At 71.9% G+C, this 57,671-nt stretch carries 56 protein-coding genes and 1 riboswitch (1 of these 57 running past the window's edge); of the genes, 48 read left to right on the plus strand and 8 right to left on the minus strand.

Annotated elements, in window-relative coordinates:
• The coding region (locus tag ABZ321_RS51370) for a hypothetical protein (protein ID WP_354903742.1) at positions 1-959 on the minus strand (959 nt) is incomplete at its 3' end.
• A gap of 60 nt (positions 960-1,019) precedes the next feature.
• Between ABZ321_RS51370 and ABZ321_RS51375 the strand changes: the two genes are divergently transcribed.
• The 10 genes from ABZ321_RS51375 to aroB all read left to right on the plus strand — a co-directional run bounded on the left by ABZ321_RS51375 (position 1,020) and on the right by aroB (position 10,808).
• Entirely contained in the window at positions 1,020-1,820 is an 801-nt protein-coding gene (locus tag ABZ321_RS51375) for a hypothetical protein (RefSeq protein WP_354903743.1), read from the plus strand.
• A gap of 103 nt (positions 1,821-1,923) precedes the next feature.
• A complete protein-coding gene (locus ABZ321_RS51380) occupies positions 1,924-2,373 on the plus strand; it encodes a DUF948 domain-containing protein (RefSeq protein ID WP_344503657.1) in 450 nt (149 codons plus the stop codon).
• 52 nt (positions 2,374-2,425) lie between these two features.
• Positions 2,426-2,692 (plus strand): hypothetical protein, encoded by a 267-nt coding sequence (locus tag ABZ321_RS51385; RefSeq protein ID WP_344503550.1) that lies wholly within the window; start codon positions 2,426-2,428, stop codon positions 2,690-2,692.
• The gene (gene alaS / locus ABZ321_RS51390; protein WP_344503551.1) at positions 2,689-5,349 is read left to right on the plus strand and encodes an alanine--tRNA ligase; all 2,661 of its coding nucleotides are present in this window, start codon (positions 2,689-2,691) and stop codon (positions 5,347-5,349) included. Before ABZ321_RS51385 ends, alaS begins: the two co-directional genes overlap by 4 nt.
• Before the next feature lie 86 nt (positions 5,350-5,435).
• Positions 5,436-5,903, plus strand: a complete 468-nt coding sequence (gene ruvX / locus ABZ321_RS51395; protein WP_344503552.1) for a Holliday junction resolvase RuvX — start codon at positions 5,436-5,438, stop codon at positions 5,901-5,903.
• Between the two features lie 21 nt (positions 5,904-5,924).
• Entirely contained in the window at positions 5,925-7,118 is a 1,194-nt protein-coding gene (mltG, locus tag ABZ321_RS51400; RefSeq protein WP_344503553.1) for an endolytic transglycosylase MltG, read from the plus strand.
• Positions 7,119-7,913 (plus strand): shikimate dehydrogenase, encoded by a 795-nt coding sequence (locus ABZ321_RS51405; protein ID WP_344503555.1) that lies wholly within the window; start codon positions 7,119-7,121, stop codon positions 7,911-7,913.
• 114 nt (positions 7,914-8,027) lie between these two features.
• Positions 8,028-9,206, plus strand: a complete 1,179-nt coding sequence (gene aroC / locus ABZ321_RS51410; protein ID WP_344503556.1) for a chorismate synthase — start codon at positions 8,028-8,030, stop codon at positions 9,204-9,206.
• On the plus strand, positions 9,203-9,700 hold the full coding sequence (locus tag ABZ321_RS51415) for a shikimate kinase (protein WP_354903744.1): 498 nt from the start codon (positions 9,203-9,205) through the stop codon (positions 9,698-9,700). Before aroC ends, ABZ321_RS51415 begins: the two co-directional genes overlap by 4 nt.
• Positions 9,701-9,740: 40 nt before the next feature.
• Complete coding sequence (aroB, locus tag ABZ321_RS51420) at positions 9,741-10,808, plus strand: 3-dehydroquinate synthase (protein WP_354903745.1); 1,068 nt, start codon at positions 9,741-9,743, stop codon at positions 10,806-10,808.
• Positions 10,809-11,144: 336 nt separating this feature from the next.
• Here aroB and mptB read toward each other — a convergent pair whose 3' ends face one another.
• Entirely contained in the window at positions 11,145-12,524 is a 1,380-nt protein-coding gene (mptB, locus tag ABZ321_RS51425) for a polyprenol phosphomannose-dependent alpha 1,6 mannosyltransferase MptB (RefSeq protein WP_354903747.1), read from the minus strand.
• Between the two features lie 138 nt (positions 12,525-12,662).
• Between mptB and efp the strand changes: the two genes are divergently transcribed.
• Positions 12,663-13,220, plus strand: coding sequence for an elongation factor P (efp, locus tag ABZ321_RS51430; protein ID WP_344503560.1), 558 nt, complete (start codon positions 12,663-12,665; stop codon positions 13,218-13,220).
• 50 nt (positions 13,221-13,270) lie between these two features.
• Positions 13,271-13,678 carry a transcription antitermination factor NusB gene (gene nusB / locus ABZ321_RS51435; protein ID WP_344503658.1) on the plus strand — a complete coding sequence of 136 codons (408 nt, stop codon included), beginning with the start codon at positions 13,271-13,273 and terminating at the stop codon, positions 13,676-13,678.
• Positions 13,679-13,882: 204 nt separating this feature from the next.
• Here nusB and ABZ321_RS51440 read toward each other — a convergent pair whose 3' ends face one another.
• Positions 13,883-14,371: a transcriptional regulator gene (locus tag ABZ321_RS51440; RefSeq protein ID WP_033356835.1), complete on the minus strand. Its 489-nt coding sequence runs from the start codon at positions 14,369-14,371 to the stop codon at positions 13,883-13,885.
• A 190-nt stretch (positions 14,372-14,561) separates the two neighbouring features.
• Between ABZ321_RS51440 and pyrR the strand changes: the two genes are divergently transcribed.
• The 13 genes from pyrR (at position 14,562) to ABZ321_RS51505 (ending at position 30,318) form a co-directional block, all read left to right on the plus strand.
• On the plus strand, positions 14,562-15,131 hold the full coding sequence (gene pyrR / locus ABZ321_RS51445) for a bifunctional pyr operon transcriptional regulator/uracil phosphoribosyltransferase PyrR (RefSeq protein WP_344503561.1): 570 nt from the start codon (positions 14,562-14,564) through the stop codon (positions 15,129-15,131).
• Positions 15,128-16,039: an aspartate carbamoyltransferase catalytic subunit gene (locus ABZ321_RS51450; RefSeq protein WP_344503562.1), complete on the plus strand. Its 912-nt coding sequence runs from the start codon at positions 15,128-15,130 to the stop codon at positions 16,037-16,039. The genes pyrR and ABZ321_RS51450 overlap by 4 nt, the downstream gene beginning before the upstream one ends.
• A gap of 26 nt (positions 16,040-16,065) precedes the next feature.
• Positions 16,066-17,262: a dihydroorotase gene (locus ABZ321_RS51455; protein WP_354903786.1), complete on the plus strand. Its 1,197-nt coding sequence runs from the start codon at positions 16,066-16,068 to the stop codon at positions 17,260-17,262.
• Positions 17,259-18,371, plus strand: coding sequence for a glutamine-hydrolyzing carbamoyl-phosphate synthase small subunit (carA, locus tag ABZ321_RS51460; RefSeq protein ID WP_354903748.1), 1,113 nt, complete (start codon positions 17,259-17,261; stop codon positions 18,369-18,371). The genes ABZ321_RS51455 and carA overlap by 4 nt, the downstream gene beginning before the upstream one ends.
• Complete coding sequence (carB, locus tag ABZ321_RS51465; protein ID WP_344503565.1) at positions 18,364-21,666, plus strand: carbamoyl-phosphate synthase large subunit; 3,303 nt, start codon at positions 18,364-18,366, stop codon at positions 21,664-21,666. Before carA ends, carB begins: the two co-directional genes overlap by 8 nt.
• Entirely contained in the window at positions 21,663-22,664 is a 1,002-nt protein-coding gene (locus ABZ321_RS51470) for a quinone-dependent dihydroorotate dehydrogenase (protein WP_354903750.1), read from the plus strand. Before carB ends, ABZ321_RS51470 begins: the two co-directional genes overlap by 4 nt.
• Positions 22,661-23,503 carry an orotidine-5'-phosphate decarboxylase gene (pyrF, locus tag ABZ321_RS51475; RefSeq protein ID WP_354903751.1) on the plus strand — a complete coding sequence of 281 codons (843 nt, stop codon included), beginning with the start codon at positions 22,661-22,663 and terminating at the stop codon, positions 23,501-23,503. Before ABZ321_RS51470 ends, pyrF begins: the two co-directional genes overlap by 4 nt.
• Before the next feature lie 120 nt (positions 23,504-23,623).
• Positions 23,624-23,944, plus strand: a complete 321-nt coding sequence (mihF, locus tag ABZ321_RS51480) for an integration host factor, actinobacterial type (RefSeq protein WP_033356842.1) — start codon at positions 23,624-23,626, stop codon at positions 23,942-23,944.
• A gap of 167 nt (positions 23,945-24,111) precedes the next feature.
• Positions 24,112-24,378 (plus strand): DNA-directed RNA polymerase subunit omega, encoded by a 267-nt coding sequence (gene rpoZ, locus ABZ321_RS51485; protein ID WP_033356843.1) that lies wholly within the window; start codon positions 24,112-24,114, stop codon positions 24,376-24,378.
• 6 nt (positions 24,379-24,384) lie between these two features.
• Positions 24,385-25,614 carry a bifunctional phosphopantothenoylcysteine decarboxylase/phosphopantothenate--cysteine ligase CoaBC gene (gene coaBC / locus ABZ321_RS51490; RefSeq protein ID WP_354903753.1) on the plus strand — a complete coding sequence of 410 codons (1,230 nt, stop codon included), beginning with the start codon at positions 24,385-24,387 and terminating at the stop codon, positions 25,612-25,614.
• Between the two features lie 124 nt (positions 25,615-25,738).
• Positions 25,739-26,932, plus strand: coding sequence for a methionine adenosyltransferase (gene metK, locus ABZ321_RS51495; protein ID WP_344503570.1), 1,194 nt, complete (start codon positions 25,739-25,741; stop codon positions 26,930-26,932).
• 194 nt (positions 26,933-27,126) lie between these two features.
• On the plus strand, positions 27,127-29,199 hold the full coding sequence (locus ABZ321_RS51500) for a primosomal protein N' (RefSeq protein WP_354903755.1): 2,073 nt from the start codon (positions 27,127-27,129) through the stop codon (positions 29,197-29,199).
• An 81-nt stretch (positions 29,200-29,280) separates the two neighbouring features.
• The gene (locus ABZ321_RS51505; protein WP_354903757.1) at positions 29,281-30,318 is read left to right on the plus strand and encodes a class I SAM-dependent methyltransferase; all 1,038 of its coding nucleotides are present in this window, start codon (positions 29,281-29,283) and stop codon (positions 30,316-30,318) included.
• On the opposite strand, the gene ABZ321_RS51510 is transcribed toward ABZ321_RS51505, so the two are convergent.
• From ABZ321_RS51510 to ABZ321_RS51520, 3 genes are all read right to left on the minus strand, one after another.
• Entirely contained in the window at positions 30,307-30,882 is a 576-nt protein-coding gene (locus ABZ321_RS51510; RefSeq protein ID WP_354903759.1) for an AAA family ATPase, read from the minus strand. The two genes, ABZ321_RS51505 and ABZ321_RS51510, sit on opposite strands and share 12 nt — an antisense overlap.
• A complete protein-coding gene (locus ABZ321_RS51515; protein ID WP_354903761.1) occupies positions 30,879-32,609 on the minus strand; it encodes an ABC transporter ATP-binding protein in 1,731 nt (576 codons plus the stop codon). Before ABZ321_RS51515 ends, ABZ321_RS51510 begins: the two co-directional genes overlap by 4 nt.
• A 122-nt stretch (positions 32,610-32,731) precedes the next feature.
• Positions 32,732-33,781, minus strand: coding sequence for an amidohydrolase family protein (locus tag ABZ321_RS51520; protein ID WP_354903763.1), 1,050 nt, complete (start codon positions 33,779-33,781; stop codon positions 32,732-32,734).
• Positions 33,782-33,830: 49 nt separating this feature from the next.
• Here ABZ321_RS51520 and def point away from each other — a divergent pair, with 49 nt between their 5' ends.
• From def to ABZ321_RS51535, 3 genes are read left to right on the plus strand one after another with little or no spacing between them, the layout of a single operon-like run.
• The gene (def, locus tag ABZ321_RS51525; protein WP_344503576.1) at positions 33,831-34,376 is read left to right on the plus strand and encodes a peptide deformylase; all 546 of its coding nucleotides are present in this window, start codon (positions 33,831-33,833) and stop codon (positions 34,374-34,376) included.
• Positions 34,373-35,341 carry a methionyl-tRNA formyltransferase gene (gene fmt, locus ABZ321_RS51530; RefSeq protein WP_344503577.1) on the plus strand — a complete coding sequence of 323 codons (969 nt, stop codon included), beginning with the start codon at positions 34,373-34,375 and terminating at the stop codon, positions 35,339-35,341. Before def ends, fmt begins: the two co-directional genes overlap by 4 nt.
• Positions 35,338-36,780 (plus strand): RsmB/NOP family class I SAM-dependent RNA methyltransferase, encoded by a 1,443-nt coding sequence (locus tag ABZ321_RS51535; RefSeq protein ID WP_354903764.1) that lies wholly within the window; start codon positions 35,338-35,340, stop codon positions 36,778-36,780. Before fmt ends, ABZ321_RS51535 begins: the two co-directional genes overlap by 4 nt.
• Positions 36,781-37,938: 1,158 nt before the next feature.
• On the opposite strand, the gene ABZ321_RS51540 is transcribed toward ABZ321_RS51535, so the two are convergent.
• A complete protein-coding gene (locus ABZ321_RS51540; protein WP_354903766.1) occupies positions 37,939-38,430 on the minus strand; it encodes a hemerythrin domain-containing protein in 492 nt (163 codons plus the stop codon).
• Positions 38,431-38,485: 55 nt separating this feature from the next.
• On the opposite strand from ABZ321_RS51540, the gene rpe reads away from it, so the two are divergent.
• The 6 genes from rpe (at position 38,486) to ribH (ending at position 43,907) form a co-directional block, all read left to right on the plus strand.
• Positions 38,486-39,145, plus strand: a complete 660-nt coding sequence (rpe, locus tag ABZ321_RS51545; RefSeq protein ID WP_344503579.1) for a ribulose-phosphate 3-epimerase — start codon at positions 38,486-38,488, stop codon at positions 39,143-39,145.
• A gap of 113 nt (positions 39,146-39,258) precedes the next feature.
• Positions 39,259-40,212 carry a response regulator gene (locus ABZ321_RS51550; RefSeq protein ID WP_354903768.1) on the plus strand — a complete coding sequence of 318 codons (954 nt, stop codon included), beginning with the start codon at positions 39,259-39,261 and terminating at the stop codon, positions 40,210-40,212.
• Positions 40,213-40,281: 69 nt separating this feature from the next.
• A riboswitch (FMN riboswitch) is annotated at positions 40,282-40,426 on the plus strand.
• A 125-nt stretch (positions 40,427-40,551) separates the two neighbouring features.
• Complete coding sequence (gene ribD / locus ABZ321_RS51555) at positions 40,552-41,586, plus strand: bifunctional diaminohydroxyphosphoribosylaminopyrimidine deaminase/5-amino-6-(5-phosphoribosylamino)uracil reductase RibD (RefSeq protein WP_344503581.1); 1,035 nt, start codon at positions 40,552-40,554, stop codon at positions 41,584-41,586.
• A gap of 4 nt (positions 41,587-41,590) precedes the next feature.
• Positions 41,591-42,187 carry a riboflavin synthase gene (locus ABZ321_RS51560; protein ID WP_344503661.1) on the plus strand — a complete coding sequence of 199 codons (597 nt, stop codon included), beginning with the start codon at positions 41,591-41,593 and terminating at the stop codon, positions 42,185-42,187.
• On the plus strand, positions 42,187-43,431 hold the full coding sequence (locus ABZ321_RS51565; RefSeq protein WP_344503582.1) for a bifunctional 3,4-dihydroxy-2-butanone-4-phosphate synthase/GTP cyclohydrolase II: 1,245 nt from the start codon (positions 42,187-42,189) through the stop codon (positions 43,429-43,431). The genes ABZ321_RS51560 and ABZ321_RS51565 overlap by 1 nt, the downstream gene beginning before the upstream one ends.
• Positions 43,431-43,907, plus strand: a complete 477-nt coding sequence (gene ribH, locus ABZ321_RS51570) for a 6,7-dimethyl-8-ribityllumazine synthase (protein ID WP_344503583.1) — start codon at positions 43,431-43,433, stop codon at positions 43,905-43,907. Before ABZ321_RS51565 ends, ribH begins: the two co-directional genes overlap by 1 nt.
• 480 nt (positions 43,908-44,387) lie before the next feature.
• On the opposite strand, the gene ABZ321_RS51575 is transcribed toward ribH, so the two are convergent.
• Positions 44,388-44,900 carry a hypothetical protein gene (locus ABZ321_RS51575; protein WP_344503584.1) on the minus strand — a complete coding sequence of 171 codons (513 nt, stop codon included), beginning with the start codon at positions 44,898-44,900 and terminating at the stop codon, positions 44,388-44,390.
• 127 nt (positions 44,901-45,027) lie between these two features.
• Here ABZ321_RS51575 and ABZ321_RS51580 point away from each other — a divergent pair, with 127 nt between their 5' ends.
• From ABZ321_RS51580 to ABZ321_RS51645, 14 genes are all read left to right on the plus strand, one after another.
• Complete coding sequence (locus ABZ321_RS51580; RefSeq protein ID WP_354903770.1) at positions 45,028-45,567, plus strand: SigE family RNA polymerase sigma factor; 540 nt, start codon at positions 45,028-45,030, stop codon at positions 45,565-45,567.
• Entirely contained in the window at positions 45,564-46,583 is a 1,020-nt protein-coding gene (locus ABZ321_RS51585; RefSeq protein ID WP_354903772.1) for a GerMN domain-containing protein, read from the plus strand. Before ABZ321_RS51580 ends, ABZ321_RS51585 begins: the two co-directional genes overlap by 4 nt.
• A gap of 81 nt (positions 46,584-46,664) precedes the next feature.
• The gene (locus ABZ321_RS51590) at positions 46,665-46,934 is read left to right on the plus strand and encodes a phosphoribosyl-ATP diphosphatase (protein ID WP_239136318.1); all 270 of its coding nucleotides are present in this window, start codon (positions 46,665-46,667) and stop codon (positions 46,932-46,934) included.
• Between the two features lie 46 nt (positions 46,935-46,980).
• Positions 46,981-47,835, plus strand: coding sequence for an ATP phosphoribosyltransferase (gene hisG, locus ABZ321_RS51595; protein WP_344503588.1), 855 nt, complete (start codon positions 46,981-46,983; stop codon positions 47,833-47,835).
• 10 nt (positions 47,836-47,845) lie between these two features.
• Entirely contained in the window at positions 47,846-48,301 is a 456-nt protein-coding gene (locus tag ABZ321_RS51600) for a PH domain-containing protein (protein WP_344503589.1), read from the plus strand.
• Positions 48,302-48,520: 219 nt separating this feature from the next.
• Positions 48,521-49,159, plus strand: coding sequence for a translation initiation factor IF-3 (gene infC, locus ABZ321_RS51605; RefSeq protein WP_354903788.1), 639 nt, complete (start codon positions 48,521-48,523; stop codon positions 49,157-49,159).
• A 179-nt stretch (positions 49,160-49,338) separates the two neighbouring features.
• Positions 49,339-49,533 (plus strand): 50S ribosomal protein L35, encoded by a 195-nt coding sequence (gene rpmI / locus ABZ321_RS51610; protein ID WP_344503590.1) that lies wholly within the window; start codon positions 49,339-49,341, stop codon positions 49,531-49,533.
• An 87-nt stretch (positions 49,534-49,620) separates the two neighbouring features.
• The gene (gene rplT, locus ABZ321_RS51615; protein WP_344503591.1) at positions 49,621-49,983 is read left to right on the plus strand and encodes a 50S ribosomal protein L20; all 363 of its coding nucleotides are present in this window, start codon (positions 49,621-49,623) and stop codon (positions 49,981-49,983) included.
• Positions 49,984-49,987: 4 nt separating this feature from the next.
• Positions 49,988-50,797, plus strand: a complete 810-nt coding sequence (locus ABZ321_RS51620; RefSeq protein WP_354903773.1) for an RNA methyltransferase — start codon at positions 49,988-49,990, stop codon at positions 50,795-50,797.
• Positions 50,798-50,940: 143 nt separating this feature from the next.
• Positions 50,941-52,062, plus strand: coding sequence for a phenylalanine--tRNA ligase subunit alpha (pheS, locus tag ABZ321_RS51625; RefSeq protein WP_354903774.1), 1,122 nt, complete (start codon positions 50,941-50,943; stop codon positions 52,060-52,062).
• Position 52,063: 1 nt separating this feature from the next.
• Positions 52,064-54,562 (plus strand): phenylalanine--tRNA ligase subunit beta, encoded by a 2,499-nt coding sequence (gene pheT / locus ABZ321_RS51630; protein WP_354903775.1) that lies wholly within the window; start codon positions 52,064-52,066, stop codon positions 54,560-54,562.
• A 412-nt stretch (positions 54,563-54,974) separates the two neighbouring features.
• The gene (locus ABZ321_RS51635) at positions 54,975-56,144 is read left to right on the plus strand and encodes a nucleotide sugar dehydrogenase (RefSeq protein ID WP_344503595.1); all 1,170 of its coding nucleotides are present in this window, start codon (positions 54,975-54,977) and stop codon (positions 56,142-56,144) included.
• Positions 56,141-56,983 carry a glycosyltransferase family 2 protein gene (locus ABZ321_RS51640; protein ID WP_354903777.1) on the plus strand — a complete coding sequence of 281 codons (843 nt, stop codon included), beginning with the start codon at positions 56,141-56,143 and terminating at the stop codon, positions 56,981-56,983. Before ABZ321_RS51635 ends, ABZ321_RS51640 begins: the two co-directional genes overlap by 4 nt.
• 9 nt (positions 56,984-56,992) lie before the next feature.
• Positions 56,993-57,671 carry the 5' portion of an NAD-dependent epimerase/dehydratase family protein gene (locus ABZ321_RS51645; RefSeq protein ID WP_344503597.1) on the plus strand. 347 nt of this gene lie beyond the right edge of the window, so only the first 679 of its 1,026 coding nucleotides appear in the window; it begins with the start codon at positions 56,993-56,995; its stop codon lies beyond the right edge, outside the window.

A 57,671-nucleotide genomic window follows, 5' to 3' on the forward strand; every position in this document is an offset into this window, starting at 1 on the left:
GCGGCGGCGCGCCGTCCGCGTGGGACGCCCCAGCCCGTGAGGCGGCACCGGGCGGGCACCGGGCCGCCGACGAGGAGTCGCCGTCGCGCGGGCGGCGGGCCGCGCCCGAACCCCGCCGTGGTGAGCCGGACCTGGAGTCCAGTGGCGGTCGCAGGTCGTTCGAGGCGGCTGCCGGCGCCGTTCCACCGCCGCAGCGTCGTGGCGAACCGGACCTGGAGTCCAGCGGCGGTCGTAGGTCGTTCGAGGCGGCTGCCGGCGCCGTTCCACCGCCGCAGCGTCGTGGCGAACCCGACCTGGAGTCCAGCGGCGGTCGTAGGTCGTTCGAGGCGGCCGCCGGTGCCATCCCGCCGCAGCGTCGTGGTGAGCCGGACCTGGAGTCGAGCGGCGGTCGTAGGTCGTTCGAGGCGGCCGCCGGTCCGATCCCGCCGCAGCGCCGTGGTGAGCCGGACCTGGAGTCCAGCGGTGGCCGGAGGTCGTTCGAGGCGGCTGCCGGCCCCGTCCCGCAGGCGCAGCGCCGCGGCGGCGGCGCCGAGCCGGCCGGCCGCTTCGCCGCCGAGGCGGGTCCCGCCGCCACCCAGGGCCGCGCCGGCCGCGCCGACCACGGCTCCGCCGGCTCCAGAGGCGCCGGCTCGCAGCAACCCGGACCGGACAAGACCGGCCCGCAACACACCGGACCGCACGGCGCGGGCACGGGACCGCAGGAGCCCGGACCGTTCGGCGCGCGCGGCCAGAGCGGCCCGCGGACCGGCACCGGCCCCCAGAGCGACCCGCACGGCCGTGCCCAGGGCGAGTCGTTCGGGCGCGGTGGCCCTCAAACGGGCGCCCCGGCCGGCAACCAGCACGGCCCCCATGGCGGCCCGCCCGGCGGTGGTCCCGGCGGTGGTCCCGGCGGCGCGCAGGGTCCGGCGCACCCCGGCGGCGGTCCGCAGCAGCGGGGACCGCAGCAGCGCGGCCCGCACGGCGCGCCCGGCGGGCGGCCACCGGTCAACGCACCGGGCGGGCGGCCCTCGCCCTACGGTGTGCCGCGACAGCCGGGGGAGGCGCCGCCGAAGCCGTTCGTGGACCTGGCGCGGTTCGACCCCAACCCCGCGACCACGTACCGCGGCATCGCCACCACACCGGGTGCGTTCGACTGGGAGTCCACGACGCAGATCGCGCCGTTCGGGCTGCTGCAGCTCGCGCAGGCCAAGCGGGTGCGGCAGCTGCGGCTCGCGACGATCATCTTCGTGGTGCTCGCGGTGGTGAGCGCGCCCGCGGCGTTCTTCGTGATCCGGGAGTTCACCAGGGACCCGGTGTTCGTGGAGCTCGACAACCTCAACCTGCCGGAGTGGGCGGCCCGCAACCCGACCGACGGGGCGCTCGGCAGCCGCTGGTGCATCCGGGAGTGCCGGTCCCGGCAGCGGACCTGGGAGTCGGCGCGCGGGCCGGAGGAGACCAACCGGGCGTTCGTCGGCAAGCTCAAGGACGCCGGCTGGGTCGAGTGGGACATCCCCGACTGCCAGGCCGAGGGCGTCGACGGGATCGAGACGTGCTGGCAGCGCGACGAATACGTCCTGGACCTGTGGGTGCGCGCGGCCGTCTGCGAGGTGAAGGGCGCCCGCCCGACGGTGAACCCGTCGCAGGCGAACCCGTCCCAGTCGGGCAAGCCGACGCCGAAGGCACCGGCCAGCCAGCCCGCGTCGCAGGACCCGGCGCCGCAGCCGTCGGGGGAGGGCGAGCCGGGCCCCGCGCCCACCGCGATCTGCCCCCTCGCGGTGGCGACCATCAAAGTCTTCAACCGGATCAGCTACGGCCCAGGTGGCGAGCAGGGCGGCGGTTGACGGCGACACCGGCCGGTCGAGAAGCGCCGCCTCATCACGGAGGGTAGGGTTCCTCCGTTGGATGAGCGCATCCACGCGGGTGAAGGAGGAAACGGGCGTGACCGTGTCCCTGGGCGGTATCGCGGCGCTGGTGGCGTCGGGTGGTTTTTTCGTGCTCGTGCTGGTGCTCGCGGTGCCGATCCTCCGGGTCCGGCACACGATCGACGCGGCGACCGGCGCGCTGCGCGACGCCGCGGACCAGACGACCCCCATGCTGGAGCGGATCAACAGCACGATCGACAATGTCAACGTGGCCCTCAGCCAGGTGCACACCACGCTTGACGGGGTAAACATGCAGCTGGCGCGCATCGACACGATCACCGAGAACGTGTCGCACGTGAGCGCCAACGTGGCGAACCTGTCCACAGTGGTCAGTGCGGCCGCGGCGAACCCGCTCGTGAAGGTCGCCGCGTTCGGCTATGGCGTGCGCAAGGCCGCCGCCAACCGCCGCGCCGCCGCCGACGAGGCCGAGGTGCGCGAACAGATCAAGCAGTCGCGGCGCAAGCGCGCCTAGTCGCGCGGACGCTGCCCGTACACCTGACAAACGAGACAAGAAAGGTTGAGCCATGCGGCGCATGCTGTGGCTCGGGATCGGACTCGCCATAGGCGCTTTGGTCGTCCGCGCGGTCACCAAGAAAGCGCAGGCCTTCACCCCGCAGGGCATCGCCGCCTCGGCGCGCGACTCGGCCGTCGGTCTCGCCGGCACCGTCCGCGGGTTTGTCGACGACGTGCGTGACGGCATGGCGGAGCGTGAGGCCGAGATCCACGCCGCGTTCGCGGAAGGCGCGACCCTCGACGAAGACCTTTACCCGGAAGGCCGGCAGCACCGATGAAGACCGCGGAGATCAAGCGTCGTTTCCTCGCCCACTTCGAGGGGGCGGGACACACGGTCGTGCCGAGCGCGCCGTTGCCGGCGATCGCCGACCCGAACCTGCTGTTCATCAACGCGGGCATGGTGCAGTTCGTGCCGTTCTTCCTCGGCCAGCGCACGCCGCCCTACCCGCGGGCCGCGAGCGTGCAGAAGTGCATCCGGACGCCGGACATCGACGAGGTCGGCAAGACCAGCCGGCACGGCACGTTCTTCCAGATGAACGGCAACTTCAGCTTCGGCGACTACTTCAAGGACGGCGCGATCAAGCTCGCCTGGGACCTGTCGACCAACCCGGTCGACAAGGGCGGCTTCGGCCTGGACCCGGAGCGGATCTGGGCGACGGTCTACCTCGACGACGACGAGGCGATCGAGATCTGGAAGAAGACCGGCCTGCCCGCCGAGCGGATCGTGCGGCGCGGCAAGAAGGACAACTTCTGGTCGATGGGCATCCCCGGGCCGGCCGGGCCGTGCTCCGAGCTGTACTACGACCGCGGCCCCGCCTACGGCAAGGAGGGCGGCCCGGAGGTCGACGAGGACCGTTACCTGGAGTTCTGGAACCTCGTCTTCATGCAGTACGAGATCACCAACGTGCGGTCGAAGGAGGACTTCGACATCGTCGGTGAGCTGCCGGCGAAGAACATCGACACGGGCATGGGCCTGGAGCGCATCGCCTCGATGCTGCAGGGCGTCGACAACCTGTACGAGATCGACGAGGTCAACCCGATCCTGAGCAAGGCCGCGGAGATGACCGGCAAGCGCTACGGGCAGACCGTGTCGAAGGTGGCCGGCGAGTCGCACCCCGACGACGTGCGGCTGCGCGTCATCGCCGACCACGTCCGCACCGCGCTCATGGTGATCTCCGACGGGGTCACGCCGTCGAACGAGGGCCGCGGCTACGTGCTGCGCCGCATCCTGCGCCGGGCGATCCGCTCGATCCGCCTGCTCGGCTGGCACGAGGGTCCGGCGCTGCCGATCCTGCTGCCGATCGCGCGGGACTGCATGTCGCCGTCCTACCCGGAGGTCGCGGCGGACTTCGACCGCATCTCGACGTACGCGTACGGCGAGGAAGAGGCCTTCCTGCAGACGCTGAAGGCGGGCACCACGATCCTCGACACCGCCGTCACGGAGACGCGCGCCGCGTCGAAGACCGTGCTGTCCGGGGACAAGGCGTTCCAGCTGCACGACACGTACGGCTTCCCGATCGACCTGACCCTGGAGATCGCGGCCGAGCAGGGCCTGACGGTCGACGAGGAGGGCTTCCGCCGCCTCATGGCCGAGCAGCGCACCCGCGCCAAGGCCGACGCGAAGGCCCGCAAGACCGGCCACGCCGACCTGTCGCAGTTCCGCGCCGCCCTGGAGCAGGGCGGGCCGGTCGAGTTCACCGGCTACCGCGAGGTGGCCCGGGAGTCGGTCGTGCGGTCGCTGCTCGGTGCCGCCGCGGGGGGCCAGGGCGAGGAGATCTCGCTGGTGCTGGACGCCACCCCGTTCTACGCGGAGGGCGGCGGCCAGATGCCCGACCTGGGCGTCATCACCACCGGCAGCGGCAAGGCCGAGGTCCTCGACGTGCAGAGCCCGCTGCCCGGGCTGATCGTGCACCGGGTGAAGATCCTCGAGGGCGAGATCCGGCCCGGCGAGTCGGCGTTCGCGGAGATCGACACCGCGCGCCGGCGGGCCGTGTCGCGGGCGCACACCGCGACCCACCTCATCCACCAGACGATGCGCAACTTCCTCGGCGAGTCGGCGACCCAGGCGGGCTCGCTCAACGCGCCCGGCCGGCTCCGCTTCGACTTCAACACCCCCGGCGCCGTGCCGCAGAGCGTGCTGCACGACGTCGAGCAGCAGGTGAACGAGGTGCTGCTGCGGGACCTGCTGGTGCACGCGTTCGTCACGTCGCAGGAGGAGGCGCGCAAGCTCGGCGCCATGGCGCTGTTCGGCGAGAAGTACGGCGACGAGGTCCGCGTCGTCGAGGTCGGCGACTACGCCCGCGAGCTCTGCGGCGGCACGCACGTCGAGCGCTCCAGCCAGCTGGGCCTGGTGAAGATCCTCTCCGAGTCGTCGATCGGTTCGGGTGTACGACGGGTCGAGGCGCTCGTCGGTCTGGACGCGTTCGGGCACCTGGCGCGGGAGCACGTCCTCGTGTCGCGCCTGGCCGAGCTCTTCCGGGTCCCGGGCGACCAGGTCGCCGACCGGGTCGAGCAGACCGTCGCGCAGCTGCGCGACGCCGAGCGGGAGCTGGAGAAGCTGCGCACCCAGCTGGTCCTCGCCAACGCCGGCGGGCTCGCCGACGCGGCGAAGGACGTGCACGGCGTCGCGTACGTCGGCACCGAGGCGCCCGAGGGCACCTCCGCGAACGAGGTCCGGACGCTGGTGCAGGAGATCCGCGGCCGGATCCCGGCGGAGCGGCCCGCGGTCGTCGCCGTCGCCGCCCGCGCGGGCGGCAAGGCGTCGCTCGTCGTCGGCATCAACGCGGCCGCGAAGGGCCGCGGCCTGTCCGCCGGTGACCTGGTCAAGGGCGCCCTGTCCGGCCGTGGCGGCGGCAACGCCGACCTCGCGCAGGGCGGCGGCGTGCCGGCGGCGGAGGCCCCCGCGTTGCTCGCCGCGGTCGAGCGAGCGCTGTAGATCGACTGGCATGCGGGTAGGTGAATTCGTCGATTCACCTACCCGCGGGCGTTCGCGGGGTGCGCGGTGCGCATAGGGTGCTACCCGTGACGACGCAGCCGTGGACCCGTGGCCGGCGGATCGGCGTCGACGTCGGCAGTGTCCGCGTCGGCGTCGCGATGTGCGATCCGGACGGGATCCTCGCGAGCCCCGTCGCCACCCTGCCGCGCGATCAGGTCACCGAGAGTGACAAGGTTTCTTCCGACATGTCGGAAATCCTGCGGCTGGTCGCGGAACACGAAGTGGTGGAGATCGTTGTCGGCCTGCCGATTAACCTGGCCGGCAAGGAAGGGCCCGCAGCGGTTCTGATCAGGCAATATGCCGACCGTCTGGCGGAGCTGGCGGACCCCGTGCCGGTCTTGCTGACGGACGAGAGGATGTCCACCGCGGCGGCAACACGTAGGCTGTCGGAGCGCGGCGTCCGTGGCAGGCGGCAACGCGCGGTCATCGATCAGGTGGCCGCCGTGGAGATCCTGCAACGATGGCTCGACGCGCGACGGGCCGTTCGCGGCTGAATGCCAGGAGGCGAAGGACAGATGGGCGAGCTTGACCTGGGCTGGGACGACGAGGAGCGGCCCAGCAGACATCGGCGCCGCGCCGCGTCCGCTCCGGCCCGCGGCAGACGGAAGGGCCGTGGCGGGAGGACCTTCCTCGCGCTCTTCATCAGTCTGCTGGTCTTCGGTGGTCTCGCGTTGGGCGTCTATGTCGGCGTCGACCGGGTCAAGGACATGTTCACCGCTGCCGACTACAACGGCGGCGGCACCGGCGAAGTGACGGTCGAGGTCCTGCCCAACCAGTATGCCGCCGACATCGCCAACACGTTGGCGGAAAAGGGCGTCGTGAAGAGCGCGAAGGCGTTCGTCGAGGCGGCGAAGAAGGACGAGCGCAGCAAGAAGCTGCAGCCGGGCTTCTACAAGTTGCGCAAGCAGATGGCCGCCGCCCAGGCCCTGTCGATGATGCTCGACCCGAAGAGCCGCCTGGTCAACAAGGTGACGCTGCCCGAGGGCCTCACGTTCCAGGAGACGTTCAAGAAGCTGTCCGAGGTCACGAAGATCCCCTACGAGGAGTTCGAGAAGGCCTCGCAGGACACCAAGGCGCTCGGCCTGTCCGACGTGTGGTTCCAGCGCCAGGACGGCAAGGGCGTCGCCAAGAGCATCGAGGGCTTCCTCTTCCCGGCGACCTACGACTTCCCGCCGAACGTCGACGCGACCGCCATCCTGAAGATCATCATCAACCGGTTCAACCAGGAGATCGAGTCCCTCGGGTTCATCGACGGCGTGCAGAACTCGCTGCACATCTCGCCCTACGAGGCGCTGATCGGCGCGTCGATCGCCCAGGTCGAGGGCCTCGACAAGGACCAGGAGGGCATCGTGCGGGTGCTCTACAACCGGGTCTACTCCGGCAAGTTCCCGTGCAGCTGCCTGCAGGTCGACAGCACCGTCAACTACTACCTGCGGATCACCGGCAAGGGCGCCAAGCCGTCCACCGAGCTGCTCAACTCGGAGCTGCACAACAAGAAGAACCCGTACAACGCCCACGACGTCCCGGGCATGCCGATCGGTCCGATCAGCAACCCCGGCACCAGCGCGCTGAAGGCGGCGATCAACCCGCCGAAGCACGACTACTACTACTTCTGCGCCATCGACACGGCCGGCAACACCGGATACGCCAAGACGTACCCCGAGTTCGAGAAGCTGTGGGCCCAGGCGCAGAAGAACGGCGTCAAGTAGGTGCGTGCCGCGGTCCTCGGCCAGCCGGTGAGCCACTCGCGCTCACCGGCGATCCACAACGCCGGCTACGCGGCCGCCGGGCTGCGCGACTGGACCTACACGGCGATCGAGTGCGGCACCGCGGACCTGCCCGGGTTCGTCGCCGGGCTCTCGCCCGACTGGGCCGGGCTGTCGCTCACCATGCCGCTCAAGGAGGTCGCGCTGACGGTCGCCGCGATGGTCGACCCCTTCGCGGCGGCGATCGGCGCGGCGAACACGCTGGTCCGGCGGGCGTACGGATGGCACGCGTACAACACCGACGCCCCGGGCATGGTCCGGGCGCTGCTGGAGGCGGGTGTCTCGCGCACGCCGCGGCTCGCCGTGCTCGGTGGCGGCGGCACCGCCCGGGCCGCCCTGGCCGCGGCCGCTTCCCTGTCGGCGGACGTCACGCTGTACACGCGGCGGCTCGAAGCTTTTGAAGAGCTGCTGCCGGTGGCCTCGGCGCTCTCCGTGGACCTCGTGCACGCGCCCTGGTCGTCGCTCGACTCGTGCACCTCGTTCCCCGTGGTGATCTCCACGGTGCCGAAGGGGGCGGCGGACCCGCTCGCGGTCGCGGACTGGTCCGGGCGGCCGGTCGTGTTCGACGCGATCTATGAGCCGTGGCCGACGCCACTGGCCGCCGCGGCATCCGCCGCCGGGTGCGCGATCGTGTCCGGGCTCGATCTGCTGCTGTGGCAGGCGGTCGACCAGTTCGAGCTGTTCACCGGCAAGGCGGCGCCGGTCGCGGCGATGCGTGCGGCGCTGCGTTCCGCCTGACTGCGTGCTGTCTTTTGGATCGCTGTTCGCCGGCGAGGCGGCCGTGCGTTCCGTCTGATGGGCTTTGGTGACCTCATTGCGGGAAGTGTCATACCCGCGTGACATGCTTGCCGGGTGTTGCGCTGGTTGACCGCAGGTGAGTCGCATGGCCCGGCACTCGTCGCGATCCTGGAGGGTGTTCCCGCAGGTATCGAGCTGACGAGCGCGTCCGTGGCGGCAGAGTTGGCCCGTCGACGTCTCGGCTATGGCCGCGGCGCGCGGATGGCGTTCGAGCAGGACGTGGTCGAGTTCGTCGGCGGCCTCCGGCACGGGCGCACCCTCGGCAGCCCCGTCGCGATCCGCGTCGGCAACAGCGAGTGGCCGAAGTGGGAGACCGTCATGGCGGCCGATCCCGTCGACCCCGACGTGCTCGCCGCCCAGGCGCGCAACGCGCCGCTGACCCGGCCCCGCCCCGGCCACGCCGACCTCGCCGGCATGCAGAAGTACGGGCACACCGACGCCAGGCCGATCCTGGAGCGGGCCAGCGCGCGGGAGACCGCCGCCCGGGTCGCCGTCGGCACCGTCGCCAAGGCCCTGCTGCGCCAGGCGCTCGGCATCGACATCGTCTCCCACGTCATCGAGCTCGGGTCCGTCGCCGCCAAGCCCGGCCTGCTGCCCCGGCCCGAGGACTTCGACCGCATCGACGCCGACCCGCTGCGCTGCCTCGACCCCGACGCGAGCGCCCGCATGGTCGAGGAGGTCGACGCCGCGAAGAAGGACGCCGACACCCTCGGCGGCATCGTCGAGGTCCTCGCCTATGGCGTCCCGCCGGGCCTCGGCAGCCACGTGCAGTGGGACCGCAAGCTCGACGCCCGCCTCGCCACCGCCCTCATGTCTATCCAGGCGATCAAGGGCGTCGAGATCGGTGACGCGTTCACGCAGGCCCGTTCCCGCGGCTCGCAGGCGCACGACGAGATCATCCCCACCGCCGACGGCGTCCGCCGGGTCACCGACCGCGCCGGCGGTCTCGAGGGCGGCATCACCACCGGCGAGCCGCTGCGGGTCCGCGCCGCGATGAAGCCCATCTCGTCGCTCAACCGGGCACTGCAGACCATCGACGTCACCACCGGCGAGCCCGCCACCGCCATCAACCAGCGCTCCGACGTCTGCGCGGTCCCCGCCGCGGCCGTCGTCGCCGAGGCGATGGTCGCGCTCGTCCTCGCCGAGGCTGCCCTGGAGAAGTTCGGCGGCGACTCGGTCCCCGAGATCCAGCGCAACGTCGCCGGCTACATGTCGAACCTGGTCATCCGGTGAAGCCTCGCGCCGTCCTCGTCGGCCCGCCCGGAGCGGGCAAGACGACCGTCGGCACGCTGCTCGCCGCCGCGTTGGACGTCCAGTTCCGCGACGTGGACGTCGACATCGAGGCCGTCGCGGGCAAGCCGATCCCGGAGATCTTCATCGATGATGGCGAGGACCACTTCCGCGCGCTGGAGCGGGCCGCGGTCGCCTCGGCGCTGTCCACGTTCGACGGGGTGCTGGCCCTCGGCGGCGGCGCGATCCTGGCCGCCGAGACCCGCGAGCTGCTCGCCGGGCACACCGTGGTCTACCTGACGGTCGAGCTGTCCGACGCGGTGTCCCGGGTCGGGCTCGGCAGCGGCCGGCCGCTGCTCGCGCTCAACCCGCGGGCCACGCTGAAGTACCTGCTGGACCAGCGGCGGCCGCTGTATGAGCAGGTCGCCACCATCACCGTCGGCACCGACGGCCGCACTCCCGAGGACATCGCCGAGGAACTGGCCGGCAAGCTGTGACCGCTTCCGCTGCTGTTGTCGCTTGGTTGGAGGGTCTGCTGTGACCGCCGTTTCCGTGGTCGACGTCTCGGGCTACTCCGTCCTGATCGGGCGGGGGCTCTTCGACCGGGTGCCTTCGCTGGTCAGCGGCGCGGCGCAGGTCGCCGTGCTGTTCGCCGGGCCCGTCCGCGGGCACGCCGAGCAGGTCATGGCGGCGCTGCGGGCCGCCGGCCACGGGGTGCTGCCCCTCGAGGTCCCCGACGCCGAGGCGGGCAAGGACATCGCCGTCGCCGCCGGCTGCTGGGACGCGCTGGGGGAGGCCGCGTTCACCCGCAGCGACGCCGTCGTGGGCGTGGGCGGCGGGGCCGTCACCGACGTCGCCGGGTTCGTCGCCGCGAGCTGGCTGCGGGGGGTCCGGCTCGTCCAGGTCCCGACCAGCCTGCTCGGCATGGTCGACGCCGCGGTGGGCGGGAAGACCGGCATCAACACCGCCGCCGGCAAGAACCTCGTCGGCGCCTTCTACCCGCCGGTCGGCGTCGTGTGCGACCTGTCGACCCTGGACACGCTGCCCGCCGACGACCTGCGCGCCGGCATGGCCGAGGTGGTCAAGTGCGGGTTCATCGCCGACCCCACCATCCTCGACCTCGTCGAGGCCGACCCGGCGCTCGCCCTCGACCCGCACGGCGCGGTGCTGCCCTCGCTGGTCGAGAAGGCCGTCGCGGTCAAGGCCCGGGTGGTCTCCGCCGACCTGCGCGAGTCCGGCCTGCGCGAGATCCTCAACTACGGTCACACCCTGGGCCACGCGATCGAGCGCCGCGAGCAGTACCGCTGGAAGCACGGCCACGCGGTCTCCGTCGGCCTCGTCTACGCGGCCGAGCTGGGCCGGCTCACCGGCCGCCTCCCCGCCGACGTCGCCGCCCGCCACGCCGCGGTGCTGAAGCTGCTGGACCTCCCCGTCACGTACGACGCCGCCGCCTGGACCGACCTCCACGCCGCGATGCGCGTCGACAAGAAGGCCCGCGGCGCGACGCTGCGCTTCGTGGTGCTGGACGGCCTCGCCACCCCGGGCACCCTCGTCGGCCCACCCGACGACCTGCTCTTCGCCGCCTACGCCGCCGTGGCCGCCTGACCTCACCACACTTTCTGGCAAGCCCGCCGGACCGGCTGGTGCCAGGCGCTTTTTCCGTGATCCGGAAGACTTTGTGCTGCTATGACGACATGAAGTCTTCCGGATCATGGGTCTGGTGAGGGCTGAGGTCGCGGTGCTGTTCCGCGCCGTTGTCCCCGTGTGGTCTGGCGTCGTCGAGGGCGTCGTTTGCTGCTCCACGCCGCCGCTGGTCGAAGAACCAGGGCTGTCGATTGCTGGACCGGCTGGTACCAGGACAGCTTTCCGTGATCCGGAAGAGTTTGTGCTGCTATGGCGACACAAAGTCTTCCGGATCACGGGGCGGGTGGTGCCGGGCGGTCAGGGGGTGGCGGGGGCTGGGGTGGCAGGAGCTGGGGTGGGGAGCAGAGTGGGCAGGGGTGGGCGGAGGCGCAGGTACAGGATGCCGCCGACGGTGCCGAACATGGCGGCCACGACGGCCTGCGGGTAGGTGGGGGCGCCGAAGGGGAGCAGGAACATCGCGATGCCGACCGAGAGGCGGATCGCGGCGGGGGGCGGGTGGTGCAGGCCGGCCGCGAGCGGGACGATCGGCCACAGCAGGTACCAGGGGTGCACGACCGGGCCGCACAGGACGATCGCGGCGAGGGCCAGGCCGAGGCCCGCGACAGGGTTCGGGGCGCGCAGCAGGGCCCAGCCGGCGAGCGCACAGCCCGCGGCCGCCGCGACGAGGCGGATGACGGCCATCGCGGAGGGGTGGCCGGCGGAGGCGAGGAGCATGCCGACGTCGGTGCTGAGGGAGAGGCCGTTGCGGACGGTGGTGGGGGTGTGCAGGGCGGCGATCCAGCCCAGGCCCAGGCCGGACGCGGCCTGGAGCACGATGAAGGCGAGACCCGCCCCGGCCGCCGTGCGGATGAGGGCGCCCCGGCGGCCGCGGGTCAGGGCGACGACCGTGATGAGGGCGAGGATCGCGGGCGCCTTGACCAGGGCTGCCGCGACGATGAGGGCGGCGCCGAGCAGGGGGCGGTCGCGGACGGCGGCGAGCAGGCCGGCGGCGACGAGGCCGACCATGAGGGCGTCGTTGTGGACGCCGGCGACGAGGTGGAGCAGGAGCAGCGGGTTGAGCGCGCCGAACCACAGGGCGCGCTGCGGTGGGACGCCGAAGCGGGCGGCGAGGCCCGGCAGGCAGGCGACGGCCAGGGCGACCCCGGCCAGGGCGACGAGCCGCATCGCCCAGACGCCCGCGACGGTGTGCTCGCCGGTGACGGCGACGATCATCGACGCGCAGCGCAGGAAGACGGGGCCGTAGGGGGCGGGCGTGTCCTGCCAGATGGGCGGGACGTCCAGGGCGAGGGGGCCGCCGAGCATGGAGGGGCCCCAGTGGTACGCGTCGAGCCCCTGCCGCACCATCGCGCCCTGGGCGAGGTAGCTGTACACGTCGCGGCTGAACATGGGGGCCGTGACGGCGAGCGGGGCCGCCCACCACAGCAGGGTCTTGATCAGGTCGGCGGGGCGCTGGCCGTCGAGCGTGGACCGCATGCGCAGCCACGCGCCGCACAGCAGCACCAGCCCGAAGTAGGTGACGGCGACGCCCGCGAGGGGGAAGGCGCGCAGCTCGCGGATCAGCGGCCAGTCCTCGAACGGGTCGCGGCGAGGAAGTGCGCCGGCGGCGGCGCCACCCAGCGCGATCGCGACGGAACCCGCGAAACCCAGGGTACGGTTGACGATGTCCGGTCTGCCCACTACGGCACACTGGCTGAGTTTCATGTCCTGGTGGCCAATGCGACATGAACTCCGGCCACCTCGACCGGTACACTGCTTCGGGCCTTTCCGCCGGCACGATGCCGCACGGACCAACTGACGAAAGTGACGTCTATCCACATGGCAACCACGAACGACCTGAAGAACGGCCTGGTGCTCAACCTCGACGGCGATCTGTGGGCCGTTGTTGAGTTCCAGCATGTGAAGCCGGGCAAGGGCGGCGCGTTCGTGCGGACCACCCTGAAGAACGTGCTCTCCGGCAAGGTGGTCGACCGCACGTTCAACGCCGGGACGAAGGTCGAGACCGCCACCGTCGACAAGCGGACGATGCAGTACCTGTACATCGACGGCGAAGACTACGTGTTCATGGATCTGCAGTCGTACGAGCAGATCTCCGTCCCCGCCGGCACGGTCGGCGAGGGGACCAAGTTCCTGCTCCCCGAGGCCGAGGTGACGGTGGCGACCCACGAGGGTGTGCCGCTGTACGTCGAGCTGCCGACCTCGGTGATCCTCGAGGTCACCTACACCGAGCCGGGCCTGCAGGGCGACCGCTCCACGGGTGGCACCAAGCCGGCGACGGTCGAGACGGGCGCCACGGTCAACGTGCCGCTGTTCATCAACATCGGCGAGAAGATCAAGGTCGACACCCGCGACAGCCGTTACCTCGGCCGGTCCTGACCGTGTCCTTCAGTGGGGGCTCCTTTCTCGGGGGCGACGTCACCGCGCAGATGACCGCGCGGCGGAAGGCCCGCAAGCGTGCCCTCGACGTGCTCTACCAGGCCGACCTGCGCGGTGAGCCGCGCGGGTCGGTCCTGACGTCCTACGTGGCGAATCTCGAGGAGCCGAAGCCGGGCTACCTGCCGTACACCGTCCAGCTGGTGGAGGGTGTGGAGAGCCACGCCGTCCGGATCGACGAGCTGCTGTCCAGCTACGCCGAGGGGTGGACCCTGGAGCGGATGCCGGTGGTCGACCGGAATCTGGCCCGCATCGCGGTGTACGAGCTGCTCTACAACGACGAGATCGACAACCCCGTGGCGATCACGGAGGCGGTCGAGCTCGCGGAGACGCTGTCGACCGACGACTCGCCCCGCTTCCTCAACGGCATCCTGGGCCGGATCGCCGACTACGCCACGTAAGACGCCGCTGGCAAGCCAGTTGACCGGGTGTGATCCGCCGTCGGACGACGGGGGATCCGCCCGGTTTTGTGCGTTTTCCACGGGACCAGCGACGCGGCGAGATCATCATCACGCCCTCCGCGGAGGGTGATGTCCGCCCCACCGGGGGCGGGTATCAACGCAAGGAGGGGGCCGCCGGAGCGGCCCCCTCCTTGCTACGGAAGGTCAGGACTGAAACAGGCTGCGCGGGTCGGTGACCAGCACACCGTGCTCGTTGAGCCGCTCGACCAGCCCCGACGGCGAGGCGTCGTAAACGATCGCCAGGGCGCGCAGGTCGTCGGCCCGGATGGACAGCACGCGACCGTTGTAGTCGCCGCGCTGCTGCTGGATGGCGCGCGCGTAGCGGGCCACGTAGGCAAGGTCCTCGGCGCCGGCGTCGTACAGCCGCTCCAGGTCCAGGACGATCTTGTTGGTGGGCTCGTGCCTGACACCGCTGCCCTCGGGCAGCAGCTCGGCGACGGGGACGCGGTAGAACTCGGCGAGCTCGGCGAGGCGGGACACGGTGACGGCCCGGTCGCCCCGCTCATACGAACCGACGACGACGGCCTTCCAGCGCCCTGCCGACTTCTCCTCGACACCCTGCAGAGACAGCCCCTGCTGCTGTCGGATCGAGCGCAGGCGAGCACCAAGAGACTTGGCGTACTCAGACGGCATACGGACACTCCCAGTCACTGGCCTGAGGGGTTTCCCCAGCGATCGCTACGGAGCGTGACCGTAACTGGCAGAAGTCGCGGGGTCAAGTGGTCGAGACCCATCCGTTGCCCAGGTCAGGGCGGTTGTTAGGGTGGTTGCCGTTCGACGTCCTTTAACGACCCGTCCGGTGAGGCGGGGAAGGAGGTCTGGTTTGTCGACCCCGACAACAGGCGCTGAGCTGGGCAAAACCATCCTAACGGCGGCAGATGTCGCCCGTGTGGTGGACCGGATTGCCCATCAGATTCTGGAAAAGACGTCCGGAGCCACCGAAACGGTGCTGCTCGGCATACCTACCCGAGGCGTACCGCTCGCTCGCAGACTCGCCGCCAGGATCGCCACTTTCGAGGGTGCTGAGATCCCGGTGGGTGTGTTGGACATCACGCTCTATCGGGACGATCTTCGCCTCCAGGCGACCCGTGCGCTGGGTCACACGGAGATCCCGCCCGGTGGCCTCGACGGGCGCCGCGTGATCCTCGTCGACGACGTCCTCTTCTCCGGCCGCACGGTCCGCGCGGCCCTCGACGCGCTCAAGGATCTCGGCCGGCCGCGGATGGTCCAGCTGGCGGTCCTCGTCGACCGGGGCCATCGCGAGCTGCCGATCCGCGCCGACTACGTCGGCAAGAACATCCCGACCTCGATCGACGAGAGCGTCCGGGTGTCCGTCGCCGAGCAGGACGGCGACGACGCCGTGGTGATCGTGAGCAAGGAGAGGCAGGCATGAAGCACCTGCTCAGCGCCGCCGACCTGGACGCCGCCGCCGCCACGCTGGTGCTCGACACCGCGGCGGAGATGGCGAGCATCGCGGGGCGCGAGGTGAAGAAGCTGCCCGCGCTGCGGGGGCGCACCGTGGTGAACCTGTTCTACGAGGACTCGACCAGGACGCGGATCTCGTTCGAGGCGGCGGCGAAGCGGCTGTCGGCCGACGTCATCAACTTCTCGGCGAAGGGCTCCAGCGTCTCGAAGGGTGAAAGCCTCAAGGACACCGCCCTGACGCTGCAGGCGATGGGCGCCGACGCGGTCGTGATCCGCCACCCGGCCAGCGGCGCGCCGCACCGGCTCGCCAACTGGGTCGAGGGCAGCGTCGTGAACGCCGGCGACGGCACGCACGAGCACCCGACGCAGGCCCTGCTCGACGCGTACACCATGCGCAACCGCCTCGGCAGGCTCGCCGGGCTCAACGTGGCCATCGTCGGCGACGTGCTGCACTCCAGGGTGGCCAGGTCGAACGTGCAGCTGCTGCACACCCTCGGCGCGAAGGTGACGCTCGTCGCACCGCCCACGCTGCTGCCGGTCGGCGTCGGGGCGTGGCCGGCCAGCACGTCCTACGACCTCGACGCGGTGGTCCCGGACTCCGACGTCGTCATGATGCTGCGGGTCCAGCGGGAAAGAATGAACCAGGCGTACTTCCCCTCGGAGCGGGAGTACGCGCGGCGCTACGGCTTCGACGTGCCGCGCATGAGCCGGCTGCCCGAGCACGCGATCGTCATGCACCCCGGGCCGATGAACCGGGGCATGGAGATCGCGCCCGAGGTCGCGGACTCGCCGCGCTCCACCATCGTCGAACAGGTCGCCAACGGGGTGTCCGTGCGGATGGCCGTCCTCTACCTGCTGCTCGGAGGCAAAGCGTGATCATCTCGGACACCCAGCTGGGCGAGATCACCGTCGAAGACGGGGTCATTGTCCGCATAAATCCGGACAAAAAGGGTGGCAAGATCGCGCTTCCCGGGCTCGTGGACCTGCACACCCATCTGCGGGAGCCCGGGCGGGAGGACGCCGAGACGGTCGAGTCCGGGTCCAGGGCCGCCGCGCTCGGCGGGTACACGGCCGTGTGCGCGATGGCCAACACGTCACCGGTCGCCGACACGGCCGGCGTCGTCGAGCAGGTGTGGCGCCTGGGCCGCGAGGCGGGCCTCGTCGACGTGCAGCCGATCGGCGCCGTCACCGTCGGGCTGGGCGGCGAGCAGCTCGCCGAGCTCGGCGCGATGGCCGACTCCGCGGCGAAGGTCCGCGTGTTCTCCGACGACGGCCACTGCGTGCACGACCCGCGCCTGATGCGCCGGGCCCTCGAATACGTCAAGGCGTTCGACGGGGTCGTCGCCCAGCACGCCGAGGAGCCGCGGCTGACCACCGGCGCGCAGATGAACGAGGGCGAGGTCGCCGCCCGCCTGGGCATGACCGGCTGGCCGGCCGTCGCCGAGGAGGCGATCATCGCCCGGGACGTGCTCCTCGCCGGGCACGTCGGCGCCCGCCTGCACATCTGCCACGTGTCGACCGCCGGCAGCGTCGAGCTGATCCGCTGGGCGAAGTCCAAGGGCTGGCGGGTGACCGCCGAGGTGACGCCGCACCACCTGCTGCTCACTGAGGACCTCGCCGTCGACTACGACCCGGTGTACAAGGTGAACCCCCCGCTGCGGACCCAGGCCGACGTGCTCGCGCTGCGCAAGGGCCTGCAGGACGGCACGATCGACTGCGTCGCGACCGACCACGCCCCGCACAGCGTCGAGGACAAGGAGTGCGAGTGGGCGTACGCCAGGCCGGGGATGCTCGGCCTGGAGACCGCCCTGGCGATCGTCGTACAGACGATGGGGCCGCAGTGGGACAGGATCACGGACTGGATGTCCGTCGCGCCGGCGAAGATCGCCGGTCTCGCCGGGCACGGCCACGCCCTGCAGGTCGGTCAGGTCGCGAACATCGCGGTCTTCGATCCGGAGGTCCGGTGGACGGTCGACCCGACCGCCATGGCCAGCCGGTCACGCAACACCCCATACGCCGGGATGGAGCTGCGCGGTCGCGTCGAGGCGACCTACCTGCGCGGCGAGCCGACGGTGTTGAACGGAAAGGCGACTCGGTGAAGCGCAGAGCAGCATTGTTGGTACTGGAGGACGGCCGCACCTTCTGCGGCGAGGCCTTCGGCAGCATCGGGGAGACCTTCGGCGAGGCGGTGTTCAACACCGGCATGACCGGCTACCAGGAGACGCTGACCGACCCGTCCTACCACCGGCAGGTCGTCGTGCAGACCGCGCCGCAGATCGGCAACACCGGGATCAACGACGAGGACGACGAGTCGGGCCGCGTCTGGGTCGCCGGTTACGTGGTGCGCGACCCCGCCCGGTCCTACTCCAACTGGCGCGCCTCCGGCAGCCTCCAGGACCGGCTGGCGGTCGAGGGGATCGTCGGGATCAGCGGCGTCGACACCCGCGCCCTCACCCGCCACCTGCGCGAGCGCGGCGCGATGCGCGTCGGCGTCTCCAGCGTCGACGACGACCGCGACGGCGTCCTCGAGCGCGTCCGCCAGCAGCCCGAGATGCTCGGCGCGGACCTGTCCGCCGAGGTGAGCACGCCCGAGCGGTACACCGTGGAGGCCGAGGGCGAGCACCGCTTCACGGTGGCCGCGATCGACCTGGGCATCAAGCGCAACGTCCCGCGCCGGCTGGCCGCCCGCGGCGTGACCACCCACGTGCTGCCCGCCAGCACCACCCTGGAGGACATCCGCGCGCTGAACGCCGACGCGGTGTTCTTCTCGCCCGGCCCGGGCGACCCGGCCACCGCCGACGCCCCGGTCAGCCTGGCCAGGGAGGTCATGTCCGCGAGGATCCCGCTCTTCGGGATCTGCTTCGGCAGCCAGATCCTGGGCCGCGCGCTCGGGTTCGGCACGTACAAGCTGGGCTACGGCCACCGCGGGATCAACCAGCCCGTCCTGGACCGGACCACCGGCAAGGTCGAGGTGACCAGCCACAACCACGGCTTCGCCGTCGACGCGCCCCGCGAAGGGCGCACCAGCACCGAGTTCGGCGAGGTCGAGGTCAGCCACGTCTGCCTCAACGACGGGGTCGTCGAGGGCCTGCGCTGCCTCGACGTGCCGGCCTTCACCGTCCAGTACCACCCGGAGGCGGCAGCGGGGCCGCACGACGCGGACTACCTGTTCGACAGATTCGCGGAGTTGATGAAAACCAATGCCTAAGCGGACCGATCTCCGGCACGTCCTCGTCATCGGCTCCGGCCCGATCGTCATCGGCCAGGCGTGCGAGTTCGACTACTCCGGCACCCAGGCGTGCCGGGTGCTGCGCGCCGAGGGGCTGCGGGTCAGCCTCGTCAACTCCAACCCGGCCACCATCATGACCGACCCGGAGTTCGCCGACGCCACGTACGTCGAGCCGATCACCCCCGAGTTCGTCGAGCAGGTCATCGCCAAGGAGCGCCCCGACGCGCTGCTCGCCACGCTCGGCGGGCAGACCGCGCTCAACACCGCCGTCGCGCTGCACGAGGCGGGCGTGCTCGACAAGTACGGCGTCGAGCTCATCGGCGCCAACATCGACGCCATCCGGCGCGGCGAGGACCGGCAGCTGTTCAAGGACATCGTCGCCAAGGCCGGCGGCGAGACCCCGCGCAGCCGGGTGTGCCACTCGATGGACGAGGTCCGCGCGACCGTCGCCGAGCTCGGCCTGCCGGTCGTCATCCGGCCGTCGTTCACCATGGGCGGCCTCGGCTCCGGCATGGCGCACACCGACGCCGACCTCGAGCGGCTCGCCGGCGGCGGCCTCGTCGCCTCCCCGGTGCACGAGGTCCTCATCGAGGAGAGCGTGCTCGGCTGGAAGGAGTACGAGCTGGAGCTGATGCGCGACAAGCACGACAACGTGGTCGTCGTCTGCTCCATCGAGAACGTCGACGCGATGGGCGTGCACACCGGCGACTCCGTGACCGTCGCGCCGGCCATGACGCTCACCGACGTCGAGTACCAGCGGCTGCGCGACCTCGGCATCGCCGTGCTGCGCGAGGTCGGCGTCGACACCGGCGGCTGCAACATCCAGTTCGCGGTGCACCCGCAGACCGGCCGGCTGGTCGTCATCGAGATGAACCCGCGCGTCTCCCGCTCCAGCGCCCTGGCCAGCAAGGCGACCGGCTTCCCGATCGCGAAGATCGCCGCGAAGCTCGCCATCGGCTACACCCTGGACGAGATCCCCAACGACATCACCCTCAAGACGCCTGCGGCGTTCGAGCCCTCGCTCGACTACGTCGTGGTGAAGATCCCGCGGTTCGCGTTCGAGAAGTTCCCCGGCGCGGACGCGGAGCTGACCACGACCATGAAGTCGGTCGGCGAGGCCATGTCGATGGGCCGCACCTTCCAGGAGGCCCTGGGCAAGGCGATGCGGTCGATGGAGACCAAGGCCGCCGGCTTCTGGACCTACCCCGACAAGGCGGGCGTCGACCCGATCGAAGCGCTGAAGGTGCCGCACGACGGCCGGCTGTACACCGCCGAACGCGCGCTGCGGGAGGGGCACAGCGTCGCGGCCGTGTCCGAGGCGAGCGGCTTCGACCCGTGGTTCGTCGACCAGATCGCCGCGCTCGTCGACCTGCGCGCCGAGATCCTCAGCGCCGCCGTGCTCGACGAGCCGCTGCTGCGCACGGCGAAGCGGGCCGGCCTGTCCGACCGGCAGATCGCCGCGCTGCGGCCCGAGTTCGCCGGCGAGGACGGCGTGCGCAGCCTCCGCCAGCGGCTCGGCCTGCGGCCCGTCTACAAGACCGTCGACACCTGCGCCGCCGAGTTCGCGGCCGGCACCCCGTACCACTACAGCACCTACGAGGAGGAGACCGAGGTCGCCCCGTCGGACCGGCCCAAGGTCATCATCCTGGGCTCCGGGCCGAACCGGATCGGGCAGGGCATCGAGTTCGACTACTCGTGCGTGCACGCGGTCATGGCGCTGCGCGCCAAGGGCTTCGAGACCGTCATGGTCAACTGCAACCCGGAGACGGTGTCCACCGACTACGACACCGCGGACCGGCTGTACTTCGAGCCGCTCACGTTCGAGGACGTGCTGGAGGTCGTGCACGCCGAGGACGAGTCCGGCAAGGCGGCCGGCGGCCCCGGCGTCGTCGGCGTCGTCGTGCAGCTCGGCGGGCAGACCCCGCTCGGCCTCGCCCAGCAGCTCGCCGACGCGGGCGTGCCGATCGTCGGCACCTCGCCCGAGGCGATCGACCTGGCCGAGGACCGCGGCGCGTTCGGCAAGCTCCTCACCGGGGCCGGCCTGACCGCGCCGGCGCACGGCACCGCGACCAGCTTCGGCGAGGCCAAGCTCATCGCCGACGAGATCGGCTACCCGGTGCTGGTGCGGCCCTCGTACGTGCTGGGCGGCCGCGGCATGGAGATCGTCTACGACGAGCAGACCCTGCGTGGCTACATCGCCCGCGCCACCGAGATCTCCCCGGCGCACCCGGTGCTGGTCGACCGGTTCCTCGACGACGCCATCGAGATCGACGTCGACGCGCTGTGCGACAAGGACGGCGAGGTCTACGTCGGCGGGGTCATGGAGCACATCGAGGAGGCCGGCATCCACTCCGGCGACTCCTCCTGCGTCCTGCCGCCGATCACCCTCGCCGGGGTACACCTGGACGAGGTGCGGCGCTACACGGTCGCCCTCGCCCGTGGCATCGGCGTCCAGGGGCTGCTCAACGTCCAGTACGCGCTGAAGGACGACGTCCTGTACGTCCTGGAGGCCAACCCGCGCGCGTCGCGCACCGTGCCGTTCGTGTCGAAGGCGACGGCGGTGCCGCTGGCGAAGGCCGCGGCCCGCATCGCGCTCGGCGCCACGATCGCCGAGCTGCGCGCCGAGGGCCTGCTGCCCGCGACCGGTGACGGCGGGACCCCGCCGGATCACGCGCCGATCGCGGTCAAGGAGGCGGTGCTGCCGTTCAAGCGCTTCCGCACGATCGAGGGCAAGGGCGTGGACAACCTGCTCGGCCCGGAGATGAAGTCGACCGGCGAGGTCATGGGCATCGACACGTCCTTCGGCCACGCCTTCGCGAAGTCGCAGGCCGCCGCGTACGGGTCGCTGCCCACCACGGGCACGGTGCTGGTCACGGTCGCCAACCGGGACAAGCGCGGCATCGTGTTCCCGGTCAAGCGCCTCGCCGACCTCGGCTTCTCGATCGTCGCCACCGCCGGCACCGGGCAGGTGCTGCGCCGGTACGGGGTCGCCTGCGAGATCGTGCCGAAGCACTTCGAGGAGGGCGGCGGCCGCAACGCCGTGTCGATGATCGCCGGCGGCGAGGTCGCCCTGGTGATCAACACCCCGCAGGGCTCCAGCGGCCGGCAGGACGGCTACGAGATCCGCAGCGCGGCGGTCGTCGCCGACATCCCGTGCATCACCACGCTGCCGGGCGCGGCGGCCGCGGTCATGGGCGTCGAGGCGCTGCTGCGCGGCGAGATGACGGTCCGGCCGCTGCAGGAGCTGCACGCCGCCCTGCGCGGGCAGCAGTGACCTCCTCACCTGGGGGGTACGAACGGCTGGTCCGCCCGGTTCTGTTCCGTCTCGGCGGCGGTGACGCCGAGACGGTGCACGAGCGGACCCTGCACTGGCTGTCGCGGGTGCCGTCGACGAAGCGGGCCTACAGCCCGCCCGGTGCGCGCCGGACCGTGTTCGGGATCGACTTCCCGAACGCGGTCGGGCTCGCCGCCGGCATGGACAAGGACGGCCGGGCGCTGCGGGCCTGGCCGCGCCTCGGCTTCGGCTTCGTCGAGGTCGGCACCGTCACCTGGCACCCGCAGCCCGGCAACGACCGCCCCCGCCTGTTCCGGTTCCCTCCGCAGGAGGCGATCGTCAACCGGATGGGCTTCAACAACGGCGGCGCGCGGGCCCTCTCGGCGCGGCTGAAGGCTCTCGGGCCCCTGCCCGTGCCGCTGGGGATCAGCCTCGGCAAGTCGAAGGTGACGCCCCTGACCGGCGCCGTCGAGGACTACGTCAGCAGTTTCCGGCAGCTGTACGACCAGGGCGCGTACTTCGCGGTGAACGTCAGCTCACCGAACACCCCCGGGCTGCGGGAGCTGCAGGACAAGGCGCACCTGACGGCGCTGCTCGGCGCGCTGCACGCGGAGAACCGGGCGGGCAAGCCCGTGCTGGTGAAGGTCGCCCCCGACCTGACCGACGCGGCGCTCGGCGAGCTGCTCGACGTGTGCCTGGCCCAAGGCGTCGCCGGGCTGATCGCCACCAACACGACCGTCGCCCGGCCGGGCGTGACGACGACCGAGACCGGCGGGCTGAGCGGCCGCCCGCTCGCACCGCGGGCCCTGGAGGTCGTGCGCTTCGTCGCCAAGGAGAGCGGGCTGCCGGTCATCGGTGTGGGCGGGATCACCTCCGCCGACGACGTGACCCGCATGCTCGAGGCCGGGGCGTCGCTCGTGCAGCTCTACACCGGATTCATCTACCACGGCCCGCGCCTCGTGAAGCAGGCCGTCCACGCCACCAGGGAGCACGCGTGAGCGAACGGTTCGGAGCCCGGCTGAGGGCCGCCATGGACGCGCTGGGGCCGCTGTGCGTCGGGATCGACCCCCACCCCTCCCTCCTGACCGCCTGGGGCCTCTCCGACGATGTCAAGGGCCTGGAAGCGTTCAGTCGGACGGTGGGGGAGGCCCTGGCTGACCGGGTCGCGGTGATCAAGCCCCAGTCCGCCTTTTATGAGCGTTTCGGCTCCAGGGGCATAGCGGTGCTGGAGTCGACTATCCGACAGTTTGACTCGACCCGGACTCTTGTAGTTCTCGACGTCAAGCGGGGTGACATCGGCTCGACGGCCGCCGCGTACGCGGACGCGTACCTCGACCCGGCGTCCCCGCTGCGGGCCGACGCGATCACCGTCAGCCCGTTCCTCGGGGTCGGTTCGCTGCGCCCGATCTTCGACAAGGCGGCCGCGAACGGCCTCGGCGCGTTCGTCCTCGCGCTGACGTCGAATCCCGAGGGCGCGTCGGTCCAGCGGGCCGTCGGGGCCGGCGGAAGGACCGTCGCGCAGACCGTCGTCGACGAGATTGCGCAGCTCAACGCGGGTGTGGCGCCTCTCGGCGACGTCGGCGTCGTGATCGGCGCGACGCTCGGTGAGCACGGCCACGACCTGACGAACCTCAATGGACCGATCCTGGCTCCGGGCCTCGGTGCACAGGGCGGCAAGGCCGACGGACTGCGGGCCGCGTTCGGTGATCAAGCCCCTGACGTGCTGCCGTCGTACTCCCGGGAGATCCTCGGCGCGGGCCCGGACGTGGCCACGCTGCGTGCTGCCGCGGAGCGGGCGCGTGACGAATGCGCGGCCGCTCTGGCGGTCACCGCCTGATCATCAAGCCGCCACCGGCCGTCGATCATGCGATACCCACGTTGCCGAAATGGCTCGTGACCGCTAGTTTTCCCGGCGCTAGACCATCAACATTCTTTTCAAGGGACCTGAGGAGACCTGGTGCCGCTCCCGTCACTGAGCCCGGAACAGCGCGCGGCCGCTTTGGAAAAAGCGGCTGAGATTCGTAAGGCTCGCGCTGAGCTGAAGGAGCAACTGAAGCAGGGGAAGACCACCCTCGCTGCCGTGCTCGATCGTGCGGAGTCCGACGACGTCGTCGGCAAGCTTCGGGTTTCGGCCGTGCTGCAGGCAATGCCCGGCATCGGCAAGATCCGCGCGACGCAGATCATGGAGAAGCTGAAGATCGCCGACAGCCGCCGCCTCCGCGGCCTGGGCGACCAGCAGCGCAAGGCACTGCTCGGGGAGTTCGCCGGCGGCAAGTGACTGCCGCGTGGCCGGTCCCCCCGGACCAGTGTTGAGACCTCGGCGCGCCCGGACCCCCTGGGTCCGGGCGCGTTGTGTTTGCGCAGGCCTGGTGTGTTGCGTTCGCGCGACCCTGGTAAGGTTTACGGGTTCGCGAGCTGTCAATTGGAAAGTCGTGAGGTTGTTTCGTGGCCGGAACCGTGGCAGACCCCCAGGGCATCACCAACCCGCCGATCGACGAGCTGCTGGAGAAGACCACCTCGAAGTACGCCCTGGTGATCTTCGCGGCGAAGCGGGCCCGTCAGGTCAACGCCTACTACAGCCAGTTGGGTGAGGGTCTTCTCGAATACGTGGGTCCCCTGGTGGAGACCACGCCGCAGGAGAAGCCGCTCTCCATCGCGCTGCGCGAGATCAACAGCGGCCTGCTGACCGCCGAGCGCATCGAAGAGGTCTAGTCCGACATGCACGCCGAGGACGACGGAGCCGGTGACCGGCCGAGGGTCGTTCTCGGCGTCGCCGGTGGGATCGCCGCCTACAAGGCCTGCGAGCTGCTGCGGCTGCTGACCGAATCGGGGCACGACGTCCGGGTCGTGCCGACGGCGGCGGCGCTCACGTTCGTCGGCGAGGCCACCTGGGCCGCCCTGTCCGGCCGGCCGGTCAGCACCGACGTGTGGACCGGCGCCCACGAGGTCCCGCACGTCCGGCTCGGCCGCGAGGCCGACCTCGTCGTCGTCGCACCCGCCACCGCCGACCTTCTCGCGAAGGCCGCGCACGGGCTCGCCGACGACCTGCTCACCAACACGCTGCTCACCGCCCGGTGCCCGGTGCTCTTCGCGCCGGCGATGCACACCGAGATGTGGGAGCACCCCGCCACCCAGGCCAATGTCGCCACGCTCCGCTCCCGCGGCGTCGTGGTCCTGGAGCCCGACGTGGGTCGGCTCACGGGAGCCGACACCGGCAAGGGCCGGCTGCCCGCCCCGGCCGCGATCTTCGCCACCGCCCAGCGGCTCCTGCGCCGCGGCGGCCTCGCCGCCGACCTGGCCGGACGGCACGTGGTCGTCACCGCCGGCGGCACCCGCGAGCCCATCGACCCGGTCCGCTTCATCGGCAACCGCTCCTCCGGCAAGCAGGGCTACGCGATCGCGCGGGCCGCCGTCGCCCGGGGCGCGCGGGTCACCCTCATCTCGGCCAACGTGGCGCTGACCGACCCGGCCGGCGCCGACCTGGTCCGGGTCGAGACGACCGAGCAGCTGCGGGTCGCCACCCTGGACGCGGCCGCGAAGGCCGACGCCGTGGTCATGGCGGCCGCGCCGGCCGACTTCCGGCCAGCGGTCTTCGCCCCCGGCAAGATCAAGAAGGTGGACGGGACCGCGCCCACCCTGGAGCTCGTGACCAACCCCGACATCGCCGCGGAGCTCGGCGCGGCGAAGCCGGAGGGGCAGGTGCTCGTCGCGTTCGCCGCCGAGACCGCCGCGATCGAGCAGGCCGTCGCGAACGGTCACGAAAAGCTGCTCCGCAAGCGCGCGGACCTGATCGTCGTGAATGAGGTCGGGGTCGGCAAGACCTTCGGCGCGGAGCACAACCAGGCGGTCATCCTCGGCGCCGACGGGACCCGTTCGGCCCTGCCCGAACTGTCCAAAGACGACCTTGCCGATAGGATTTTAGATCTCGTACTCGACCGTTTGCCCTGATCATCCCGGTCCCACGACGATGTGACGGCCCGGAGTCCACCATGCCTTTGTCGGTTCTCGAGGGCCAAGTCGTACACTGCTGCGAAGCCAACCAAACCGACGCCGTAACCCCTGAGGAGCACCATTGGCCCGCCGCCTGTTCACGTCAGAGTCGGTCACCGAAGGTCACCCCGACAAGATTGCCGATCAGATCAGTGACGGCATCCTCGACGCGCTCCTCACGCAGGACGCCCGCAGCCGGGTCGCCGTCGAGACGCTCATCACCACCGGCCAGGTCCACGTCGCCGGTGAGGTGACCACCAGCGCCTACGCCGACATCGCGAAGATCGTCCGCGAGACGATCCTCGGCATCGGCTACGACTCTTCGAAGAAGGGCTTCGACGGCGCCTCCTGCGGCGTCAGCGTGTCGATCGGCGCCCAGTCGCCCGACATCGCCCAGGGCGTCGACTCCGCGATCGAGGTCCGCGAGGGCTCCGGCAGCGACAACCTCGACCTGCAGGGCGCCGGCGACCAGGGCATGATGTTCGGCTTCGCGTGCAGCGAGACGCCCGAGCTCATGCCGCTGCCGATCGCGCTCGCGCACCGGCTCGCGCGCCGCCTCTCCGCGGTCCGTAAGGACGGCACGATCCCCTACCTGCGGCCCGACGGCAAGACGCAGGTCACGATCGAATACGACGGTCTGCGTCCGGTCCGGCTGCACACGGTCGTCGTCTCCAGCCAGCACGCGCCCGACATCTCGCTCGAGTCGCTGCTGACCCCCGACGTGCGCGAGCACGTCATCGCCCCCGAGCTCGAGGGCCTGGGCCTGGAGACCGACGGCTACCGGCTGCTGGTCAACCCGACCGGCCGCTTCGAGATCGGCGGCCCGATGGGCGACGCCGGCCTCACCGGCCGCAAGATCATCGTCGACACCTACGGCGGCTACGCCCGCCACGGTGGCGGCGCGTTCTCCGGCAAGGACCCGTCGAAGGTCGACCGCTCCGCGGCGTACGCCACCCGCTGGGTCGCGAAGAACGTCGTGGCCGCCGGCCTGGCCGAGCGCTGCGAGGTCCAGGTCGCCTACGCGATCGGCAAGGCGCACCCCGTCTCGCTGTTCGTGGAGACCTTCGGCACCGAGGTCGTGCCGGTCGAGCGGATCGAGAAGGCCATCAACGAGGTCTTCGACCTGCGCCCGGCCGCGATCATCCGCGACCTCGACCTGCTCAAGCCGGTCTACCAGCAGACCGCGGCCTACGGTCACTTCGGCCGCGAGCTGCCCGGCTTCACGTGGGAGCAGGCGAGCCGCACGGCCGAGCTGAAGTCCGCCGCCGGCGCCTGATCCACACTTCGACGTTGGCCGATCAATCTGATACCGGGATTGATCGGTCAACGTCTATTTCCGGCCTATCACAGGACGGTCTCTTCCCGTCACTGGAGCCGGTCGGGAAGGCCGCCGCGAAGGCCACCGGAAAAGCCGCCGCCGAGCGCGTCGCGGGAAAGTCACGCACCGCGAAGCCCCGCGAGGCCGCCGCCGTGCTGCCGGTCGCCCGGATCTGCGTCGACGTGCCGCTGCCGCACCTGGACCGGCCGTTCGACTACCTGGTGCCCACCACCCTCGACGCGGTCGCCGTTCCAGGTGTACGGGTGAAGGTCCGCTTCGCCGGCCAGCTCGCCGACGGGTTCCTGCTGGAGCGGGTCGCGGAGTCGGAGCACGGGGGACGCCTGCAGTTCCTGGACAAGGTGGTGTCACCGGAGCCGGTGCTGCGGCCGGAGGTCGCCGCCCTGGCCCGCGAGGTCGCGGACCGCTACGCGGGGACCCTGTCCGACGTCCTCCGCCTCGCCGTCCCGCCCCGCCACGCGGCCACCGAGAAACGTTCCCCCGCAACTTCACCCTCCGTGCCGGCCGCCGACGAGGGGTCTCCGGACGAGGGGTCTCCGGACGAGGGGTCTCAGGGCGAGGGGTCTCCGGACGAGGCTCCGTCGGGCGAGGCTTCTTCGGACGTGCCGTCTTCGCCGGCCGCCCGGTCCGCCGGGGTCCCGCCCGCCGCGGTGCCGGCGGTCTCCGAGGCCGGGTGGCGGCGGTACCCGGCGGGGGTGGCGCTGCTGCGGGCTCTCGGCGACGGGCGGCGGCCGCACGCCGTGTGGACCGCGCTGCCCGGGGAAGACTGGCCGGCGCGGCTCGCCGAGGCCGCGGCGAGCACCCTCGCCGGCGGGCGCGGCGCGCTGATCGTCGTCGCGGACGCCCGGGACCTCGACCGGCTCGACGCGGCGATGACCGGTGCGCTCGGCGGCACGGGGGCGCACGTGGCGCTGTCCGCGGCGCTCGGGCCCGCCGAACGGTACCGGCGCTTCCTCGCCGCGGCACGCGGGCACGTGAAGGTCGTCATCGGCACCAGGGCCGCCTGCTTCGCGCCCGTCGCCGACCTGGGCCTCGTCGCCGTCTGGGACGACGGCGACGACCTGCACGCCGAGCCCAGGGCGCCGTACCCGCACGCCCGGCAGGTCCTCCTCGCCCGGGCCGAACAGGCGGGGTGCGGGATCATCGTCGGGGGGTTCGCGCGTACCGCCGAAGCCCAGCAGCTCGTCGAGGCCGGCTGGGCCATCGAGGTCGCCGCCGGCAGGGACGTCGTGCGGCGGCACATGCCGCAGGTGGTGACCGTCGGCGAGGACGACCAGATGGCCCGCGACCCGGGAGCGGTCTCGGCCCGGCTGCCCACCGCCGCCTGGCGGGCCGCCCGCGATGCCCTGCTGCGAAACACGCCGGTGCTCATCCAGGTGCCGCGGCGCGGGTACATCCCGTCGGTCGCCTGCGCCGAGTGCCACACCCCGGCCCGCTGCCCGAACTGCTCCGGACCCCTCGCGCTGCCGTCGGCGACCGCGCCGCCGTCGTGCCGGTGGTGCGGACGGGTCGCCGCCGCGTACGCCTGCCCGGAATGCCGCAGCAGACGCCTGCGCGCCTCCGTCGTCGGCGCGCGCCGGACCGCCGAGGAGCTCGCCCGGGCGTTCCCGGACACCCCGGTGCGGACCTCGGGCCGCGACGGCGTCCTCGCGACGGTCCCCGGCGAGGCGTCGATCGTCGTGTCGACCCCGGGCGCGGAGCCCGTGGCCCACGGCGGGTACGGCGCCGTCCTCCTCCTCGACACCTGGGCCCTGCTCACCCGCGCCGACCTGCGCGGCACCGAGGAGGCGCTGCGCCGCTGGCTGACCGCCGCGTCCCTGTGCCGGCACACCGGCACGGTCGTCGTGGTCGCCGACGCGTCGCTCGCGGTCGTGCAGGCGCTCGTGCGGTTCGACCCGGGCTGGCTCGCCGCCCGCGAGCTCGCCGACCGGCGCGAGCTCGGCTTCCCGCCGGTCGTGCGGATGGCGTCGCTGACGGGCGCGCCGGCCGCCGTCGCCGATCTCCTGGCGGCGGCGAAGCTGCCGCAGGGCGCGGAGGTCCTCGGCCCCGTCCCCGCCGCCGACGGCCAGGAGCGGATGCTGGTCCGCACCGGCCGGTCCGGCGGCCGTGCCCTCACCCTCGCCCTGCGCTCCGCCGCCGGCCTGCGCTCCGCCCGCAAGGCCACCGACCCCGTCCGCGTCCAGGTCGACCCCCTGGATCTGCTCTGATCTGCTCTGATCTGCTCTGACTTGTGATTCGCCCTGTTTCTCGCTCCGGAGTCACCCCGGACGGGCGGTTGCATGGAAGGCATGGATACCGAACGGTTCAACGACCTCCTGGAGCGTGCCGTCGCCGACCTCGGCGCCTGCCCGTCGGCCGGGCTGATCGCGGTGGGGGAGCGGACGGGCCTGTTCGCCGCGCTGCGGCAGGGCCCCGCGACGGCCGCCGAGCTGGCGCGGCGGTCCGGGACCGCGGAGCGCTACGTCCGTGAGTGGGCCGGCGCGCTCACCGCGGGCGGCTACCTGACGCACGACGGCGGCACGTACGCGCTGAGCCCCGAGCAGCACGTCCTGCTCGACCCCGACGGGCCGGTGAACCTGCCGGCGGCGGCCGAGCTCTGCCTCGCGATCCTGCGCGACACCGACCGGCTCGAACGCGCCTTCCGCACCGGCGAGGGCATCGGCTGGGGCGAGCACGACGAGGCGCTGCACGCGGGCGTCGCCGCGTTCTACCGGCCCGGCTACGCCCAGCACCTCATCAGCGGGTGGCTGCCGGCCCTCGACGGCGTCACCGACCGGCTGCGCGCCGGCGGCAGCGTCGCCGACATCGGCTGCGGGCACGGCGCCGCGACCGTCCTCATCGCCGAGGCGTTCCCGGCCGCGACGGTCACCGGCTTCGACGCGCACCCCGGGTCGATCGCCGCCGCGACGGCCGCCGCGGCGAAGGCCGGCGTCCGGGCCGAGTTCGAGGTCGCGACCGCCGCCGGGTTCCCCGCGCCCCCGGATGGCGGCTACGACCTGGTGACGATCTTCGACGCGCTGCACGACCTCGGCGACCCCCTCGGGGCCGCCCGGCGGGTCCGGGAGACCTTGAGCGACGACGGCACCTGGCTGATCGTCGAGCCCCTGGCCGGGGACCGGGTCGAGGACAACCTGCACCCGCTCGGGCGGCTCTTCTACGGCGCGTCGACGTACCTGTGCGTGCCGCACGCCATCTCCGAGGGCGGCGCCGCGCTGGGCGCGCAGGCGGGCGCGGCGCGGCTGACCGGGCTGCTCACCGAGGCCGGGTTCACCGACGTCCGGGTCGTCGCCACCACGCAGACCAACCTGGTCCTGTCAGCCCGCTAGCAGGGCGCTGAGAGCCGCCTCCAGGGGCGGGGCGCCCTCGCGGTTGTCCACCTCGCGGTGCGGGACCGCCGGTGGCCGGTCCGGCGGGATCGCCGCGAGGAAGTCGTCCCACCGGTCCAGCTTCTGGCCGTCGCGGTGCGAGCCGCGGGCCAGGAGCCGGGCCCGCAGCGTCGCCGGGTCGGAGCGGACCCACACCAGGTGGACGGCGTCGCCGCCGAGCGAGGACACGAACCCGGCCCACCGGCCCGCGTCGGAGATCTGGCCGGTGAACGGCGCGGACAGCACCACCGGGCAGCCGCGGGCGCGGATCTCGCGGGCGGTGGCGGCGAGCCCCGCGTACTCGTGCAGCTTGATGTTGGCGTCGTACCAGACACCCTCGCGCTCACCCGGGGACCGGCCGGCGGCGGCGAGGGTGGCGGCGACGAACCCGCCGTACAGGGTGTCCTTGTCCAGCAGCGCCGGCACCGGGTCGAGCAGCCCGATCAGCAGGTCCGCGACCGTCGACTTGCCCGCCCCGGGCGGCCCGGCCACCACCCAGACGTCGGCCGGGCCACGCCCGGTCATGCCACCAGCAACTGGTTGGTGGCCAGCTCGCGGTACAGCTCGCTGGAGTCGAGCAGGTCGGCGTGCCGGCCGGTGGCGACGACCCGGCCGCCCTCCATGACCACGATCTGGTCCGCGTCGACGACGGTCGACAGGCGGTGCGCGACGACGATCATCGTCCGATTGTGCGCCACAGTGTCGATCGCCTGACGCAATGCCACCTCGTTGCGCGCGTCGAGGTTGGACGTCGGCTCGTCCAGCAGCAGGATCGGCGGCGCGGCCAGCAGCGTCCGGGCGATCGCGAGCCGCTGCCGCTCCCCGCCGGACAGCAGCACCCCACCCTCGCCGACCTGCGCGTCCAGGCCGAGCGGGGTCCGCTCGACGACGTCGGCGAGGTTGACCGCGTCGAGGACCTCCAGCATCTGCGCGTCGGTGGCGCCGGGCGTGGTGAGCCGCAGGTTCTCCCGCAGCGTCCCGGCGAGGACCGGCGCCTCCTGCTCCACGTAGCCGAGCTGGGCGCGCAGCGTCTGCCGCGGCAGGTCCCGCACGTCCACGCCGGCGACCCGGACGGTGCCGGCGGTCGCGTCGTAGAACCGCTCGACGAGCTGCAGCAGCGTCGACTTGCCCGCCCCGGAGGGGCCGACGAGGGCGGTGCGGGTGCCGTACGCCACCGTGAACGACACATCGCGCACGACCGGCTCCAGCGAGGCCGCGTAGCCGAACGTGACCCCCTCGAACGCGACGGCGACGGGGGAGTCCGCCACCGCGGCGGTGCCCGCGTCCTCCTCCAGGGGCACGACCAGGATGTCCTGCATCCGCTGCAGCGCGCCCAGCCCGGTCTGCAGCTGCGTGTACGCGTGCAGCGCCTGGCCGAGTGGCATGACCAGGAAGAACAGGTAGAGCACGAACGCGACCAGGTCGCCGACGGAGATGGTGCCGTTCGCGACGCGGGCGCCGCCGACGCCGAGCAGCAGCAGGAACGCGCCCTGGATCGCGGCGACGCTGGCCGGCCCGACGAGCGCCTGCAGCTTCGCGATCCGCACGCCCGCCCGGTACGCCTCCTCGGCGCCGGACTCGACGGTGGCGACCTCGCGGTCCTCGGCGTTGCTCGCCCGGATCGTGCGGGCCGCGGTCAGTGCCCGCTCGACGGCGCTGGTCATGTCGCCGATGCGGGCCTGCGCCTCCTCCGAGGCGGGCCGGACCCGGCGGGAGAAGATCACCGCGATCGACAGGCCCAGCGCGAGACCGCCGCCGGCCGTGAGGAACAGGACCGGGTCGAGCAGCAGCATCGCGACGCCGGCGCCGACGACCATGACGGCGCCGGTGACGGTCTCGAACAGGCCGGACGTCACGACGGCCCGCAGGAGCGTCGTGTCGGCGCCGACGCGGGACAGCAGGTCGCCGGTGCGGCGCTGGTCGTACTCGGCGATCGGCAGCCGCAGCAGGTGCCGGGTCAGCCGCCGGCGGGCGGTCAGCACGAGCCCCTCGGCGGTGCGCTGCAGCAGGTAGTCGCGCAGCGCGTTGAGCACCGCGACGGCGGCGAGGACCGCGACCAGCAACGCGACGGTCCGCCCGACCGCCTCCGAGGCCTGCAGGCCGTCGAGGACGTCGCGGGTCAGCAGCGGCTGGGCGAGGGTCGTGACGGATCCGAGCAGCGACAGCACGCCGACGACGACGAGCGTCCGGCGGTGGTCACGCAGGTACGGCAGGAGGGAACGCAGCGAGACGGCATCCTTCTTGGTGGCCACCTGGCCGAGGCTAGCCCTGTTCTGCTGAGTGTCCCCTGAGTCCGTGGCTTGCCGGGCGTCCCTGAGTCGCTACTTCGCCGGGCGTCCCTGAGTCGCTACTTCGCTGGGCGTCCGCTGAGTCGCTACTTCGCTGGGCGTCCCCTGAGGAGTACCAGTGACGGGTGCCGGAGCGCCTCGGGCGTCACCCTCGGGTCGGCGGTGACCGCGACGAGGTCGGCGGGCGCGCCCTCCTCGATGCCCTGGAACCCGAGGTAGCGGCGGGCGTCCCAGCACGCGGCGCCGACCGCGGCGGCCGGCGGCAGCCCCGCCGCGGCCAGGTGCCCGATCTCCGCGACGACGTCGCCGTGGCCGAGGGAGTCGGTGCCGGCGAGGACGGTCACGCCGGCCTCCCACGCGTCGACGGTCGCGGTGCGCAGGCTCTCGACCCCGCCGAGGAACCAGTCCTTGCGCGGCCCCTCCGGCTTCGTGCGCACGTTGTCGACGTGGCCGATGAAGCCCGTCCAGGTCGGGGTCACCGCGCCGCCCCGCGCGGCGAGCACGTCGAGCAGGTCGGGCGTCAGGAACCAGGCGTGCTCGATCGAGTCGACACCGGCCAGGACCGCGGCGCGGGTGCCCTCGGCGGTCTGGCAGTGGGCGGCCACCCGCCCGTTCACCGCGTGCACGGCGTCGCAGAGCTCCCGCAGTACCGACTCCGGGGTCTTCACCCGGTCGAACTCCCAGTCGCCGTAGGTCTTGCACCAGCCGTCGTTGGCGAGGGCCTGCGCGACGCCTGCTGCGGTCAGGTCGCTGGTTCTTGTCTGCAGGTCGTCCAGGTCCTCCAAGCCGTCCCAGGCCAGCCACGGGCCGGCGGTGACGAGCCGCGGCACGGCGGCGTCCTCGCGGAGCCTTGCCGGGATCGGCTCCCGATGCCCCGGCACGCGCAACAGGAGGGTGCCGTCGCCTGTGTACTGCCGGGCGGCCGCCGCGAACAGCTCCGGGTCGAACGCCATCGTGTCCGCGTGGTGGCCCAGATGCGCGTGGGAGTCGACGAGACCCGGCAGGATGAACCCGCCCTCGTGGACCGTGGTCACGTCGCCGGACGGGCGTTGGAAGGTGAGCCGGTCGCCGAGCACCCAGATGTCGCGGACGTCACCGTCCGGCAGGACGGTGCCACGCAGGTGGAGGCTCGTCATCGGGCCACACTAGACTTGTTTGACTCGAACCAGATATGGGGTGCCTCGTTTGACCGTCCAGTCCGTCCGCCTCTTCGGCGACCCGGTGCTGCGCACGCCCGCCGACAGCGTCGTGGACTTCGACCGTGAGCTGCGCAAGCTGGTCAAGGACCTGCTCGACACCATGGGCCAGCAGAACGGGACCGGCCTAGCCGCCCCGCAGATCGGCGTCGGGCTGCGCGTGTTCACCTTCGATGTCGACGACGTCATCGGGCACCTGGTCAACCCGGTGCTCGAGTTCCCCGACGAGGAGGAGCAGGATGGTCCCGAGGGCTGCCTGTCGATCCCGGGCGTCTACGTGGACACCAAGCGCCGGCAGAACGTGATCGCCAAGGGCTTCAACGAGCACGGCGACCCGATCCAGATCGTCGGCACCGGGCTGATGGCGCGCTGCGCCCAGCACGAGACCGACCACCTCGACGGGGTCCTGTTCGTCGACCGGCTCGACGCCGACCGGCGCAAGCAGGCGATGAAGGAGATCCGGGCGGCGGAGTGGTACAACCCCGACGCCCCGCCGGTCGTGAAGACCAGCCCGCACGGTCTGTTCGGCCGGTGAGGCTCGTCTTCGCGGGGACGCCCGCCGTGGCGCTGCCCGCCCTCGACGCGATCGCGGCCTCCTCGCACGAACTGGTCGCCGTGGTGACCCGCCCCGACGCGCCCTCCGGCCGCGGCCGGCAGCTGGTGCCGTCGCCGGTCAGCGCCTGGGCGCAGGAGCGGGGCATTCTCGTTCTGGCGCCCGAGCGGCCGCGTGAGCCTTCGTTCTTGGACCGGCTCCGTGAGCTGGAGCCAGACTGCTGCCCGGTCGTCGCGTACGGCGCGCTGGTGCCGCGGGTCGCGCTCGACATCCCCCGGTTCGGGTGGATCAACCTGCACTTCTCGCTGCTGCCCGCGTGGCGCGGCGCGGCCCCGGTCCAGCACGCCGTCCTGCACGGCGACGACATGACCGGCGCCAGCGTGTTCCTCCTGGAGGAGGGCCTGGACACCGGCCCCGTCTACGGCACGCTCACCGAGCCCGTCGGCGCCCGCGACACCTCCGGCGACCTGCTGTCGCGGCTCGCCGACTCCGGCGCCTCGCTGCTGGTCTCCGTCCTGGACGGCATCGCCGCCGGCTCGCTCGCCGCCGTGCCGCAGGCGCACGAGGGCATCTCCCTCGCGCCGAAGCTCACCGTGGACGACGCCCTCATCCGCTGGGGCGACCCGGCCTTCGCCGTCGACCGGCGGGTCAGGTCCTGCACGCCCGCCCCCGGCGCCTGGACGACCCTGCGCGGCGACCGGTTGAAGCTCGGCCCGGTCACGCCGGTCACCGCCGCCTCCGTCATCGGCGGCGGCGCGACGCTCGGCCCGGGCGTGGTCGCCGTCGAACGCAACCGGGTCCTGGTCGGCACCGGCACGGTGCCGGTCGCGCTGGGCACGGTCACCGCACCCGGGAAGAAGGCCATGCCCGCGGACGCCTGGGCGCGTGGCGCCCGCATCGAGTCCGGCGTAGTGCTCGGCGCCCCGGCTTCCGGAGCCTCGTCTTGAGGTCGCCCCGGCGGGGGCCGGGGCCGCGCCCGGCGGGTGCCCGCGACGACCGGCTCGTCCGGCCGCCGCGCGGTGGCCGCCCGGCGATCGACCCTGCCCGCGAGGCCGCCTATGAGGCCGTCGCCGCCGTGCACCGCGACGACGCGTACGCCAACCTCGTGCTGCCGAAGCTGCTCCGCGAGACCGGGGTCACCGGCCGCGACGCCGCGTTCGCGACCGAGCTGACCTACGGCACGCTCCGCCAGACCGGCACCCTGGACGCGATCGTCGCCGCCGCCGCGGACCGTGCCGTGGACCGCATCGACCCGCCCGTCCGCGACGCGCTGCGGATCGGCGCCTACCAGCTGCTCAACATGCGCGTCGGCGCGCACGCCGCGGTCGCGACCACCGTCGACCTGGTCCGCTCCCTGGTCCCGGGCGCCGCCGGCTTCGCCAACGCGGTCCTGCGCCGCGTCGCCGAGTCCGACCGCGCCGCGTGGCTGACCCGGCTGGCCCCCGCCGACCCGTTCGAGGCGGCCGCGCTCAACCACGCGCACCCGCAGTGGATCGTGCGCGCCTTCGCCGACGCGCTCGGCTCGCTCGACGAGGCGGAGCTCGCCCTCGACGCCGACAACCTCGCCCCACCCGTGCACCTGTGCGCCCGGCCCGGCCTGCTCGACCCCGCCTCGTTCGCCGCGTCGCTGCGGGGCGCCTCCGTCGGGCGGTACTCGCCCTACGCGGTCGTGCTGACCGGCGGCGGCGACCCGGCCGGCATCGCCGCCGTCCGCGACGGCCGCGCCCACGTGCAGGACGAGGGCAGCCAGCTCGTCGCCGCCGCCCTGGCCCTGTCGGACATCGAGGGTCGCGACGAGCGGTGGCTCGACCTGTGCGCCGGCCCCGGCGGCAAGGCGGGCCTGCTCGGCGCGCTCGCCCGCACCCGCGACGCGCACGTGACCGCCGTCGAGGTCGCCCACCACCGGGCGGCGCTGGTCGCCAAGGCCACCGAGGGCCTGCCCGTCTACACGATCCACGCCGACGGCCGCGACGTGGGCAAGGACGCGGACCTGCCCGAGGGCGGCTTCGACCGGGTCCTCGTCGACGCCCCGTGCACCGGCCTCGGCGCGCTGCGCCGCCGCCCCGAGGCCCGCTGGCGCCGCCAGCCGTCGGACCTGCCCCCGCTGACCCGCCTGCAGCGCGAGCTGCTGCAGTCCGCGTTCCGGGCGGTCCGGCCGGGCGGGGTCGTCGCCTACGTCACCTGCTCCCCGCACCAGGCCGAGACCGAGGTCTCGGTCACGGAGGCAGCCCGCCGCTCGCAGATCGACATGGACCTCATCGACGCCCGCCCCTTCCTGCCGTCCTCGCTGCCCGACCTGGGCACCGGCCCGACAGTCCAGCTCTGGCCCCACCGCCACGGCACCGACGCCATGTTCCTGGCCCTGCTCCGCCGCGCCGACAAGTAACCCCCGCCGACCCCCCCGCCCCGCCCTCACCCACCACCCTGCGCCCTGCCCTGCCCTGCGCGGTGTTTGCCTGGCGCGGTGTTTGCCTGACCCGGTTTTTTGCCTGGCCCGGCTTCTGCACTGCGCTGCTTCTGCCTGGCTCGGCCTTTGCCTGGCTCGGCCCTGCCCAGCCCGGTCCTGCCACCCGGTGCTCGACTCTGCCCTGTCGGCCCCCCGCACAGACGTTGATCAATGCCCAGGTTTGCGGCTTTCTATTGATAGACATTGCGCGATCCACCCCCAATTTGAAGATCATCTTGTAGGTGGATCGCGCAACTTCGATAGAGCAAAAGCCGCAAAAGCGGGCATTGATCAGCGTCGGTTTGGAGTGGGCTGGGAGCCGGGCGCCGTGCGGGTTGGACCTACGTCACGCAGCTCCGGCGGGCTGCAACCTTCGCGACGGGTCGGCCTGGTGTGGTCCGGCCTTCCTGGCGTGCCGGCCTTTGTACTGCTCGGCATTGGGTGGAGGCTGCGTCGACTGGTGCCGACCGGAATGGGGGTGGAGGGCTGCGTGGGCCGGTGCTGATCGGAGTGGGGGTGGAGGGCTGTGTGGGCCGGTGTCGATCGGCGTTGGTGGGTGAAGGCTGCGCGGGCTGGTATTGATCAACGTATGTGGGTGTGCTGAGGTTGCGGCGTTGCGCGGGGTTGAGGCCCCGCTGGGTCGCTCCGGCGAGCCGTAATCCCGCAAGGGCTCCGCTCTAGCGGGCTCCGCTCCTGCCTTCGCTCCACCTCTGCCCAGTTCTGCCCGGTTCGCCTGGATGGCTCTGCTCTGCCTCTGCTCTGCCTCTGCCCAGTTCTGCCCGGTTCGCCTGGATGGCTCTGCTCTGCCTCTGCTCGGTTCTGTCCGTTCTGCCTGGTTCGCCTTCATGGCTCTGCCCTGCCCTGTGTAGACATTGGTCAATGCCATGGTTTGTGGCTTTTAGGCGAAAGGCGTCGTGTGGTGCGCCCCCCGATCCGGGATCGCTGAGGGGTGATCGCGCAATGGTAATGGGGTAAATGCCGTATTAGTTGGCATTGATCAACGTATGTGGGGTGCGGCGGTTCGGTGGGGGCGGTTGGCTTGGCCGTGCAGCGATGTTGGCCAGTGTGTTGATGGTGTGGGGGTGTGGGTGGCGCTGGTCAGTCGGGGAGGAGGGCGGCGACGGCGGTGCGGGTGCCGCAGGAGAGGGCGATCAGCCGGTCGCGTTCGGCGAGCCAGGCGTCGCCGAGGGCCTGGCGGGTCGCCGGGTCCAGGCCGCGGGCGTCGTTGATCAGGGTGCGCTCCTCCTCGTCGAGGTGGTGGTAGAGCGAGTTCGCGAGCTTGCTGACGGCCTTGTCGAAGGCGGGCGACGTCATGTCGGGCACGTCCAGCAGGGCGAGGAGGCGGCGGTGGCCGTCGAGGTGCTCGTCCTCGCCGTGCTCGACGTGGCCGCCGCCGCCGGTGAGCTCGCGTAGCTTCGGGTACACCTCGGACTCCTCGGCGGTGGCGTGCGCGACGAGAAGGTCGGCGAGCTCGGTCAAGGTGCGCCGCCGGTGGCTTTCGAGATCCGCGGGGGAGCGGTCGCGCAGGGAGCGGAGCAGCGTCTCGAAGCGCACGTGATCGGCGACGATCACATCGACGACATCAGCCATCCACCGATTGTCCCCCATATCCGGCGGAAGGCGTACCGTCGCCTAGAGTGCTGATGTGAGCAACACCGTGATCGCACCGTCCATTCTCGCCGCGGACTTCGCGCGGCTCGCCGAGTCCGCCGGGGCGGTGGAGGGCAGCGCCGACTGGCTGCACGTGGATGTCATGGACTACCACTTCGTGCCCAACCTGACGATCGGGCTGCCGGTGGTGCAGAGCCTGCGGAAGGCGACCACGCTGCCGTTCGACTGCCACCTGATGATCGCGGACCCGGCGCGGTGGGCGACGCAGTACGCGGAGGCGGGGGCGTACAACGTCACGTTCCATGCCGAGGCGGCCACGGACCCGGTCGCGATCGCGAAGGACCTGAGGAAGGCCGGCAGCCGGGCCGGGCTCGCGATCGACCGGGACACGCCGGTCGAGGGGTATCTGGAGCTGCTGCCGCACTTCGACCTGCTGCTGATCATGACGATCAAGGCGGGGTTCGGCGGGCAGGCGTTCATCCCGGAGCTGCTGGACAAGGTCAGGACCGCGCGCCGGCACGTCGACGCGGGCCATCTCGAGCTGCGCATTGAAGTTGACGGTGGAGTGGCCGACGATACGATCGCGGCCTGCGCGGAGGCGGGTGCCGACACGTTCGTGGCGGGCACCGCGGTCTTCGGCGCAGAGGACCCGGCCGCCGCGGTGCGCAGGCTCCGCGCCCTGGCGAACGGCTGACGGCACCAAACGAACGCGGCGCTGAGCACGGCACCAAACAAGCGCGGCACTAAGCACGGCACCGAACACGGCACCAACGAGGAAGCCCGAGAGACAACCGAAGAGGACAGCGCATGGGCGAGCCCGACACCATCCTCGTCGTCGACGACGACGTCGACATCGCCCGGTTCATCGAGGTCAACCTGAAGCTCGAGGGCTACCGGGTGCTGCTCGCCCACGACGGCGCCACGGCGCTGCAGCTCGTCGAGGAGCACATGCCGGCCCTCGCGGTCGTCGACTGGATGATGCCGCAGCTGGACGGCCTGGAGCTGACCCGGCGGCTGCGCGCCGACCCGATGACGGCGCCGATCCCGGTGATCCTGCTGACCGCGCGCGGGCAGACCGCGGACAAGGTCATCGGGCTGCAGGCGGGCGCCGACGACTACCTGGTGAAGCCGTTCGACACCCTGGAGCTGGTCGCGCGGGTGCGCTCCACGCTGCGCCGCAACCAGGAGAACCGTGAGGTGTCGCCGCTGACCGGGCTGCCCGGCAACAGCCGCATCCTGCGCGAGATCACCGACCGGGCGCGGGCCGGCGCCGACTTCGCCGTCTCGCACGTCGACATCGACCGGTTCAAGGCCGTCAACGACGTGTACGGGTTCGCCCGCGGCGACGAGTTCATCACCTCGCTCGCCCGGGCGCTGCACCGCGCCGTGGTCGAGGTCGGGCTGCCGCCGGCGTTCCTCGGCCACATCGGCGGCGACGACTTCCTCGTCGTGTGCAGCCCCGACCAGCTCAAGCCGCTGACGACGAAGGCGATCCTGGAGTTCCAGGCGGCGTCGGACGCGCTCTACGACCCGTCCGACGCGGAGCGCGGCTTCGTCGAGGTCGTGCAGCGCAACGGCGAGGTCCAGCAGGCCAACCTGGTCACCCTGTCGATCGGGGTGGCGATCGGACAGGTGGCCGCCGGCGGGCAGCTCACCGACCCGCGCGAGGTCATCGCGATCGCCACCGACATGAAGTCCGTGGCGAAGAAGCACAACGGCAACTACGTCGCTGTCGACCGCCGCAGTGCGCTGCACCTGTGATGTATGTCCCTGGGTAAGGACCGGGTCGGTCGCCGCGGAAATGTGCAAGACTCAGGTTACGTACCCACCACGCGCTGGCGGGGCTCGGTGAAATTCCGAACCGGCGGTAAGCGGTCGTAGACCGCGAGCCCGCGACCCGGTCGAAGCCATCGGCCGGTGGATCTGGTGTGAGTCCAGAGCCGACGGTCAAAGTCCGGATGGGAGTTCAGCGCGCGGGATCCGGTGTCCGTTTCGACGGGCGCCTGGGGGCTGGCCTGCGCATCTGCGCATCCCCGCACCCCGCCCGCAGCCGTCCCCATCAGCCTCCCGACGCGTGACCACACCGCGCGGAGAGGGCCAATGGACGCAGACGCAGATGCCAGCCACATGCGGCGTGCCGTCGAGCTGTCCCTGCGCAGCCTCGGCGAGACCAGCCCCAACCCCAACGTCGGCTGCGTCCTCGTCGGCCCCGGCGGCGACGTCGTCGGCGAGGGCCGCACGGCACCCGCCGGAGGGCCGCACGCCGAGGTCAGCGCCCTTGCGGAGGCCGGCGAGCTGGCCCGAGGGGCCACCGCTTACGTCACCCTCGAACCGTGCGACCACACCGGCCGCACCGGCCCCTGCACGCAGGCCCTGATCGCGGCCGGGGTCGCCCGCGTCGTCGTCGCCGTCCGCGACCCGAACCCGGTCGCCGCAGGTGGCGCGCAGACCCTGCGACAGGCCGGAATACACGTCGACGAAGGCGTCGAAAGTGAAGAGGCCCACGACGCCATGCGAGGGTGGCTGACCGCGGTCGGGCGGGGCACGCCGTACGTGATCTGGAAGTTCGCCGCCACGCTCGACGGGCGCTCCGCCGCCGCCGACGGCACCAGCAAGTGGATCACCTCGCCGGAGGCCCGGGCCGACGTGCACCGCATCCGGGCCGGCGTCGACGCGATCATCGCCGGCATCGGCACCGTCCTCGCCGACGACCCGCAGCTCACCGTGCGCACGCCCGAGGGGCCCGCCGCCCGCCAGCCGCTGCGGGTCGTGGTGGAAGGCGGTAGTCGTACACCTCCCGCCGCGAAGATCCTGGACGGCTCGGCGCCGACGTTCGTGGCCGCCGCACCTGAGGGCGGAAGGGTCGACCTGCACGGCATGCTGCGGCACCTGTACGACCAGGGCGTCCGCACGGCGCTGCTGGAAGGCGGCCCGACCCTGGCGGGCGCGTTCCTCGCCGACGGTCTGGTCGACCGGGTCGTCGCCTACCTCGCCCCGAAGCTGCTCGGCGCCGGCCCGGCCGCCCTGGGCGCCGCGGGAATCTCCACCATCGCCGAGGCATTGACGCTCGACGTTGTCGACCTTGCCGTGATCGGGCCTGACGTGCGCCTGACGGCAACAGTGAAAGGTGCGTGACCCAGTGTTCACCGGCATCATCGAAGAGCTCGGCACGGTCGTCGCGATCGACCCGCTCGGCGACTCGGCGCGGCTGTCGATCCGCGGCGCGACCGTCACCTCCGACGCGGCCCACGGCGACTCCATCAGCGTCAACGGCGTCTGTCTCACCGTGGTCGACAACGACGGCGGCGTCTTCACCGCCGACGTGATGGGCGAGTCGCTGGACCGGTCCACGCTGGGCACGCTCACCGCAGGCTCCCCGGTCAACCTGGAGCGCGCCGCGACCATGGCCACCCGCCTCGGCGGTCACATCGTGCAGGGGCACGTGGACGGCGTCGGCGCGGTCCTGTCGCGGGAGGCCGGCGACCAGTGGGAGACCGTCACGTTCTCCCTTCCGCCGCAGCTCAGCCGGTACGTCGTGGAGAAAGGCTCCATCACCGTCGACGGCATCTCGCTGACCGTCATGGCGGTCACCGACGACACGTTCTCCGTCGGGCTCATCCCGACCACGCTCAAGCTCACGACGCTCGGTGCCAAGAGCGTCGGCGAGAAGGTCAACCTGGAGGTCGACATCATGGCCAAGTACGTCGAGAAGCTGCTGGCGAAGGGTGGCAAGTGATGGGATCGCCGGTCACGGGCCTGGACCCGATCGAGCGGGCGGTCAAGGACATCGCCGCCGGCAAGGCCGTCATCGTCGTGGACGACGAGGACCGCGAGAACGAGGGCGACCTGATCTTCGCCGCGGAGTTCGCCACTCCGGAGCTGGTCGCGTTCATGGTCCGCTACACGTCGGGCTACATCTGCGTGCCGATCATGGAGGCCGAGGCCGACCGGCTCGATCTGCCGCCGATGTACCGCACGAACCAGGACCGCCGCGGCACGGCGTACACCGTGACCGTCGACGCCAGGTTCGGCGGGACGACCGGCATCTCCGCCGCCGACCGCGCCCGCACGATCAGGCTCCTCGCGTCCGAGGACACCAAGCCGACCGACCTCACGCGCCCCGGGCACATCGTGCCGCTGCGGGCCAAGGAGGGCGGGGTCCTGCGCCGCGCCGGGCACACCGAGGCGGCCGTCGACCTCGCCGCCATGGCCGGCCTGCGCCCCGCGGGCGTGCTGTGCGAGATGGTCAACGACGACGGCACCATGATGCGCCTGCCCGACCTGCAGGCCTTCGCCAAGCAGCACGACCTGGCGCTGGTCAGCATCGCCGACCTCATCGCGTACCGCCGGCACACCGAGAAGCAGATCGAGCGGGTCGCCGAGACCCGGCTGCCGACCGAGCACGGCGTGTTCCGGGCCGTCGGGTACACCACCGAGTTCGACGACGGCGAGCACATCGCCCTCGTCTACGGCGACCTCGGCGACGGCGAGGACGTGCTCGTCCGCGTGCACTCCGAGTGCCTCACCGGCGACGTGTTCGCGTCGGTGCGCTGCGACTGCGGCCCCCAGCTGCACGCGTCCATGAAGCTGGTCGCCGCCGAGGGCCGCGGCGTGGTCCTCTACATGCGCGGCCACGAGGGGCGCGGCATCGGCCTGATCCACAAGCTGCAGGCGTACCAGCTGCAGGACCTCGGCCGGGACACCGTCGACGCCAACCTGGACCTCGGCCTGCCGGCCGACGCCCGCGACTACGGCACCGGCGCACAGATCCTCGTCGACCTCGGCATCAAGACGATGCGCCTGTTGACGAACAACCCGGCAAAGCGGGCGGGTCTGGAAGGGTACGGTCTGTCCGTGCTGGGTCGCACGCCCCTGCCGACCCGGCCGCACCCGGAGAACGTGCGGTACCTGCGCACGAAGCGGGACCGCATGGGGCATCTGCTGGACGAGCTCGACGAGGTCGCGGAAGGACTTGCGTGATGGCTGGAATTGGCGCACCGGTGCTGCAGCGGGTTGACGGCACCGGACTGACCCTCGGCATCGTCGCCACCCGGTGGCACGCCGAGCTGGTCGACCACATGCTCAACCGGGCCATCGAGGCCGGCGAGGCGTCGAACGTCGACCACATCACCGTCGCCCGCGTCGACGGCGCCGTCGAGCTGCCGGTCCTGGCCCAGGCCCTGGCGCACCGCTTCGACGCGGTGGTCGCCCTGGGCGTGGTGGTCCGCGGCGACACGGCCCACTTCGAGTACGTCTGCCAGTCCGTCACGGACGGGCTGACCCGGGTCGCCCTGGACGAGTCGACCCCGGTCGCCCACGGCGTGCTGACGGTCGACAACCTGGACCAGGCCCGCGCCCGGGCCGGCCTGCCGGGCTCCCCGGAGGACAAGGGCTACTCGGCGACCTTGGCCGCCCTGGACGCCGCCCACGCCCTCCGCCAGGTAGCCAAGTCCTGACGCCGGCTCGCGCTGCAGGCCGCCTCTGACCCCGTTTTCCGTGATCCGGAAGACTTTGTGCTGCCATAGCGACACAAACTCTTCCGGATCATGAGAGACGGCCACGGCGGAGTGATCGCGAATGGTTTCGGTGGCTCTGGCTACCAGAATGGTTCGGTTCATGGGTGGCCTGATGCCGGCTCGCGCGGCGGGCGGCCTCTGACCCCGTTTTCCGTGATCCGGAAGACTTTGTGCTGCTATAGCGACACAAACTCTTCCGGATCATGAGAAGCCCCCCGCCCAGCCACGACGGAGGGCGGGCACGGGATGGGCGCGGATGCGCGATCCGGCCGCGCGGAGCGCTGGCTGTGCGAGCGCAGCGAGCATTGGGGGTCCGGGGTGAGAATCCCCCGGCGGGCCCCGCCGCGGCAGCGGTGGGGAGGCGAGCTACGGCGGAGCCGAAAGCGGGAAACAGAGCTACGGCGGAGCCGAAAGCGGGTGTCAGACTTCGAGGACGGCGGCCAGGGTGTCGCGGAAGTTGCGTTCGGCGGGGGTGATGAGCTCGCCGCCGAAGCCCAGGACGTCGCCGGACTTGGCGGCGCTGACGACCTGGTCGGCGAGCGTGATGAGCCAGTAGCGGTAGGACTCGGCGTCGGCGTCGGTGGCCTTCGCGGCCAGCAGCACGTGGGCGGCCTTGGCGCGCTCGATGACGTCGGCGATGCCCGCGGCGCGGTCGGGGAACTCGATGATCGGGGGCTCGACGCCACCCGCGAAGCCGCCCACGGCGTCCTCGTCGATGTCGCCCTGGCGGGCGACGACGTCGGCGGCGACCGTGCGGACCAGGTCGCTGGCGGAGTCGCGGCCGTCGGCGATGGCCGTCATGCCCGCCGTCCACTCCTCGCGGGTGCGGCGGGCGCCGTCCTGCTCGGCCTGGGACGCGGCGATCAGCACGGACTGGGGCAGGCCCACGAGGAGCCCCCACTCTTCGTCGGTGTACTTCGGCACGGTTTCCACGCAGAACAGCCTATCCAGGGTGGGCGGAGTTCGCCTTTCGGGTGATCGCGGTAAACCTGGAAACCCGCTCGCGCGTCGTAGGTGCGTGACGGCCGACGTGGGGACCACGCCATGGGACGGTAGGGCGGTGCTAGCAGAGCCCGCCCAGGACGCCGCGCGCGAGTGGAGCGCCGACGAGGCGGTCACCGCGCTGTTCTCGGCGCACTACCGCGGGCTCGTGCGGCTGGCGGTGCTGCTGTTGCACGACGAGCAGGCCGCCGAGGACGTGGTGCAGGACGCGTACGTGGGGCTGCACCGGCGCTGGTGGCGGCTGCGGGACGCGGACAAGGCGCTCGGCTACCTGCGCACGAGCGTCGTCAACGGGGCGCGGTCGGCGTTGCGGCACCGGGGGGTCGCCGACCGGTACGTGGCGGCGCGGCGGCAGGTCGACGAGCAGACGGTGGCGAGCGCGGAGACGGGGGCGCTGGCGTTGCTGCGGCACCGGGAGGTCCTGGAGGCGGTCCGTCGCCTGCCGGCGCGCCAGCGGGAGGCGATCGTGCTGCGGTACTACGCCGAGCTGTCGGAGGCCGAGATCGCCGACGCGATGGGGGTCAGCAAGGGGTCGGTGAAGAGCCATGCCGCCCGGGGCATGGCCGCCCTGCGGCTCGGTCTGGAGCAGGCACCATGAAGATGTCGCCGGAGGACCGGCTGCGGGCGGCGCTGCAGGCGCAGGTCGACACCGTCGAGGTGGCGCCGGACGCGCTGCCGCGCATCCGCGGCCGGATCGAGCAGCGGCGCCGGGGCGGCTGGGTGGTCCTCGCCGCGGCCGCCGCGGTCGCCGCCGTCATCGCCCTCGCGGTGGTGGTGTCCGTCCCCGAACGGGTGCCGGGGCCGGACGGGACGCAGGACCGGCTGCCGGCCCTGCCCGCGCCGACGGTCCCGGTGCAGCCGCCGTCGCCCACCGCGCAGCCCGTGACGGTGCTGCTGCCGGTGTACTACGCCCGCAACGACCGGCTGGTGCGGGAGTTCCACGAGCTGCCGCTCCCGGCCGACGACGACGCGCACCGGGTGGCGGCGGCCGTCGGTGAGGCGTTGCGCGCCGGCACCGCCGCGGACCCCGACTACCTGTCGCTGTGGCCGGACTCGGTGACGGTGCGCGGGGTCGCCTTCGACGGCAAGGTCGTGGTCGTCGACCTGTCCGACGTGGGTGCGGGGCCGCGGTCCGGCACGCCCGCGCTCGCGGTGCAGCAGCTGGTGTCGACGGTCGCCGCGGCGGCGTCGTACACGTCGGTGAAGCGGATCGACGGGGTGCGGATCACGGTGGACGGCTCGGCCGTGGCGAAGCTGTGGGGCGCGGTCGACACCAGCCGGCCGGTGAAGCAGCTGCCGCCGTCGGAGATCTACGCGCCGGTGTGGGTGATCGACCCGCAGCAGGGCCAGGTGGTCGGCAAGTCGTTCACCGTGCACCTGGCGGGGATCGTGCCGGAGGGCGCCGTGCACCTGCGGATCCGTGGGGGAGCGGGCGGGGTCGAGCAGGTCGTCGTGGACCAGCCCGTGCAGCTGACGGCGGGCGCGCCCGCGGTCGGGGAGGCGAGGGTGCCGCTGACGCTCGCGACCGGCCGGTACACGATCGAGGCGTACTACGTCTCCATGGCGGACGGCAGCGTCCAGGGAGTGGACGACCACGAGTTCACGGTGGGGTGAACCGGCCGACCGCGCGGCGTGAGGCAGGACACGCCTGTCGTGATCGTGATTCCCCTTTCGCGGCCGGGCCTGCGAGAATTCGTGCCCGTGAAGACCTTTGACGAGTTGTTCGCCGAGCTGACCGCCAAGGCCGCCGCGGGCACCCCGGGCTCCGGCACGGTCGCCGCGCTGGAGAAGGGCGTCCATTTCATCGGCAAGAAGGTCGTCGAGGAGGCCGCCGAGAGCTGGATGGCCGCGGAGCACGAGGGTCGCGAGCGCACCGCCGAGGAGCTCTCACAGCTGCTGTACCAGGTGCAGTGCCTGATGCTGGCGACAGGGCTGTCGCTGGAGGACGTCTACCGACATCTGTAGGCCGGTAGCCGCGATCCCGTCCCTCCTGTCTTCGAAAGGCCCACCGATGCTGCGTATCGCCGTGCCCAACAAGGGCACCCTGTCCGGTCCCGCCGCCCAGATGCTCCAGGAGGCCGGCTACCGCCAGCGCTCCGACCCCAAGGACCTGCTGTGCCGTGACGAGGCCAACGACGTCGAGTTCTTCTACCTGCGCCCCCGTGACATCGCCACCTACGTCGGCTCCGGCGACCTGGACCTCGGCATCACCGGCCGCGACCTGCTGATCGACGCCGACAGCGGCGCCGAGGAGCTGCTCGACCTGGGCTTCGGGCGGGCCACGTTCCGCTTCGCCGGGGTGGCCGGCTCGATCGACGGCGACAAGCCCGCCGACCTGGCCGGGCTGCGGGTCGCGACCGCCTACCCGGGCGTGATGGAGCGCTACTTCGCCGAGCACGGCGTGACCGCCGAGGTCATCCGGCTCGACGGTGCCGTGGAGAACGCGATCCGCCTCGGCGTCGCCGACGTGATCGCCGACGTCGTCGAGACCGGGGCGACCCTGCGCCAGGCCGGCCTGGAGACCTTCGGCGAGCCGATCCTCAAGTCGTCGTCGGTGCTGGTGCGCCGCAGCGGGACCGGTGAGCTGGCTCCCGCGGCGAAGCAGCTGCTGCGCCGCCTCCAGGGCGTCCTGGTGGCCCGCCGGTACGTGATGCTCGCCTACGACGTGCGCGCCGACGCGCTCGACGCGGCCGTGGCGCTGACCCCCGGCATCGAGTCGCCGACGGTGTCGCCGCTGCACCGCGAGGGCTGGGTCGCCGTGCAGGCGATGGTCCAGCGCGACGAGGTGCACCGGATCATGGACGAGCTGTACGAGGTGGGCGCCCGGGCCATCCTGGTGACCGGCATCCACGCGTGCCGGTTGTAGTCTCATCGGTGTGAGCAGCACCGTTCTCGCCCGTCCGCGGCGCGCCAGGATCCTCGCCTTCGTCCTCGCCGCCGTGGTCGTGGTGGTCTTCACGCTCATCGCGCTGGGGCTGCACGGCAAGACCGGCGACGGCCCCGGCTATTTCCAGCGCGGTGACCAGGCCGCCATGATCGGCCTGGGGATCTGCGCCGCGCTCGCCATCCTGCTGATGGCCAGGCCCAAGGTCGAGGCCGACGAGACCGGGGTCCGGGTGCAGAACATCATCGGCTCCTACGACCTGCCGTGGGACGTGGTGCGCGCCGTCACGTTCGGCCGTGGCGCCCCGTGGCTCACCCTGGATCTGCACGACGACGAGCGGGTCTCGGTGATGGCGGTGCAGATCGCGGACAAGGACCACGCGGTCAAGGCGGCCCGCGGGCTGCGGGCCCTGCACGCGGCGTCGCTGACGAGCAGCGTGGTAGAGTAACTGGAGTCGACCGCACGCCGCGTCCTGTAATGGAGCGAGGCGTGTTCGAAGCGGAGGTAAAACTCCCACCCGTGCAGCTCTGGGCAGCCGGGTCCCGGTCTGATCGCATGGCCTCGGTGTGAGGTGGTGTGGTCGAGTGGGCCCTCGCATGCGCGCTGCGCATCCGGGGGCTTTTCCGCTTCGGTCGGCACACCAGACAGCACCGATCGAGGAGGCCACATCAGCGTCGAGCCACGCGTCAACGAGCAGATCCGGGCACGTGAGGTCCGGCTGGTCGGCCCGGAGGGTGAGCAGGTGGGCATCGTCCCGCTCGAGCGCGCACTCCAGCTGGCCGCCGACGTGGACCTGGACCTGGTCGAAGTTGCGCCCATGGCACGCCCGCCCGTCTGCAAGCTCATGGACTTCGGCAAGTTCAAGTACGAGAGCGCGCTCAAGGCCCGGGAAGCCCGGCGTAACCAGCAGCAGACCGTCATCAAGGAGATGAAGCTCCGCCCGAAGATCGACCCGCACGACTACGAGACCAAAAAGGGTCACGTCATGCGGTTCCTGAAGCAGGGCGACAAGGTCAAGGTAACGATCATGTTCCGAGGCCGCGAGCAGAGCCGCCCGGAGCTGGGGTTCCGGCTGCTGCGCAAGCTCTCGGAGGAGATCTCGGAGCTGGGCTTCGTCGAGGCGTCCGCGAAGCAGGACGGCCGCAACATGATCATGGTCCTCGCGCCTCACCGCAACGTGAAGGCCGCGGCGACCGCTTCCCGTGAGGGTCGCTCTGAGGATTCCTCAGTGGACACCGGAGGGGACACCGCCGTGCCGGAGGGCGAAGCAGCCGTCCTGCCCGAGGTCGTCACCGCCGACCAGTGACCAGCGCTGGATAAAGCACCACCCGGCACCACTGCACCACACCACAACGACCGCGTCGTGCGGGCGGGACCCGCACAGCGGTCGTCCTGGCCTGTGCGCCGGTGCGCCACGGCACCCTCCCGTTCCGACGGGGAGGGTGCCGGCTCTGGCGTGCCGCACATGAAGGGGCAACATCAGCCATGCCGAAGTTCAAACCGCACTCCGGGATGAAGAAGCGCGTCAAGATCACCGGTCGCGGCAAGTTCCTCGCCGAGCCGGCCGGCAAGCGCCACCTGCTCGAGGTCAAGCCCAGCAAGCGGACCCGCCGGCTCAGCGGCACCGTCGAGCTCGCCAAGACCGAGACCACGCGCGTCAAGAAGATGCTCGGCCTCTAGTCACGCGTACCGCAGCTCCCCCCTTTCCTGACTTTTCCGACCGGCCCGCATGACTCAGGGCCGGTCTCGCATGAGGAGTAACGAACCGTGGCACGCGTGAAGCGGGCAGTGAATGCCCAGAAGAAGCGCCGTACCGTCCTGGAGACCGCCAGCGGCTACCGCGGGCAGCGCTCGCGGCTGTACCGCAAGGCCAAGGAGCAGATGCTGCACTCGATGCAGTACGCCTACCGGGACCGGCGCGACCGCAAGGGTGACTTCCGCCAGCTCTGGATCACCCGTATCAACGCCGCCGCCCGCGCGAACGGCCTCACCTACAACCGCCTGATCCAGGGTCTGCGCCTGGCGGGCGTCGAGGTCGACCGCAAGATCCTCGCCGAGCTGGCCGTCAACGACGCGAAGGCGTTCAGCGGCCTGGTCGCGGTGGCGAAGACGGCCGTTGCCGCAGCCTGACGCAGTGCGAACTGGGCAACCCGGGGCGGTCTTCACCACACGGACCCCCCGGGTTGTCGCTGCCCGGCGGCTGCAGCGCCGCCGCGACCGGGACGAGACCGGCCGCTTCCTCGCCGAGGGCCCCCAGGCGGTCCGCGAGGCCCTCCGCTGCGGCGTCGCCGTCGAGGTGTACTGCACCGCCGACGCCCTCACCCGCCACGCCGCCCTCCTGGACGGGGCCCGGGTCAGCGTCGTCGACGACGACGCCCTCGCCGCGCTCACCGAGACCGTCCAGCCGCAGGGCCTGGTCGCCGTCTGCACCCAGCGTGACGTCCCCCTCGCGGACGCGCTGCGCAAGAAGCCCCGGCTGGTCGCCGTCTGCGCCGACATCCGCGACCCCGGCAACGCCGGCACCGTCCTGCGCACCGCCGACGCCGCCGGCGCGACCGCGGTCGTGTTCGCGGGCGACAGCGTCGACCCGTACAACGGCAAGGCGGTGCGCTCCTCCGCGGGTAGCCTGTTTCACGTCGACGTGGTCCGGGCCCGTGACGCGGCCGCCACGATCACCGCGCTGCGCGACGCCGGCCTGCGGGTCCTCGCCGCCGACGGCTACGGCGAATCGGACCTGTTCGAGCTGTCCGACCTGGATCGGCCCACCGCGTGGCTGTTCGGATCCGAGGCGCACGGGCTCCGCGAGGAGCTCAAACACGCCGCCGACGCGCGCGTCAGGGTGCCCATCCTCGGCGGCGCCGAGAGCCTGAACCTGGCTGCGGCCGCCGCGGTGTGCCTGTACGCTTCGGCGAAAGCACTGAACGTGTCAAAGGAGTCGATGTGAGCACGCGCCTGTTTATCTGGCCCGCCGGTGACGGTGGGCGGACAGGACGTCGCACCTCCTGACACCTTCCCACGGCCGGCGGGCGCCCTTCTCTACACTGTCCGGGGCCTGTAATGGGGCCAACCTCCCGTGGGAAGAGTCCGATGACGTACCGCAATGATCCGTATGACCCGAAGCAGGCGATGCTGCTCGCCCAGGACGCCCTGGACGACGCCGTGGCAAGCGCTGACAAGGCATTCGCCGGCGCGAGCGACCTCGACGCCCTCGCCGCGCTGAAGTCGCAGCACCTCGGCGACCGCGCCCCGATCTCCCTCGCCCGCCGCGAGATCGGCTCGCTGCCACCGGCGGCGAAGGCCGACGCGGGCAAGCGCGTCAACGAGGCCCGCGTCGCGGTGCAGGGGGCGTTCGACGCCCGGCTCGCCGCCCTGACCGCGGAGCGCGAGGAGCGCGTCCTGGTGGAGGAGACGGTCGACGTCACCCTCCCGACCGGCCGCCGCCCCCGCGGCGCCCAGCACCCGCTGACCAAGATCATGGAGCGGGTCGGCGACCTGTTCGTCGGCATGGGCTACGAGATCGCCGAAGGCCCCGAGGCCGAGTGGGAGTGGTACAACTTCGACGCCCTCAACATGCACCCGGACCACCCGGCGCGCTCGATGATGGACACGTTCTTCGTCGCCGCCAGCGGCGCGGGCCCGGACCATGCCAATGACCTGGCCCATGACGTCGCCAAGGACGTCGACTCGCGGATCGTGCTGCGCACGCACACGTCACCCGTGCAGGCGCGGACGATGACGACCAGCAAGCCGCCGATCTACATCGTCTGCCCGGGTCGCGTGTACCGCACCGACGAGCTCGACGCGACCCACACGCCCGTGTTCCACCAGGTCGAGGGCCTCGTGATCGACAAGGGCATCACGATGGCGCACCTGAAGGGCACCCTCGACCACTTCGTCAAGGGACTGTTCGGCCCGGGCACCGAGACCCGCCTGCGGCCGTCCTACTTCCCGTTCGTCGAGCCCGGCGCCGAGATCGACATGTGGTTCCCGCACCACCGCGACGGCGCCCGCTGGGTCGAGTGGGGCGGCTGCGGCATGGTCAACCCGCGGGTGCTGCGCGCCTGCGGCATCGACCCCGACGAGTACTCTGGGTTCGCGTTCGGCATGGGCATCGAGCGGGCGCTGATGTTCCGCAACGCGGCCGCCGACATGCGGGACATGGTTGAGGGCGACGTGCGCTACGCGCGGGCGTTCGGATGGGAGGCCTGAGATGCGCGTACCCCTGTCATGGCTGCGTGAGCACGTCGACCTGCCGGCGGACCTGACCGCCGACGGCCTGGAGAAGGCCCTCGTCAAGGTCGGCCTCGAGGTCGAGGAGATGACCGACGCCGGCGCCTCCGTCGAGGGTCCCCTCGTCGTCGGCCGGGTCGAGTCGATCGAGGAGCTGCAAGGGCTGAAGAAGCCCATCCGGTACTGCCTCGTCGACGTCGGCAACCCCGAGCCGCAGGGCATCATCTGCGGCGCCCGCAACTTCGCCGAGGGCGACCTCGTCGTCGTCGCGCTGCCCGGGGCGGTCCTGCCCGGCGGGTTCGCGATCGCCGCCCGCAAGACGTACGGACACATCTCCAACGGCATGATCTGCTCCGCCCGCGAGCTCGGCGTCTCCGACGAGCACGAGGGCATCATCGTGCTGCCCGCCGGGACCGCGTCACCCGGTGCCGAGGCGCGGCCGGTCGTGGGCCTGGACGACATCGTCGTCGAGGTCAACGTCACCCCGGACCGCGGCTACTGCTTCTCCGTGCGCGGCCTCGCCCGGGAGCTGTCGCACTCGCTCGGCGGCGCGTACCGCGACCCGGTCGCGGCGGTCGTGCCGATCGAGGGTGACGGCACCGACGCGTACCGCATCGACGTGCGTGACAGCGTCGCCTGCGACCGGTTCACCGCCGTCGCGGTCCGCGGGGTCGACCCGGCCGCGCCGACCCCGCAGTGGATGAAGTCCCGCCTCGCCGTCGCCGGCGTCCGGTCCATCTCGCTGCCCGTCGACATCACCAACTACCTGATGCTCGAGACCGGCCAGCCGATGCACGCGTGGGACCTGGAGCGGCTCACCGGCCCCCTCGTCGTGCGGCGCGCCGCCGCGGGGGAGACGCTGACGACGCTCGACGGCGTCAAGCGGACCCTCGACCCGCAGGACATCGTCATCGCCGACGACTCCGGTGTCGTGTCGCTCGCCGCCGTCATGGGCGGCAGCACCACCGAGGTGTCGGCGACGACCGTCGACGTGCTCCTCGAGGCCGCGCACTGGGACCCGCTGTCGGTCGCCCGCACGATCCGCCGGCACAAGCTGCCCAGCGAGGCCGGCAAGCGCTACGAGCGGGGCGTCGACCCGCAGATCACCGCCGCCGCGTGCGCGCGGGCCGCGGCGCTGCTCGCCGAGCACGGCGGCGGCACCGTCGACCAGCGGGTCACCGACGTCTACGCGGTCACGCCGCCGGCGCCGGTCACGATGGCCCTCACCCGGCCGTCGGAGCTCGCCGGCATCGACTACACGTCCGAGCGGGTCGTCGAGGTGCTGACGATGATCGGCGCCTCGGTCGAGGTCGCGGACGGGCGCGCGGTCGTGACCCCGCCGAGCTGGCGGCTCGACCTCGTCGACCCGGCCGACCTGGTCGAGGAGGTGCTGCGCCTCGACGGGTACGACCGGATCCCCAGCGTCCTGCCGATCGCGCCGCCCGGCGCGGGCCTGTCCGTCACGCAGCGCCGCCGCCGCACCGTCGGCCGCGCCCTCGCCGACGCCGGGTTCGTCGAGTCGCTGTGCTACCCGTTCGTCGGCGAGGCAACCCTCGACGCGCTGCGGATCCCGGCCGGCGACCCCCGCCGCGACATGGTGCTGCTGCGCAACCCGCTCTCCGAGGAGGAGCCGGGGATGCGCACGACGCTGCTGCCGCCGCTGCTGGGCGCGCTGCGCCGCAACCTCGGCCGCGGCCTGCGGGACGTCGCGCTGTTCGAGCTCGGCACCGTCTTCCTGCCCGGCGGACCCGTCCAGGTCGCGCCGGCCGCGGGCGTCGACGGGCCGCCGCCGGCCGAGGAGCTGCGGGCCGCGGAGGCGCTGCTGCCGCACCAGCCGTGGCACGTCGCCGCCGTCATCGCCGGCGACGCCGACCCGGCGGGCTGGTGGGGCGCGGGCCGCCCCGCCGACTGGGCCGACGCCGTCGAGGCCGCCCGGATCACCGCCGAGGCGGCCGGGGTCACACTCACCGTCAAGGCCGCTGTGGCTGTCCCGGGAGGAGCCGACGCGGTCGCGCCGTGGCACCCGGGCCGCTGCGCGGCACTGCTCGTCGGCGACACCGTCGTCGGGCACGCCGGCGAGCTGCACCCGGCGGTCTGCGCCGACCTCGACCTGCCCCGCCGCACCGTGGCGATGGAGCTCGACCTCGACGCGCTGCCGCTGCCGGACGTGGCCACCGCGCCGCGGCTGTCGGGCTTCCCGACGGCGCTGCTCGACGTGGCGCTCGTCGTGGACGCCGCGACCCCGACCGGCGACGTGGAGGCCGCGCTCACCGACGGAGCGGGTGCGCTGCTCGAGTCGGTGCGGCTGTTCGACGTGTACGAGAGCGAGCAGCTCGGCGAGGGACGCAAGTCCCTGGCGTACAAGCTGACGTTCCGCGCCCCGGACCGCACGCTCACCGGCGAGGAGGCACTCGCCGCCCGCGACGCCGCCGTCGCCGTGGCTGCCGACCGCTTCGGCGCGACCCTCAGGGGCGCGTGACCGCAGACGCGCAGCGTGACCGTCCGGGCGGCGCGCGACGCGCCTGCCGGAGGTGACCCTCCGCACAGCCGAACACGGGCGGCCGCATCGGACAGATGCGGCCGCCCGAACGGTTGGTCACAACGGTCGAGCCCCCCGCCAGGCGACGGTCAGATATCGGACCGAGCGATATTTCCGCTGGCGGGAAAGCCGGGGGAAAGGTGTGGGGCGGGACGCTTCACCCTGAACGGGTCGGGAGCCGGCAGTGCGGAAGTGGTACCGTCACGGCGCCGAGCCATCCTCCGTCTTGTCACGTGGCGTGAGGTCATCCTGAAGGCTCGGCCCGCGCCAAGCGCCGGCTTCGATCTCGGCTCTCCTGGAGGGGCAGCGCGTGTCAGACGATAGTGCATCGGCAGGTTTCACGACCGACGTCGTGATCATCGGAGGTTGCGGCCGGGTCGGACTGCCGCTCGGCATCGCCATGGCCTCCCGCGGCCTGCAGGTCACCCTGTACGACATCAACGCCGCCGCGGTCGCGGTGGTGAACGACGGACGGCTGCCGTTCGACGAGGAGGGCGCGGCCGAGCCGCTCGCCACCGCCGTCAAGGAGGGCAGGCTCACCGCCAGCACCGACCCGTCGACCGTCGCGTCGGCCGAGCACCTCGTCGTGATCGTCGGCACGCCCGTCGACGAGCACCTCAACCCCAACATCGGCGCGGTCCCCGCGGCGATCGAGCGCTGCGCGGAGTACCTGCGCGACGGTCAGCTCATCGTGCTGCGCAGCACCGTGCACCCCGGCGTCACCGCCCTCACCGAGAAGCTCATCAAGCGCCTCGGCGTGCAGGCCGACGTGGCCTTCTGCCCCGAGCGCATCGCCGAGGGCAAGGCGATGACCGAGCTGTTCGAGCTGCCGCAGATCGTCGCCGCCCGCAACCCCGCGGCGATGGAGCGGGCCGAGAAGCTGTTCCGCAACCTGGCGAGCGACATCGTGCGGCTCGAGCCCGAGGAGGCCGAGCTCGCGAAGCTGTTCACCAACACGTGGCGGTACATCAAGTTCGCCGCCGCCAACCAGTTCTGGATGATGTCCAACGACTTCGGCCTGGACTTCGAGCGGATCCGGCACGCCATCCGCTTCCAGTACCCGCGCGCCAACGACATGCCGGGCGCCGGTTTCGCCGCGGGTCCGTGCCTGCTCAAGGACACGATGCAGCTGGCGGCGTTCACCAACAACACGTTCGTGCTCGGCCACAGCGCCATGCTGATCAACGAGGGCCTGCCGCTGTACGTCGTGTCGAAGCTGCAGGAGCGCTTCGACCTGTCGGAGATGACGGTCGGCATCCTCGGCATGGCGTTCAAGGGCGGCAGCGACGACATCCGCGAGTCCCTGGCCTACAAGCTGCGCAAGGTCGTCATGCTGAAGGCGAAGGAGACCCTCTGCAGCGACCCGTACGTCAAGGACGACCGGTTCGTGTCGCAGGACGAGGTCCTCGCCAAGGCCGACCTGCTGATCATCGCCGCGCCGCACCCCGAGTACCGCGACCTGCAGACCGACATCCCGGTCGCGGACATGTGGGGCATCACCAACAAGGGCGTGCGCGTATGACGCTTACGCCGCAGGTTTCTGTGGTCATTCCCGTGTACAACGAGGGCGAGGCGATCGTGCCCTGCCTCGAACGGATCCTCCGCGCCGTGCTCATGCCGGCCGAGGTCCTCGTCGTGCACGACATGGCGGAGGACACCACCGTGCCCTTCGCGCAGAGCGTCGCCGCCCGCGACCCCCGCGTCCGCACCGTGCTCAACACCTACGGCCGCGGCCCGGCGAACGCGATCCGCTTCGGCATCGACGTCGCCCGCGCCCCGGTCGCCGTCGTCACGATGGCCGACGGCTCCGACGACCCGCGCCAGATCGAGGACCTCGCCCGGCTCGTCGAGCGTGGCGTGGTCGTCGCGGCCGCGTCCCGGTACATGCCCGGCGGGCAGCAGGTCGGCGGCCCCAGGTTCAAGCGGGCGCTGTCCCGCGGCGCCGGCCGGACCCTGTACATGTTCGCCCGCGTCGGCACCCGCGACGCGACCAACAGCTTCAAGGCCTACTCGACGGCGTACGTCCGGCAGGTCGGCATCGAGAGCAAGACCGGGTTCGAGATCGGCATCGAGCTGACCGCGAAGGCGGCGCGGCTGCGGCTGCCCGTCGCGGAGATCCCGACGATCTGGCTCGACCGCCAGCTCGGCGAGTCCCGCTTCGACGTCGGCCGGTTCCTGCCCAGCTACCTGAAGTGGTACCGGTTCGCGTTCGGCCGCAGGCTCACCATGGAACAGCTCGCGAAGCGGCCGGCGTCGTCCGCGGCCCGCGACGACGCGCAGGCGGCCCGCGCGGCGTCCACGGTGGCCCCCGCCGAGGTCCGCGACACCTTTTCCAGCAATCACGAAGCAGTTCAGAACTAAGGAGTGTCTGTGCCAAAGGTCCTGGTCACCGGCTCGGCCGGCTTCATCGGTGGTTATGTCGTCGAGGAGCTGCTGTCCCGCGGCTACCAGGTGGTCGGCCTGGACAACTACTCGAAGTACGGTCCGGTCACCCGTAGCTACGACTCCCACCCCGACTACCGGTTCGTCGAGGGCGACGCGCGCGACGTCGACCTCGTCACGGAGCTGCTCGACGGTTGCGACCACTTCATCGCCGGCGCGGCGATGATCGGTGGCATCTCCTACTTCCACGCCTACGCCTACGACCTGCTCGCCACCAACGAGCGGATCATGGCCTCCTCCTGCGACGCGGCCATCAAGGCGCACCGCGACGGCACCCTCAAGAAGATGACCTACCTGTCGTCGTCGATGGTCTTCGAGTCGACCACGCACTGGCCGTCGAAGGAGGGCGACGAGCGTCTCGTGCCGCCGCCGCTGTCGTCGTACGGCTTCCAGAAGCTCGCCGTCGAGTACTACGCGAAGGCCGCCTGGGACCAGTACAAGCTGCCCTACTCGATCGTCCGGCCGTTCAACTGCGTCGGCGTCGGCGAGGGCCGCGCGCTCGGTGAGGTCGAGGTCCTGTCCGGCAACGTGAAGCTCGCCATGTCGCACGTCGTGCCCGACCTGGTGCAGAAGATCGTGAAGGGCCAGGACCCGCTGCACATCCTCG

It is taken from the genome of Dactylosporangium sp. NPDC006015, assembly GCF_040614215.1.
GTDB classification, from domain to species: Bacteria; Actinomycetota; Actinomycetes; order Mycobacteriales; family Micromonosporaceae; genus Dactylosporangium; species Dactylosporangium maewongense.

Coding starts and splice junctions, on each gene's coding strand:
- ABZ321_RS51385 (WP_344503550.1), top strand. CDS start 2,426: ATGCGGCGCATGCTGTGGCTCGGGATCGGACTCGCCATAGGCGCTTTG.
- alaS (WP_344503551.1), top strand. CDS start 2,689: ATGAAGACCGCGGAGATCAAGCGTCGTTTCCTCGCCCACTTCGAGGGG.
- mltG (WP_344503553.1), top strand. CDS start 5,925: ATGGGCGAGCTTGACCTGGGCTGGGACGACGAGGAGCGGCCCAGCAGA.
- efp (WP_344503560.1), top strand. CDS start 12,663: ATGGCAACCACGAACGACCTGAAGAACGGCCTGGTGCTCAACCTCGAC.
- nusB (WP_344503658.1), top strand. CDS start 13,271: ATGACCGCGCGGCGGAAGGCCCGCAAGCGTGCCCTCGACGTGCTCTAC.
- ABZ321_RS51440 (WP_033356835.1), bottom strand. CDS start 14,371: ATGCCGTCTGAGTACGCCAAGTCTCTTGGTGCTCGCCTGCGCTCGATC.
- ABZ321_RS51450 (WP_344503562.1), top strand. CDS start 15,128: ATGAAGCACCTGCTCAGCGCCGCCGACCTGGACGCCGCCGCCGCCACG.
- carB (WP_344503565.1), top strand. CDS start 18,364: ATGCCTAAGCGGACCGATCTCCGGCACGTCCTCGTCATCGGCTCCGGC.
- coaBC (WP_354903753.1), top strand. CDS start 24,385: ATGCACGCCGAGGACGACGGAGCCGGTGACCGGCCGAGGGTCGTTCTC.
- ABZ321_RS51505 (WP_354903757.1), top strand. CDS start 29,281: ATGGATACCGAACGGTTCAACGACCTCCTGGAGCGTGCCGTCGCCGAC.
- ABZ321_RS51510 (WP_354903759.1), bottom strand. CDS start 30,882: ATGACCGGGCGTGGCCCGGCCGACGTCTGGGTGGTGGCCGGGCCGCCC.
- ABZ321_RS51520 (WP_354903763.1), bottom strand. CDS start 33,781: ATGACGAGCCTCCACCTGCGTGGCACCGTCCTGCCGGACGGTGACGTC.
- ABZ321_RS51540 (WP_354903766.1), bottom strand. CDS start 38,430: ATGGCTGATGTCGTCGATGTGATCGTCGCCGATCACGTGCGCTTCGAG.
- ABZ321_RS51550 (WP_354903768.1), top strand. CDS start 39,259: ATGGGCGAGCCCGACACCATCCTCGTCGTCGACGACGACGTCGACATC.
- ribD (WP_344503581.1), top strand. CDS start 40,552: ATGGACGCAGACGCAGATGCCAGCCACATGCGGCGTGCCGTCGAGCTG.
- ABZ321_RS51565 (WP_344503582.1), top strand. CDS start 42,187: ATGGGATCGCCGGTCACGGGCCTGGACCCGATCGAGCGGGCGGTCAAG.
- ribH (WP_344503583.1), top strand. CDS start 43,431: ATGGCTGGAATTGGCGCACCGGTGCTGCAGCGGGTTGACGGCACCGGA.
- ABZ321_RS51585 (WP_354903772.1), top strand. CDS start 45,564: ATGAAGATGTCGCCGGAGGACCGGCTGCGGGCGGCGCTGCAGGCGCAG.
- hisG (WP_344503588.1), top strand. CDS start 46,981: ATGCTGCGTATCGCCGTGCCCAACAAGGGCACCCTGTCCGGTCCCGCC.
- rpmI (WP_344503590.1), top strand. CDS start 49,339: ATGCCGAAGTTCAAACCGCACTCCGGGATGAAGAAGCGCGTCAAGATC.
- pheS (WP_354903774.1), top strand. CDS start 50,941: ATGACGTACCGCAATGATCCGTATGACCCGAAGCAGGCGATGCTGCTC.
- pheT (WP_354903775.1), top strand. CDS start 52,064: ATGCGCGTACCCCTGTCATGGCTGCGTGAGCACGTCGACCTGCCGGCG.
- ABZ321_RS51640 (WP_354903777.1), top strand. CDS start 56,141: ATGACGCTTACGCCGCAGGTTTCTGTGGTCATTCCCGTGTACAACGAG.